At 65.7% G+C, this 47,192-nt stretch carries 49 protein-coding genes; 22 read left to right on the top strand and 27 right to left on the bottom strand.

The features are described 5' to 3' along the window. The first annotated feature begins 189 nt into the window (after positions 1–189). Positions 190–534 carry a hypothetical protein gene (locus NU1_RS17520; RefSeq protein WP_067522733.1) on the top strand — a complete coding sequence of 115 codons (345 nt, stop codon included), beginning with the start codon at positions 190–192 and terminating at the stop codon, positions 532–534. 61 nt (positions 535–595) lie between these two features. Here the strand turns inward: NU1_RS17520 and NU1_RS17515 are convergent, their stop codons facing one another. The 11 genes from NU1_RS17515 to NU1_RS17465 form a co-directional block, all read right to left on the bottom strand. After that, on the bottom strand, positions 596–2,020 hold the full coding sequence (locus NU1_RS17515) for an FAD-dependent monooxygenase (protein ID WP_067522731.1): 1,425 nt from the start codon (positions 2,018–2,020) through the stop codon (positions 596–598). A 32-nt stretch (positions 2,021–2,052) separates the two neighbouring features. Next, positions 2,053–2,709 (bottom strand): response regulator, encoded by a 657-nt coding sequence (locus NU1_RS17510; RefSeq protein WP_067522730.1) that lies wholly within the window; start codon positions 2,707–2,709, stop codon positions 2,053–2,055. Continuing rightward, entirely contained in the window at positions 2,706–3,848 is a 1,143-nt protein-coding gene (locus NU1_RS17505; protein ID WP_067522728.1) for a sensor histidine kinase, read from the bottom strand. Before NU1_RS17505 ends, NU1_RS17510 begins: the two co-directional genes overlap by 4 nt. Beyond that, positions 3,845–4,624, bottom strand: coding sequence for an ABC transporter permease (locus NU1_RS17500; protein WP_067522727.1), 780 nt, complete (start codon positions 4,622–4,624; stop codon positions 3,845–3,847). The genes NU1_RS17505 and NU1_RS17500 overlap by 4 nt, the downstream gene beginning before the upstream one ends. Next, positions 4,621–5,547, bottom strand: a complete 927-nt coding sequence (locus NU1_RS17495; protein WP_067522725.1) for an ABC transporter ATP-binding protein — start codon at positions 5,545–5,547, stop codon at positions 4,621–4,623. Before NU1_RS17495 ends, NU1_RS17500 begins: the two co-directional genes overlap by 4 nt. A gap of 105 nt (positions 5,548–5,652) precedes the next feature. Continuing rightward, a complete protein-coding gene (locus NU1_RS17490) occupies positions 5,653–6,162 on the bottom strand; it encodes a DinB family protein (protein WP_067522724.1) in 510 nt (169 codons plus the stop codon). Positions 6,163–6,565: 403 nt separating this feature from the next. Continuing rightward, positions 6,566–7,117, bottom strand: coding sequence for a MarR family winged helix-turn-helix transcriptional regulator (locus NU1_RS17485; protein ID WP_067522722.1), 552 nt, complete (start codon positions 7,115–7,117; stop codon positions 6,566–6,568). A gap of 41 nt (positions 7,118–7,158) precedes the next feature. Further along, positions 7,159–7,728: an NADPH-dependent FMN reductase gene (locus tag NU1_RS17480; RefSeq protein ID WP_067522720.1), complete on the bottom strand. Its 570-nt coding sequence runs from the start codon at positions 7,726–7,728 to the stop codon at positions 7,159–7,161. Continuing rightward, positions 7,725–8,633 carry an EamA family transporter gene (locus NU1_RS17475; RefSeq protein WP_067522719.1) on the bottom strand — a complete coding sequence of 303 codons (909 nt, stop codon included), beginning with the start codon at positions 8,631–8,633 and terminating at the stop codon, positions 7,725–7,727. Before NU1_RS17475 ends, NU1_RS17480 begins: the two co-directional genes overlap by 4 nt. A gap of 276 nt (positions 8,634–8,909) precedes the next feature. Then, positions 8,910–10,226 carry an MFS transporter gene (locus NU1_RS17470; protein WP_067522717.1) on the bottom strand — a complete coding sequence of 439 codons (1,317 nt, stop codon included), beginning with the start codon at positions 10,224–10,226 and terminating at the stop codon, positions 8,910–8,912. Continuing rightward, positions 10,223–11,593, bottom strand: coding sequence for an MBL fold metallo-hydrolase (locus NU1_RS17465; protein WP_067522716.1), 1,371 nt, complete (start codon positions 11,591–11,593; stop codon positions 10,223–10,225). Before NU1_RS17465 ends, NU1_RS17470 begins: the two co-directional genes overlap by 4 nt. Positions 11,594–11,742: 149 nt before the next feature. Between NU1_RS17465 and NU1_RS17460 the strand changes: the two genes are divergently transcribed. Continuing rightward, complete coding sequence (locus NU1_RS17460; RefSeq protein ID WP_067522713.1) at positions 11,743–12,417, top strand: ArsR/SmtB family transcription factor; 675 nt, start codon at positions 11,743–11,745, stop codon at positions 12,415–12,417. A gap of 373 nt (positions 12,418–12,790) precedes the next feature. On the opposite strand, the gene NU1_RS17450 is transcribed toward NU1_RS17460, so the two are convergent. Then, positions 12,791–13,366, bottom strand: a complete 576-nt coding sequence (locus NU1_RS17450; protein ID WP_245720174.1) for a hypothetical protein — start codon at positions 13,364–13,366, stop codon at positions 12,791–12,793. 121 nt (positions 13,367–13,487) lie between these two features. On the opposite strand from NU1_RS17450, the gene NU1_RS17445 reads away from it, so the two are divergent. The 5 genes from NU1_RS17445 (at position 13,488) to NU1_RS17425 (ending at position 18,108) form a co-directional block, all read left to right on the top strand. After that, positions 13,488–14,219: a Crp/Fnr family transcriptional regulator gene (locus tag NU1_RS17445; RefSeq protein ID WP_067522710.1), complete on the top strand. Its 732-nt coding sequence runs from the start codon at positions 13,488–13,490 to the stop codon at positions 14,217–14,219. A gap of 88 nt (positions 14,220–14,307) precedes the next feature. Then, positions 14,308–14,730 (top strand): hypothetical protein, encoded by a 423-nt coding sequence (locus NU1_RS17440; protein WP_067522708.1) that lies wholly within the window; start codon positions 14,308–14,310, stop codon positions 14,728–14,730. Between the two features lie 95 nt (positions 14,731–14,825). Further along, on the top strand, positions 14,826–15,908 hold the full coding sequence (locus NU1_RS17435) for a sulfite exporter TauE/SafE family protein (RefSeq protein WP_067522706.1): 1,083 nt from the start codon (positions 14,826–14,828) through the stop codon (positions 15,906–15,908). A 17-nt stretch (positions 15,909–15,925) separates the two neighbouring features. Continuing rightward, a complete protein-coding gene (locus tag NU1_RS17430) occupies positions 15,926–16,147 on the top strand; it encodes a heavy-metal-associated domain-containing protein (RefSeq protein ID WP_067522705.1) in 222 nt (73 codons plus the stop codon). A 512-nt stretch (positions 16,148–16,659) separates the two neighbouring features. Further along, positions 16,660–18,108 (top strand): AAA family ATPase, encoded by a 1,449-nt coding sequence (locus tag NU1_RS17425; protein WP_212761465.1) that lies wholly within the window; start codon positions 16,660–16,662, stop codon positions 18,106–18,108. Between the two features lie 208 nt (positions 18,109–18,316). On the opposite strand, the gene merT is transcribed toward NU1_RS17425, so the two are convergent. Further along, a complete protein-coding gene (gene merT / locus NU1_RS41520) occupies positions 18,317–18,463 on the bottom strand; it encodes a mercuric ion transporter MerT (RefSeq protein ID WP_157552436.1) in 147 nt (48 codons plus the stop codon). After that, a complete protein-coding gene (locus NU1_RS17415; RefSeq protein ID WP_067522703.1) occupies positions 18,460–18,849 on the bottom strand; it encodes an ArsR/SmtB family transcription factor in 390 nt (129 codons plus the stop codon). Before NU1_RS17415 ends, merT begins: the two co-directional genes overlap by 4 nt. 115 nt (positions 18,850–18,964) lie before the next feature. Here NU1_RS17415 and merA point away from each other — a divergent pair, with 115 nt between their 5' ends. Beyond that, a complete protein-coding gene (merA, locus tag NU1_RS17410) occupies positions 18,965–20,404 on the top strand; it encodes a mercury(II) reductase (protein ID WP_067522702.1) in 1,440 nt (479 codons plus the stop codon). An 81-nt stretch (positions 20,405–20,485) separates the two neighbouring features. On the opposite strand, the gene NU1_RS17405 is transcribed toward merA, so the two are convergent. The 4 genes from NU1_RS17405 to NU1_RS17390 all read right to left on the bottom strand — a co-directional run bounded on the left by NU1_RS17405 (position 20,486) and on the right by NU1_RS17390 (position 23,584). Further along, on the bottom strand, positions 20,486–21,034 hold the full coding sequence (locus NU1_RS17405; RefSeq protein ID WP_157552434.1) for a hypothetical protein: 549 nt from the start codon (positions 21,032–21,034) through the stop codon (positions 20,486–20,488). Then, positions 21,031–22,653, bottom strand: coding sequence for a multicopper oxidase family protein (locus NU1_RS17400; RefSeq protein ID WP_245720173.1), 1,623 nt, complete (start codon positions 22,651–22,653; stop codon positions 21,031–21,033). The genes NU1_RS17405 and NU1_RS17400 overlap by 4 nt, the downstream gene beginning before the upstream one ends. A gap of 167 nt (positions 22,654–22,820) precedes the next feature. Further along, entirely contained in the window at positions 22,821–23,207 is a 387-nt protein-coding gene (locus NU1_RS17395; protein WP_067522698.1) for a hypothetical protein, read from the bottom strand. After that, positions 23,204–23,584 (bottom strand): DUF427 domain-containing protein, encoded by a 381-nt coding sequence (locus NU1_RS17390; protein ID WP_503826549.1) that lies wholly within the window; start codon positions 23,582–23,584, stop codon positions 23,204–23,206. Before NU1_RS17390 ends, NU1_RS17395 begins: the two co-directional genes overlap by 4 nt. A 186-nt stretch (positions 23,585–23,770) precedes the next feature. On the opposite strand from NU1_RS17390, the gene NU1_RS43310 reads away from it, so the two are divergent. The 5 genes from NU1_RS43310 to NU1_RS17365 all read left to right on the top strand — a co-directional run bounded on the left by NU1_RS43310 (position 23,771) and on the right by NU1_RS17365 (position 28,538). After that, entirely contained in the window at positions 23,771–25,459 is a 1,689-nt protein-coding gene (locus NU1_RS43310; RefSeq protein WP_245720172.1) for a radical SAM protein, read from the top strand. A 5-nt stretch (positions 25,460–25,464) separates the two neighbouring features. Further along, on the top strand, positions 25,465–26,283 hold the full coding sequence (locus NU1_RS43305; RefSeq protein ID WP_245720171.1) for a class I SAM-dependent methyltransferase: 819 nt from the start codon (positions 25,465–25,467) through the stop codon (positions 26,281–26,283). Positions 26,284–26,539: 256 nt separating this feature from the next. After that, positions 26,540–27,064 (top strand): redoxin domain-containing protein, encoded by a 525-nt coding sequence (locus NU1_RS17375; protein WP_371859801.1) that lies wholly within the window; start codon positions 26,540–26,542, stop codon positions 27,062–27,064. Between the two features lie 9 nt (positions 27,065–27,073). Further along, the gene (locus tag NU1_RS17370) at positions 27,074–27,955 is read left to right on the top strand and encodes a cytochrome c biogenesis CcdA family protein (protein WP_067522695.1); all 882 of its coding nucleotides are present in this window, start codon (positions 27,074–27,076) and stop codon (positions 27,953–27,955) included. 43 nt (positions 27,956–27,998) lie between these two features. Next, complete coding sequence (locus NU1_RS17365; RefSeq protein WP_067522743.1) at positions 27,999–28,538, top strand: peroxiredoxin-like family protein; 540 nt, start codon at positions 27,999–28,001, stop codon at positions 28,536–28,538. Positions 28,539–29,227: 689 nt separating this feature from the next. Here the strand turns inward: NU1_RS17365 and NU1_RS17360 are convergent. Then, on the bottom strand, positions 29,228–29,650 hold the full coding sequence (locus NU1_RS17360; RefSeq protein WP_067522693.1) for a MerR family transcriptional regulator: 423 nt from the start codon (positions 29,648–29,650) through the stop codon (positions 29,228–29,230). 1 nt (position 29,651) lies between these two features. Next, complete coding sequence (locus tag NU1_RS17355; protein ID WP_067522691.1) at positions 29,652–31,172, bottom strand: SulP family inorganic anion transporter; 1,521 nt, start codon at positions 31,170–31,172, stop codon at positions 29,652–29,654. Between the two features lie 320 nt (positions 31,173–31,492). Between NU1_RS17355 and NU1_RS17350 the strand changes: the two genes are divergently transcribed. Further along, on the top strand, positions 31,493–32,032 hold the full coding sequence (locus NU1_RS17350; RefSeq protein WP_067522741.1) for a peroxiredoxin-like family protein: 540 nt from the start codon (positions 31,493–31,495) through the stop codon (positions 32,030–32,032). An 87-nt stretch (positions 32,033–32,119) separates the two neighbouring features. On the opposite strand, the gene NU1_RS17345 is transcribed toward NU1_RS17350, so the two are convergent. Beyond that, entirely contained in the window at positions 32,120–32,731 is a 612-nt protein-coding gene (locus NU1_RS17345; protein WP_067522689.1) for a TetR/AcrR family transcriptional regulator, read from the bottom strand. Between the two features lie 150 nt (positions 32,732–32,881). Between NU1_RS17345 and NU1_RS17340 the strand changes: the two genes are divergently transcribed. The 3 genes from NU1_RS17340 (at position 32,882) to NU1_RS17325 (ending at position 36,238) form a co-directional block, all read left to right on the top strand. Next, positions 32,882–33,883, top strand: a complete 1,002-nt coding sequence (locus NU1_RS17340; RefSeq protein WP_245720170.1) for an alpha/beta fold hydrolase — start codon at positions 32,882–32,884, stop codon at positions 33,881–33,883. A 395-nt stretch (positions 33,884–34,278) separates the two neighbouring features. Beyond that, the gene (locus NU1_RS17330; protein WP_067522738.1) at positions 34,279–35,358 is read left to right on the top strand and encodes a flavin-containing monooxygenase; all 1,080 of its coding nucleotides are present in this window, start codon (positions 34,279–34,281) and stop codon (positions 35,356–35,358) included. Positions 35,359–35,395: 37 nt separating this feature from the next. Beyond that, entirely contained in the window at positions 35,396–36,238 is an 843-nt protein-coding gene (locus NU1_RS17325) for a CPBP family intramembrane glutamic endopeptidase (protein WP_067522686.1), read from the top strand. Between the two features lie 148 nt (positions 36,239–36,386). Here the strand turns inward: NU1_RS17325 and NU1_RS17320 are convergent, their stop codons facing one another. Together NU1_RS17320 and NU1_RS17315 are read right to left on the bottom strand one after the other, a co-directional pair. After that, positions 36,387–37,778, bottom strand: coding sequence for an MFS transporter (locus tag NU1_RS17320; protein ID WP_067522684.1), 1,392 nt, complete (start codon positions 37,776–37,778; stop codon positions 36,387–36,389). Between the two features lie 150 nt (positions 37,779–37,928). Next, entirely contained in the window at positions 37,929–38,858 is a 930-nt protein-coding gene (locus tag NU1_RS17315; protein ID WP_067522683.1) for a LysR family transcriptional regulator, read from the bottom strand. Positions 38,859–38,996: 138 nt separating this feature from the next. Here NU1_RS17315 and mmsB point away from each other — a divergent pair, with 138 nt between their 5' ends. Both mmsB and NU1_RS17305 read left to right on the top strand, forming a co-directional pair. Then, a complete protein-coding gene (gene mmsB / locus NU1_RS17310) occupies positions 38,997–39,890 on the top strand; it encodes a 3-hydroxyisobutyrate dehydrogenase (protein ID WP_067522736.1) in 894 nt (297 codons plus the stop codon). A gap of 22 nt (positions 39,891–39,912) precedes the next feature. Continuing rightward, complete coding sequence (locus NU1_RS17305) at positions 39,913–41,397, top strand: CoA-acylating methylmalonate-semialdehyde dehydrogenase (protein ID WP_067522681.1); 1,485 nt, start codon at positions 39,913–39,915, stop codon at positions 41,395–41,397. A gap of 46 nt (positions 41,398–41,443) precedes the next feature. On the opposite strand, the gene NU1_RS17300 is transcribed toward NU1_RS17305, so the two are convergent. Beyond that, positions 41,444–41,641 (bottom strand): hypothetical protein, encoded by a 198-nt coding sequence (locus NU1_RS17300; protein ID WP_084521526.1) that lies wholly within the window; start codon positions 41,639–41,641, stop codon positions 41,444–41,446. A 345-nt stretch (positions 41,642–41,986) separates the two neighbouring features. Between NU1_RS17300 and NU1_RS43300 the strand changes: the two genes are divergently transcribed. Continuing rightward, entirely contained in the window at positions 41,987–42,259 is a 273-nt protein-coding gene (locus NU1_RS43300) for a LapA family protein (protein WP_212761540.1), read from the top strand. 174 nt (positions 42,260–42,433) lie between these two features. Here NU1_RS43300 and NU1_RS17290 read toward each other — a convergent pair whose 3' ends face one another. Together NU1_RS17290 and NU1_RS17285 are read right to left on the bottom strand one after the other, a co-directional pair. Further along, complete coding sequence (locus tag NU1_RS17290) at positions 42,434–43,129, bottom strand: YwaF family protein (RefSeq protein ID WP_067522676.1); 696 nt, start codon at positions 43,127–43,129, stop codon at positions 42,434–42,436. A gap of 119 nt (positions 43,130–43,248) precedes the next feature. Beyond that, on the bottom strand, positions 43,249–45,552 hold the full coding sequence (locus tag NU1_RS17285; protein WP_067522674.1) for an MMPL family transporter: 2,304 nt from the start codon (positions 45,550–45,552) through the stop codon (positions 43,249–43,251). 218 nt (positions 45,553–45,770) lie between these two features. On the opposite strand from NU1_RS17285, the gene NU1_RS17280 reads away from it, so the two are divergent. Together NU1_RS17280 and NU1_RS17275 are read left to right on the top strand one after the other, a co-directional pair. Then, a complete protein-coding gene (locus NU1_RS17280; protein ID WP_067522672.1) occupies positions 45,771–46,232 on the top strand; it encodes a hypothetical protein in 462 nt (153 codons plus the stop codon). A gap of 34 nt (positions 46,233–46,266) precedes the next feature. After that, positions 46,267–46,587 carry a DUF1707 SHOCT-like domain-containing protein gene (locus NU1_RS17275; protein WP_067522734.1) on the top strand — a complete coding sequence of 107 codons (321 nt, stop codon included), beginning with the start codon at positions 46,267–46,269 and terminating at the stop codon, positions 46,585–46,587. Between the two features lie 56 nt (positions 46,588–46,643). Here the strand turns inward: NU1_RS17275 and NU1_RS17270 are convergent. Next, a partial coding sequence (locus NU1_RS17270; protein WP_157552432.1) for an alpha/beta hydrolase occupies positions 46,644–47,192 on the bottom strand: 549 nt, incomplete at its 5' end.

Below are 47,192 nucleotides of genomic sequence, written 5' to 3'. Positions count from 1 at the left end.
GCCTCGAACTGGCGTTTTGGCGTCTCGATTCGAGGGGTGCCGCGCACCGTGTAACGCTGAGGCGTTGATATGTGACGTAGGTCACGTAAGGGTGGTTGGCCGCGGAGTGCGGAGTGCCACCGAACTTCGAATAGCGCGTGGGCCTATCAGAGTCGGGGGCGTCGTGCCCCACGCTGGTGGGAGGTTGTGATGGGGTCGATCGTCAAGAAGATGTTGGTGAGTGCGTCGGCGGCAACATTGCTCGGCGCGGGGGTGGTGATGGGTGCCGCGCCGGTTCAGGCGCAGCCGTGGCAGCCGTGGCATCCGGGATGCGCGGCACATCCGGTCAATAACAGCGCGGCGTTCTCGACGTGTCATTGGCCGGTGCGGCACCAGGTGAAGATCGAGTGCCGACACTGGTGGGGCTGGTTCGGCAGTAGTTGGGCCACCTATGAACGCCGTGGTCCGGTCGCGTGGAACGGTCAGCATTCCTGGGCGCACTGCGATACTCCGGGCACGCTGCAGCGGTGGGAGGTCGTGACCTTCTGGTGGTGACAACACCGGCCGCCGGTGCCCGGTCGCGGCACCGGCGGACATGCGGCAACTGACCTAGCATCTATCCGGTACTCATAGTGCCCACGTATCCGTCCGGTCGAACGAGGATGCGGGTACCGGGTTGGGCGTCGTAGGACTCGAAAGCGGTTTCGGCCGAGTCGATTACATACCGATCGTGGTCGGTTCGGGTGTGGGTGCGGCGCAGAATCGACCACGCGCTGATCCCGGGTGTGAGGTCGGTGGGGGCGGGGGAGTCGAAGCACAGCAGGGTGGCGTGTGGACCGCGAAACAGATCGAAGAGGCGGATCTGGTGGCCGGAGGAGTCGAGGAGCGGGGCGTCGGGGGCTCGGTCGCCGGTGACCACACGACCGGCCGCGGAGGGGGCCCGGTAGGTGATGTCGAGTTGGTGGGTGTCCTCGCCGCGGTGGTGTGCGTTCTCGTCGCCGTCGGTGTGACGGCGCAGTAGTTCGGTGCTGAGGCCGAGTACGCGGGCGGCGACCGGGCGTCGTTCGGATTCGTAGCTCGCCAGCAGGTCCGGCGATCCGTCGCTGAGTTTCCAGCCGAGGTTGTAGGCGTCTTGGATGCCGGTATTGAGCCCTTGTCCACCGGCGGGCGGGTGTACGTGGGCGGCGTCGCCCGCGAGGAATACCCGTCTGTCGCGGTAGCGGTGGGCGAGGCGCACATTGGGCCGCCACACTGTGCACCAGCGCAGGTCGTCGAGTCGGATATCGGTTCGGTCCGAATAGGTTTCGAGACAGTGCTGCAAGACGCGCAGGGTCGGTTCGGTCGTGGACCGCGCGGGCATACCGAATTGGAAGAAGCGGTCACCGGGCAGCGGTGAGAGGACAATGCCTTCGCGGGGATTGTCGGCGGCCCCGAACCAGTAGCCGTAATCGTGGTCGAGCGCGTCGGCGCGAACATCGCCGAGGACCATGCGGATCGACTCATCGGTGCTGCCCTCGAACCCGATGCCCGACAACTTGCGGACCGTGCTCGCCGCACCGTCGGCACCGACGAGATAGTCCGCGCGCACGGTTTCGGAGCCGCCCTCTCGATGCAGTGTCGCGGTGACGCCGTCCGCGCCCTGGTCGAATCCGACCAGCTCGGTGTCGAGCTCGACCTGAACACCGAACTCCGCCGAGCGATTACGGAGGATCGCCTCGGTCTGTGACTGGCCGAGCACCCACGGATTCGGGTATGGCACAGCGGGAGTGGGATCTCGGGGCTCGCTCATGCGAAGTTCGCGAACCTGTTCGCCGCCCTGGAACATCCGGATAACCGGTTGCGGTGCGCCCTGGTCGAGTACGTCGGCGATCACTCCCAAATCATCGAAAACCTCGAGGGTGCGTGGCTGGATCCCGTCGCCACGGGACCCGTCGAAGAAGCGGGCGGTTTTGTCGATGATGCGGACGTCGAGCCCCCGGCGGGCAAGGTCGATGGCCAGCGTCAAGCCGGTGGGACCGGCTCCGACGATCAGTGTGTGCATGGTTGTTCTCCTGTGCTGAGGGCTCGTCGCGGTCAACCCGGTGTGGCCAAGCCTGTTTCATAGGCGAAGATCGCCGCCTGGGTGCGGTCGCGCAGGTGCAGCTTCGCCAGGATGCGTCCGACGTGGGTTTTGACGGTTTCCTCGGCGATGACGAGGCTGTCCGCGATCTCGGCATTGGACAGCCCGCGCGCGATGAGCTCGAGTACCTGGGTTTCGCGTTCGGTGAGTTGACGCAATGCCGCGTGGTCCGGGCGCGCACGGGCGCCGAGGCGGGCGAATTCGTCCAGCAGCCGCCGCGTCACCGAGGGCGCGAGCAGTGCGTCACCGCGCGCGACGGTGCGGATGCCCTCGGCAAGCGCCTGCGCCGGTGTGTCCTTGAGCAGGAATCCGCTGGCACCGGCGCGAAGGGCGCGGAAGACGTACTCGTCCAGATCGTAGGTGGTCAAGACGATCACCCTGGTCGGTGCGCCGGAGGCGACAATGCGTGCGGTCGCTTCCAGCCCATCGATCCCGGGCATCCGAATATCCATCAGCACCACATCGGGATGCAGTGTGGCGGTGAGGTTCTCCGCTGCGGCGCCGTCGGCGGCCGCGGCGACCACCTCGATGCCGGGTTGCGCTCGCAGGAGCACGGTCAGGCCGTCGCGCACCAGGGCCTGGTCGTCGGCAATCAGCACTCGAATGGTCATGGCGTCGTCCGTTCGTCGAGCGGCAGGACGGCTGTGACGCGGTAGCCGCCCTCCGGTGTCGGTCCCGCCTCGAAACCACCGCCCAGCATGGCAACCCGCTCACGCATGCCGATCAGGCCGTGACCGTTGCCGGATGCCATAGCTGCCGCGGATCCGGGTTCGTTGCGGACATCGATCATGAGATCGGTAGCACGGTAGGAAAATTCGATGGCGATGGCTGCTCCTGGTGCGTGGCGTAGCGCGTTGCTCAGCGCTTCCTGGACGATGCGGTACGCGGAGACCGCCACGCCTGCGGAGAGTTCCGGTGCCGTGCCGTGTCGACTGACCGTGACCTCGCGACCAGCGTTGCGCACCCCGTCGACGAGTTCGGTGAGATCGTCGATATGCGGCTGCGGTTGGGTCGGGACATCCAGATCGGCGCGCAGCACCCCCAGTATTCGGCGCATCTCGTCGAGTGCCGCCGCCGCGCTGCCGCGGATCGCGCTGAGGCTGGCGAGCAGATCGGGTGGTGGATCGGCGACGCGATACCGGGCGGCTTCGGCCTGGATGGCGACCACCGACATATGGTGCGCCACCACATCATGCAACTCGCGGGCGATGCGCGTACGTTCCTCGAGCAGCGCGTTGCGCTCTCGCTGACGGATCGACTCCCGGCTTTGGGCGAGGGCGTCACGGCGTGCCTCGAACAGTGCCCGCAACGCTGCCCCGGCAACCAGAACGAGGCCGGTGAGGACGGCTGATTCGACCACCTCGGCGGGCCGACTCTGCGGCATCATCAACGCGACAACGACACTCAGCGAGGCCGTGGCCACCCACACCACGGTCGCCGACCGCCACGACACCCGCAGCGCGACGAGCGCCAGCACCACCAGGTAGCTGTTGAACATCGCGTCGACCCACAGCGAGTCGTGCACGGCGGCCGAGGCATATGTCACCCCTGCCAGGCTGACCGCCCAGCCGAGCAGCGGAACCCGCAGCTGCGCCATGATGGCGAGCGCTTGGATCAGCGCCAGTGCCGGCGACAGGCGAGGTCCGAGGTCGGTGTCCGACAGCAGCGTGTGATCGACCACGGCGAACATGAACGCGGCCACCGCCAGCAGTACGGGTATTCGCCACTGTTCGGCGAGGCGGAGGTTCACAGGTCGGCGCGATCGATGATTCGGTGCGCCATCGCGAGGGCGCTGAGGGTGCAGGCGATTACGATGGCCAATCGTGGCCAGCCGCCCAGTGACCCGATGAGTTCGGTTGCCCCGTCCGTACTTTGCGACAGTTTGGCCACTACGGCACTGGGCGCGGCGACGGTAACCCACCTGTGCAGGTCGCCGAAGGCTGTTGCCGAGGACAGTTGCGGCAGCACCACATGGGCGGTGACGGCGCCGACCGCGCCCACCGAGCTGCGCAGGGCCACCCCGGTGGCCAGACCGAGCAACGCCGTCGCGGGGAAACAGACGTAGATGCCCAGTAGCCCTGGAAGCGGTTCACCACCTGCGTATTTCGTGGAATCTATAGTGGCGACACCGACCGCGTACGCCGCCGTGATACTGACCAAGCCGACCACCGCGGCGACCGATCCGACCACGATGACTTTGGCGCCCAAGATGATTCCGCGTTGCGGTGTGGCCGATAGGGTGGGCCGGATTGTCCCGGAGGAGAACTCGGTCGTGATCACCAGGGCGCCCCAGGCCGCGACCACGGCGAGTGCCAGCGTGGCCCCGGTCAACGCGCCGCCGAGCACGGTATCGCCCGTCTCCATGCTGCCGGTCAGCCCGACGAATATCGCCGTCACCGGCCCGAGCGCCGCCGCCAGCAGCGGTAGCAGCCACAGCGACCGCGCCGAACGCACCTTGATCACCTCGGCGCGAACCTGATCGCGCACATACGCCCACGATGTCGAAGAATCCACCAATGTCGTCATGCGGCAGTACCTTTCACTTCGTCGGCCGCTCGGGGTCGGTGACCGAACCGTTGATGTTCGGTAACGAGGCGGGTGAATACGTCTTCCACCGACGCGTGCACCGGCGTCAACTCGTCGAGCACGATCCCGTGCGTCATCGCCAGCCTGCCGATCTCGCGCGACGCGATGCCGCGTACCGTGCCGGTGTCACCGCGGATCTCGATACGCGCGCCGAGGACGGCGGCGAAAGAGCTCAGTTCGGCGCTGCGCACCAGGACCACCGGATCGGTTCGGCGTTCGACGAATTCGACGATCGGCTCGTCCGCGAGCAACCGTCCCGCGCCGATGACGATCAGATGATCGGCCACCAGCTGTGTTTCGCTCATCAGATGGCTGGAGAGCAGAACCGTGCGACCCTCATCGGCCATTGCCCGCAGCATTCCGCGAATCCAGCGGATCCCCTCGGTATCCAAGCCGTTGACCGGCTCGTCCAATACCAGAATCGCGGGATCGCCCAGCAGGGCCGCCGCTATGCCGAGCCGTTGCAGCATGCCCAGCGAGAACCCCCGGACCCGCTTTCCCGCCACGCTGGTGAGCCCGACCAGATCGAGCACTTCATCGACGCGACGCCGCGGAATGCGATTGCTCGCCGCGAGGATCTCCAGATGCGCGGCGGCGGTCCGCGAACGCATGACGTCCCCGGCATCCAGCAACGCACCCACGGTATGCAGCGGCCGCACCAGGTCACGGTATCGCCGCCCGGTCACGGTGACCGCACCACGCGTCGGACTGTCCAGGCCGAGGATCAACCGCATGGTTGTCGACTTCCCCGAGCCGTTCGGCCCGAGGAATCCGGTAACCCGCCCGGGTTCGACAGTGAACGTCAGATCTTCGACCGCGCATGTCCGGCCGTAATACTTGGTCAAGCCCCGTGCTTCGATCACACTACGACGGTAGGCACGGGTACCGGTGCACGCATCACGCTGCGGAGTGGTCTTCCGGTGTAGCTCTCGAGGGTGAGATCCACTGCGATTCGGCTCGCCCTGATCTCATTGCTCGGGGTTCGGCTGTCGCAGTGCGGGATTGTCGATCTGTTCGCGGAGGATGTCGCCGTGACCGGCGTGCCTGGCGAACTCCTGGATCATGGCGAGCAGTGTCCAGCGCATGCTGACCTTTCCTTCACGGGGATTGTCCAGGGTGTCGTCGAGGTCGAAGCGGGACGCGATTTCGCGTGATCGCGCGCTCGCCCGCTCGAATTCGGCGATGACCGCTGCCAGCGACTCGTCGTCGGCGACGGCGAAGGTGCCCTCGTCGCGGCGCGAGTATCCGTCGCATTCGGATTCGTCGAGTCCCGCCCAGAACCGTTGGAACCAAATACGTTCCGCGGCGGCGGCATGCTTGATCAATGCGATCGGTGTCGTCAGCGACGCGACGAGTCGTCGGCGCGCATCGGCTTCGGACAGGCCGCGCACGGTCTCGATGAGGGCCACGCGGTTGAGGTCGAGCATGTTCTCGAGGATCGCCCGCTCGGTGCCGGTGGTAATTACGTTGGTACTCATGGGTTCACTCCATTCCGTGGGTGTGGTCGAGGCCCGGCCGGTAGGTAGCGGTCGGGCTGAACGAGGCAAGCGGCAGTGCGACCGGTCTCGGGAGAGGGAGAAGTCCGGCGTCAGGAAACGACCGGGAAGGGGGATATTCGATTCACTCGTCGCGGATTGCGCACGGAGTGAGGTGAGGCGGGCCGGTGTCAACACCGCTGCCCAGGCATGCCCGGAGGCACTGCCGCCTGGGGCCAGCATATCGCAGCGTCCCGGTACGGGCTGTCTGTGGTCGAAATAGGTTGGTGTACAGCCTTATTCGAATGCTGGGCGCTGGTCGCCGCAACGATCGTTCGGAGCTACCGTGACGGGAGGAGTCATGTCGCCCACGACCACCTGTTCCGTGCGGTCGGCCGCGGATACTTCAGTTCGGCGTTGCCGCTTCGGCGCTGGCCGCCGAGGTCGCCCGGTCGCGGTCGAGGTGGTCGTCGAAATGTTCCAGGAGGCGGCGGAGCTCACCGGTGAACCGGCGGTAGTCCGCGGGGGTGTAGTCGGGGAGTAGGCGTGCTTCGTTGGCCAAGTGGAGGCGGAAGACGCGGTCGACCAACTCCATCCCGTGCGGGGTGAGGCGGACGCGGACCGAGCGGCGGTCGTCGGGGTCGCGGAGGCGTTCGACGAGGTTCTTGGCTTCCATGCGGTCGATCCGGTTGGTGACCGTGCTCGAGGTGATCATGGCCGCTTCGAGCAGTGCGCCGGGGGTGAGCTCGTACGGCGGTCCGGAGCGGCGAAGCGTGGTGAGGACGTCGAACTCCCAGACCTCGAGTCCGTGCTCGGCGTAGAGGTCCTTCAGAGCGCGGTCGAGAATGCGCGAAAGTCGCTGGATACGCCCAACAATCGCCACCGGCCACAGGTCGTCGGCCAGTTCGGGCACCTCGTGGCGCCACAGATCCATGATCACATCGACGCTGTCGGTCATTCCCACTCCTTATCTCGACGTCGAGATTACCTCGAGGGCCGCTACAGTCCGCGTTTGATTCGCCGAGCCAGTTCGGCCAGCAGATCCACGAGCAAGGACTGCGTGAACGGATCGGTCAAAGTGCCTGTGCCGTCGAATCGTTCGTGTGCACGGAATACCATGACCTCCGGCTTCGTGAGGACATCGGCGCCGACGGCCGCCAGGATCTGCCGCAGCGCGAGCTGGGCCCGTACCGTCCCGAGCGCCCCGGGCGACGCGCCGGCCACCACCATCGGCTTGCCGCTCATTCCGGCCCCGTCGGGCATGCGGCTCATCCAGTCGATCGCATTCTTCAATGCCGCCGGGATCGACGCATTGTGTTCCGGTGTCGCGATGAGCAGGGCGTCCGACCACAGGATCTGCTGGTGCAGGTCGTGCACGGCGGCGGGCAGCGAGCCCTGTTCCAGATCCTCGTTGTACAGCGGCAGATCGCCGAGACCGGAGTGGAACCGGAGGGACATCGAGCTGGGCGCGAGGTCGCGGGCCGCGCGCAGCAGTGCGGTGTTGTACGAGTCCGCGCGCAGACTTCCGGAGAGGGCGAGGACGCGGTATTCGGTTGCGATGGAGGTCATTTCGAGTTCCTGTTCATGGACTGGCCGACGATGAGGGCGACGAGGGTGACGGCGAATCCGGTGAGTTGCCACGGGGTGAAGGTCTGACCGAGCAGGGTGAGTCCCGCCAGGGCCGCGACGAGCGGGTTGAGGGTCGACAGCTGCGATAGCGAGGTGGGAACGAGTCGCTGCACCCCGCGGAACCACATTGTGTAGGCGAGGGCGGTACCCACGAGCCCGACGTAGAGAAAGCCGAGCACGTTCTGGGCGGTGACCGTCGACGGCACGCCCTCGGTCACGAGGGTGAGCGGCCAGAGCATCAGTCCGGCGAAGGTGAGCTGCCATCCGGTCATCGTCAGTGGCGGAACCGGTGAGCCCCACTTCTTTCCGAGGATGATTCCCAGGCCGAGGATGGTGGTCGCACCGATCATCGCGGCGACGCCGATCGGGTCCGGCGTGGTCGCGGCGGTCATTGTCATGAGCGCGACCCCGCCCGCGGCCGTGAGGCAGGCGAGCAACATGGCGTGCGGAGTGCGGGTCCGCAAGATCAGGAACGCCAGCCCCGCGACGATGAGCGGTTGCAACGCACCGATGGCCGCGGCGAGCCCGCCGGGCAGGCGGTACGCGGCGATGAACAGCAGCGGGAAGAACGCTCCGACATTGAGGGTCGAGAGCGTGATGGCTTTGAACCACCACATTCCACGCGGCAGCGTTCGGGTGAACGCCAGGATGAGCAGTCCGGCGGGCAGTGCGCGCATCGCCGCGGCCAGCATCGGCCGATCGGGAGGTAGTAGCAGAGCTGTTGCGACATAGACGGTTCCGAACAGCGCGGGTGCGATCGCGGTGAGTGCGATGTCGTGCAGCGATGTCGTCGGTCGGGTGGATGTCTCGGATGTCCCGGATGGGCGTGTGGCGATGGTGACCAAGTGTGGTCGCCCCCTTCGGCGGTATTAATCTCGACATCGAGATAAAACCAGTCGACAGTGTCGATGTCAAGTCTCTCGATATCGAGATTAATGAAGGCGTGCGCCGTCCAGGATGGACTCCGCCCCGGATCGATCGCCCGACAACGCACCCCGGTCGTGGACCCGCAGATGAGGTCGCGGCGATCGAGAAGTTCGGCTACACAGCGACTCTCATTGGTCGTGCCGGGACGGGTGGCTGGTTCGTCACCGGCCAACCGCGGGTAGAGCTGCGCGTGGTCAGCTCGCGTCGGGGGCGAGCCGCGAGGGTGGGCGGAGGACGGGTTGCCGCGGATGGGTTTCGTACATGCGGACCGCGACCAGTAGTGCGGCGGCTGCGCTGACGGCGGCGGCCGCCCAGACCGCGGCGTGCAGCCCCATCAGGTCGGCGACGACGCCACCGAGGATCGCGCCCACGGCGTAACCGAGGTCGCGCCAGACCCGGTAGACGCCGACGGCGCGGCCGCGCCAGATCGGATGGGCGACATCGCCGATCACCGCCAGCAAGGTCGGATAGACCATCGCGGTACCGCAACCGAGCAGCACCGCGCCGACCGCCCACCCGGCGAATCCGTCGGAGGCGGCGATCACCGTGAGCGCTCCGGCCTGGATCACCATCCCGCCGGTGATCAGATGCTTGCGTCCGATCCTGTCGGAGAGGCCGCCGGTGATCAGCTGTCCGGCACCCCACACACCGGGGTACAGCGCGAACAGCAATCCGATCTGTGCGATCGACAGGTCGGCGGTCGCGAACAGCAGCGGAAACAGCCCCCACGACAGACCGAAGTTGAGGTTGTTGACCAGTCCCGCGTGGCTGGCCGAGGACAGTGCGGGTTCCTTCAGGCTGGTGTGCAGCGCGACCTGTCGGTCGGTCAACTCGGCGTGCAGGTGATCGTGCAGGCCGTCGGTGCGCGGCGTGTGGTGGGCGGCTTCCAGTCGCGCGTAATCGCGAGTCTCGCGGACGAAGCCACCCGACAGCAGTAGCGCCAGGGCGGCGTAGGCGAGGCCGAGTAGGAACGGGGCCGGGCGCAGACCATAGTGTTCGGCGAGATATCCGGCCAGTAGCGAACTGACGGCGACCGCGCCGTATCCGGCGGCCTCGTTGAGGCCCATGGCCAGTCCGCGCCGGGCGGGGCCGACGAGGTCGATCTTCATGACGACCGTGGTGGACCAGGTCAAGCCCTGGTTGATACCCAGCAGCACATTGGCCGCCACGACCCATCCCCAGTTGGGTGCGGCGATGAGCATCAGCGGTACCGGTAGTGCGAACAGCCAGCCCACCAGCAGCACCGGTTTGCGGCCGTAGCGGTCGGAGCAGGTGCCCGCGAAGTAGTTGGCAATGGCCTTGGTGATTCCGAAGGCCGCGACGTAGGTGAAGATGAACGTGTAGCCGGTGAGCCCGAATTCGCTGTCGGCGAGCAGCGGCAGCACGGTTTGCTGCTGGCCGACCATGCCGCCGACCAACGCATTGACCGCGACGAGCAGGGTGAATTGGGCCGCGTTCTCCCGGAGCCCGAGGACCGGTGCCGGTGGGCTGGAACGTTTTTCGTACCTCACTGCTCGGTCCGCAATCGCTCGCCGCGGGCGCGGGCGTAATCGGCGGGGGCACCCGCGAGCACCCGCACATCGGTCCGACCGGCGGCTTCGAGGATGCTCGCGGCACTCATCGCGCGTTCGCCGTGCCCGCACATGACCACCACCGGCCCGTCGGGCAACCCGCTCAGGTTGCGCGGGAGTGCGCCGAGTTCGATGCTGCGGGCACCTGGCACGTGACCGGCGGCGAACTCACCGTCCTGGCGGATGTCGAGCACGGTGGCCGGGGTATCGGTGGCGAGGTGCGCGGCGTCGAGCAGTGTCACCGACTTGGCGTCGACCTCGCCGGTCCAGGCGGCCATGCCGCCGCCCAGTTCCCCGGCGATGGTATCGAATCCGACTTTGGCTGCCTCCCAAGCGATATCGGTGGGGTTCTGGTCGGCGGCGCGGACGATGACCAGCGGCCGATTCGGGTCGGCGAGCCAACCCAGCCAGGTGGCGAAGACCGGGCGCAGGGTGATCGACAACGCGCCGGGGAGGTGACCGGCGGCGAATTCGGCGGCCGGGCGCGCGTCGACGACCTGGGCGTCATCTGCCAGGAGATCCTGTACTTCGCTGGTGGTCAGGGCGGTGAGCTCGAGGGTCTCGCGCAGTACGGCCGGTCCCCGGTGATTGACCTCGCCCAGGCGCAAGAAGTAGTCGGGGAAGGTCCCCAGCGAGCCCAACAGCGCTTGGACGAACGCGTCTTCGCCGTCGACCTGTAGCAATGGATTGGTAGCGCGTTCGGCGCCGATCGTGGTGACCCGGTCCCCGCTGATCGACGAGGAGCAGAACGATCCCGCCCCGTGCGTAGGCCAGACCGGAGTGTCGTCGGGCAACCGCATCAGTCGCTGTAGCGAGTGGTACTGCGCGCGCGCCAGCGGCACCGTCTGTTCCGCGCTGACCAGGTCGGTACGTCCGGCGGTGCCCACCATCAGCGAGCCGCCGGTGAATACGCCGAGCAGCCGGTCGTTTTCGTGCAGGAGATACGACAGGTGCTCGGGGGAATGGCCGGGGGTGGCCAGCGCTTGGAGCGTGAACGTGCCCAGCACGACGCGTTGCCCGTCGCTCAGTGCTGTCACGTCGAATCCGCGGGGGCCGACCTCGGGGGCCAGCACGGTCGCGCCGTCGACTTCGGCCAGTTCGCGCACCCCGGAGATGAAGTCCGCGTGCAGATGGGTCTCCACGGCGTAGGCGATGCGCAAGCCCCGTCGACGCGCTTCGGCGCGGACCTCGCGCACATCGCGTTCCGGATCGAGGACCATGGCCCGCCCGTCGCCGAGGTCCAGCAGGTAGGTCGAGTTGCCCAGTCCCTCGTCGACGACGGGAACCAGTGTGAGGTCGGATGGCATGGCGGGACTCCTGTGCGATGTGTTCCACTGCGAACCTATATTCCAATAAACCATGGAATACTGAGTGTAGGCTAGAGCAAGCCCGTCGGGCGGGCAACTGTGGTGGTGGGAGACCGATATGATGTTCTACAGATGATTGGAGGATCTGGATGGGTGGCGAAAAGACCACAGCGAAGATGGCGCTCTACGAGGCGTTCGCCGCCAGCGGCAAGGCGTTGTCGAGCGGCAAACGCCTGGAGCTATTGGATTTGCTGGCCCAAGGCGAGCGCACCGTCGAATCGTTGGCCACCGCGGCGGGACTGAACCTGACCACGGCCTCGGCGCATCTGCAGACCCTCAAGCAGGCCGGTTTCGTGGCGACCCGCCGCGAGGGCGTGCGGATCCACTACCGGCTCGCGGGCGAGGACGTGGCGCGGCTGTTCGCACTGCTGCGCCAGGTCGCCGAAACCCATCAAACCGCCGTCCCGCCCGCGCGGGCCCGCTACCTCGGGCCCGATGGCGGCCGAGAAATGACGCGCGAGGAACTGCTCACCCGGGCTGCCCGCGGCGACGTGGTCGTACTCGATGTCCGGCCGCTGCCCGAATACCGGGCCGGTCACATCCCCGGCGCGGTCTGTATTCCGGTCGAGCAGCTCACCGAGCGGATCTCGGAGCTGCCCCTCGACACCGAGATCGTGGTGTACTGCCGCGGCGAGTACTGCGTCCTGGCCTACGACGCCGTTCGCCTACTCACCGAGCATGGGCGCCGCGCCATCCGCCTGCACGACGGCATGCTCGAATGGCGGCTGGCCGAACTACCGGTCGATGCCACCGAGTCGGTCTGAGCTCCGCCGTGACCCATCCGGTTCCGCGCCGGTCGGCGGGATCGCTGTCTAGTTTTCCGAAGGCGCCGTGGCGAATTCGAGCGATCTCGGGATCGTCTGCAAGATAGTCGCTCATGCGAAAGCGCATTGCCTCGCCTTGTCGGCGGCCGGTGTCGAGATTCGCGATCGGGTGAGTGCTGACCCGTCGGACCGACAATTTCGTGTGAGTGTCAGCATGCTGACAGGTTGGTGAATGTTTCGACCGCGTTCATCGGCGACAGAGCGATACTCGATACCGGTGTGCGACAGGTCATTGCCGCCGCAGGGTTTCCGCGCCATGGCGGAACCGTCGGCAGCGATGACAGCGCGGGGGACTGCCATCGCTGCCGGACGTTCAGCTGCGAGCGGAGGGCCGGGCCGCGAGCAACAGACCCAGCGCCGCACCGTAGAGCAGATGTTCGACGAGGAAGGTGGGGTAGCCGACCATGCTCGCCATATCGCGGATGGGGTCGCCGCCCCCGAACAGAGAAGCCGCGAGGGGCAGTCCGATCCAGGCGCTCAGCGCGAAAACGATCGCGCCCCAAATGATTCCGGAGCCAATCAGCATGACGCCGCGCAAACGTGCCAGCACGGCGACGATGCCGAACATCATGCCGTATCCGGCCCCGACCATCATATGGACGATCGCGCCGACCGCGGCGGGACCGAGCGAGAAGTAGAAGGTGCTGCCCTCACCGGCCTTCATCATCGAGGTCATCATCGCTTCGGGCTCGATGAAGGTGGCGGCGATGTGATAGAGCGGTGTGAAGAAGCCGGTGTCTTGGTAGGTGGCGGCGGCGATCATGGCATACATTGCCATCACCAGCGACGCCACGATGCCGGCGAGCGCGCCCCATAGTGCGCCTACGCCGACAGACCGTGCGGACACGGTGCCCGAGAGAAATGAACTGCTGGAAGCCGACGTAGTCATGACTGAGTCCTTGGAGTGAGGCAATAGGTCCTAGCTGCGATAGAACCCTCTCTCCCGCGCAATCGCTGCGTGATTGTCAGCGTGGTGACACGATGAATAGACCAATTTCTGGAGGCGCGATATGGATCGATCAGGGCCGTTGGCGCATCTGCTGCACGCTTTCGGGGGTGAATCGGTCGGCGAGGAGCAGTTGCGTCAGGCCGCGTGGATCGCGCGCTGTGTGGGCAGGGGAGTCTCCGCGCCGCTGCGGGCCGAAGATCTGACGGCATTGGCGGACTGGCTCGAATTGCAGACGTTGCCCGCCGGGACGGTGGTGTTCAGCGCGGGCAAGCCCGCGGACGGGGTGTGGATCGTCCGGCAGGGGCGGCTCGAACTGGCGGTCGGTTCGGGGCGGCAGCGTGCGATCGTGGATATCTTGCGGCCGGGTGACGTCGACGGCGATATCGCCCTATTGCTGGATATGCCGCTGATGTACACCGCGCGGGCGTTGACCGATGCAACGTGCCTGTTTCTGTCGCGGCCCGCCTTCGAGAAGCTGCTCGCCGGGCATCCCGCGATCGCGCGGCGCTGGCTGTCGAGCATTGCCCAGCGCACGTCGGCCTCCCAGACCCGGTTGATCAGCATCTTGGGCCGACCGTTGACCGCGCAGGTCGCTCAATTGCTTCTGGATGAATCAACGGACGGGTCGGTGCAGCTGGCCCAGCGGACCCTCGCCGCGATGTTGGGCGTGCAGCGGCCATCGCTGAACAAGATCCTCAAGGAGTTCGAGCGCGACAATCTCATCGATATCGGCTATGCCGCAATAGATCTGAAGGACCCGGAGCGGCTCAGTGTCGTTGGTGGCGCACGCTGACACATTGCTGGCTCGCCGATGGGCCGTGGTGGGTACACAATCCCACCACTTACTACGCACTACGTAGTTGGTCAGTACTATCGGCGTCGTGACCGCCACCTCGCCCCCGCGCGGCGTATCCGCGCGACTGCTCGCGGTGTTGGCGGCGCTCGCGGGAATCGCGTTGGTACACGGGCTGCAGTGCGAGGACGGCATGCCGGTACCCGTGTCGATGTCGCACTCGATGACGCACTCCGTCGAGACGGTCGGGGCGGCTGACGGTCCGATGGATCACCTGGTGACCGGTGCGCTCGACGCGGTGGAGAACGTGATCGGCGCACCGATGACTCTCGGCGGACTGCTCGCCGCCTGCCTGGTCGCGATTCTCGCCTGGTGGTCGGCGTCGGCGCTGCGTATGCCGCGCCCCATCGCCGCCGTGGCCTGTCCGATTCGGGCTGGGCCCAGGCGGGCCACACGCACGGCGCTACCGCGAGCACCAACCCTCGCTCAGCTCTGCGTGCTCCGGACATAGGAGAACCCGCGGCACAACCGATCTGGCCCGCATGGCGGTCCGGTCGGTGGTTCCGCGTGCATTTCTCTGTCCACCCATGTATTCCAGGAGCTTTAGTGAATCTCCTTGCCGTCCTCACCACCGGTCTGTTCGCCGGTGGCATCTCCTGTGCCGCCGTCCAGGGCGGACTCCTCACCGGATTGATCACCCGGCAGCGCACCGCGGCGGAAACCGTCGCGGCGGGCGCAGCCCGAAAACCCGTCGCGAACCACAGTGCCGAGTCGGTGGCCTCCGGCCGATGGTCGACCCGGCTCGCGGACGATCTCACCCCCGTCAGCGGATTCCTCGCCGGAAAACTCGTGTCCCACACCCTGTTCGGCGCACTGCTCGGAGCGCTCGGCGGCGCCGCCCAGCTGTCTCTCGGGATGCGCACCTGGCTGCAGATCGGTGCCGGACTGCTGATCATCACGTTCGGACTCGCCCAGCTGGGTGTGCCCGGATTCCGTCGCATCGTGATCGAACCGCCGGTCTCCTGGACGCGGCTGGTCCGCAATCGGGCCCGCTCCCACGCCGCCCTCGCTCCCGCGCTACTGGGCCTGGCCACCATCCTCATCCCGTGCGGGGTGACCCTGTCGGTCGCCGCGCTCGCCCTCGCCTCCGGCTCACCGCTGCAGGGCGCGGCGATCATGGCGGTATTCGTCCTCGGAACCGGACCGCTGTTCGCGCTGCTCGGATACGCCGCGCGCGTCGCCGCGACCGCATGGCGCGGACGACTCGCCCTGGCCACCGGTCTGGTCGTTCTCGCCATGGGCTTCTACACCCTCAACGGCGGCCTCGAACTCGCCGGTTCCCCGCTGGCCGCCAGCCGGATCACAGCCTCGCTCGGCCCCGCGGGCCCCGCACCCGACGCCGCGGCGGCCACCGTCGTCGACGGCATACAAACGGTGACGGTCACCGCCCGCACCGGCTCCTACGGCCCCGGCGTCATCGAAGCTACCGCCGGGTTGCCGACCACGCTGATTATCAAGTCGGACAACGCATCCGGTTGTGTCCGTCACTTCGTCATCCCTGACCGGGGAATCGAGCAGATCCTGCCGGTACGGGGGGAGATCCGCGTCGATCTCGGTGTACTGGAACCGGGCCGCCTCGACTACACCTGCGGCATGGGCATGTACTCCGGCGTCATCACCATCGCCTGAAAGGATCGTGAATCGAAATGACCACCAGCACACACGAATTCCAGATCACCGGCATGCATTGCGGCAGCTGCGCACTGCTCGTCGACGACACCCTCGACGACCTCCCCGGTGTCCACAGCGCGCAGACGACGATGAAGAAGGGGCGCAGCATCGTCGAACTCGACACCGCCGCGACCACTACCGACGATGTGGTCGCGGCAATCGAAACACTGGGATACACAGCGACTCTCGTGACCTAGCGGTCCTGACTGAGCTCGAACGCGTGATGTCGACCGTCACCCCGTCATCCCGGCGTGCTTTTGGCCGGGATCCACGACCTCTCGCAGGTGGACAGGCACGCCGGAGTGACTGGGGGCGATAGCGTGCGTTCTGAGCGGGTGGCTGGAAGCACCCACGTTCCGTCACCGAACCAGCTCGTCGTTCCGGCACGCTTCTTGGCCGGGATCCACACTGCGCGGCGCTCCTTCGAGTGTGGGTTCCGGCCAAGAGCACGCCAGAGTGACGAGGGACATTACACGCACGAATTCTGACCAGGCGCTCAGATCGGGAGGCGCGCCTGGGCCGTCACCGGTCCGTCGGCAGGCCGAGTCGAACCCGCTGACGGGTGTGGTCGCTGCGATTGTGGTGTTTACCGCCCAGCGAGCGTTGGACTATCAGCCGAGGACCGCGTGCACGCCGAAGTTTATAGGTGTACAGTTCTATAAACTGTGATCCTATAGATCGTGGGGGTGTGGTGCGAAAGCCTGCGGATATGTTCGACCGTGAATACGAGTGGTCCGCTCTGACTCGCTTCGTCTCGGATGAGCAGCCTGGCGCGACGCTGGGTGTTGTCTCGGGTAGGCGTCGTCAAGGCAAGACCTTCCTGCTCGAAGCGATCTGTCAGACGGCAGGGGGGTTCTACTTCGGTGCGACGGAGGCGGCCGACGCGGAATCCCTACGGCGGATCAGTGCTGCGCTGACCACGCACGTTCGTCCGGCGAGTCCGTTTCATTTCCACGGTTGGGCCGAAGTGATCGACACATTGCTCAGCTTGGGGCGTGATCGCCCAGTTCCTGTTGTGATCGACGAGTTCCCGTATCTCGCGAAGGCGAATCCAGAGCTCCCCTCGATCATTCAGGAGGCATTGCGACCGTTGCGTGCCCAGCGCACCGACTCCAGGGCCCGGCTGGTGTTATGCGGATCTGCCCTGTCGTTCATGGGCCGAATACTGTCCGGCAGCGCCCCTCTGCGGGGTCGCGCAGGACTCGAACTATTGGTGCGGCCGCTCGATTACCGCCTCGCGGCTGAATTCTGGGGAATCACCGACCCACGTCTGGCGCTGCAAGTCAATTCGATTGTGGGAGGTACGCCGGCCTACCGGCGGGAATTCGCACGTGGTGATGTCCCCGCAGGGCCCGATGACTTCGACGACTGGGTTGTCCGCACCGTAATGAATCCGGAGACGCCACTATTCCGGGAGCCTCGGTACCTGCTGGCCGAGGAACCCGAATTGCGGGACACCGCACTGTATTTGTCCGTCCTGGCCGCTGTCGCGGACGGCAATGCGACACGTGGCGGCATCGCGAACTACTTGGAGCGCAAGGCGCCCGATATCGCGCACCCGATCAATGTCCTCGAAGATGTCGGACTCCTGTATCGCGATGCGGACATCTTCCGGGACAACAGGTCCACCTACCGCATCCTGGAGCCGTTGATCAGGTTCTATCACGCCATCATGCGTCCGGTCTGGGATCAGCTCGAGCGCCCCGGGAGCGCCCCCCGGGTGTGGCGTGCCAGCCGCCACAGGTACGTCAACAACGTGCTCGGGCCGCATTTCGAGCAGACGTGTCGGGAATGGGCGCTGCACCACTCCGATCTCGACCTGTTCGCAGAACTTCCGGCCAAGGTGGGGCACGGCGTAGTCCATGACCCCACCACTCGCAAGAGTCATGAGATCGATGTCGCTGTCGTCGGCGTCGCGGCAGGCGGAAAGCCGCCGCTGCTGGCAATCGGCGAAGCGAAGTGGAACGACGTCATGGGTGAGGGCCACATAAAACGCCTCCGGGATATTCGGGAGATAATCTCCCGCAACGGCCGGTACGACACCAGTCGAACCCGGCTGCTGTGCTTCAGCGGAGCAGGTTTCAACGAAAAGGCCTGCGCGGCGGCGGAGTCCGATGACGAAGTCATCCTCATTGACCTGCCGACATTATATATGTGAGTGATTTCAGCAGTCTCGGCGGCGTTCGTGGAGAGGCTCCTGACGGTAGGCGTTGTCATGGCAGGAAACCTCGATCGGTGGACTTGTTCGGGTCGCGACCATCGGCAGGCGCACAGCAGTCGTTCGCCTGCCCGCCGCGTCCGCCAGTGCGACGCCGCACCACGTATGCGAGCGCTCCAAGGGCGAGCAGCGCGGCGGTCACGATCAGCTACCCGCTGCTCACTGCGCCACCGAGTGCGGCAAGTCCGCCGGCGGCGATCAGCAGCGGCGTGACGCAGCACAGGACGATGAGCGCGCCGACACCCGCGATCGCGATCGGGCGACCGAGGCCCGGGGAGTTGTTGTGCGCGTTCATTGCTGGCCATTCTCGTGCTGCTGGGCCGGGGCGATGCGGGTGCAGCAGGTCAGCGCGGCGGCGTTGTCCGCGGCCAGCGACCGGGCCAGCATCACCAGATCCGTGACCCGGGGATCCCCGACCGAGTACCGCAGTTTCTTCCCGTCGCGACGAGCGGTCACATAGCCGCAATCGGTGAGGCAGGACAGATGGATCGAGACCCGGGGCTGCGAGATCCCGGCGTGGGCGCCACATTCGGCGGAGGTGCGTTCACCGGCCAGGATGAATTCCAGCAGCTTCAACCGCGTCGGATCCGACAGCGCGCGAAAGAACTTCGCTGTCGTATCCAGATGCGTACATGCCGTCTCGCCCCCAGGCTGGGTGACGGTGGTAGTAGGGCGGGGCATGTGGATCGCCTCCTTGAACTATTCGGATAAACGAATAATATGGTGACCAGAAGTATTCGTCAATGCGAATAGAAACTGGCTTCCGTGACCGGAGTTCCAGCAGGAAGGCACCGCCGTGACCACGACAGACCCTCGCGTCGATCTGGCGATTATCGGTTCCGGCTCGGCGGCGTTCGCCGCCGCGATCGCGGCGTCCAGGCTCGGTAGGCGGGTGGCGATGATCGAACGCGGCACGATCGGCGGCACGTGTGTGAACGTCGGGTGTGTGCCATCCAAAGCGCTGCTGGCCGCCGCCGAGGCCCGGCACGTCGCCGCCGCTGCCGACCGGTTCCCGGGGCTGGCCGCCGTCGACGCGCCGGTTGACTTCACCGACCTGGTCGCTGGCAAGGACGCGTTGGTCGAGCAGTTGCGGGCCGATAAGTACATCGACTTGGCCGCAGGGTATGGGTGGGAGATCGTTTCCGGCACCGGCGCTTTCACCGGCACCAGCGATGCGCCGCTGGTGCTGGTGGATCGTGGTGAGGGTGGCTCACGGGTGATCGAGGCCGAACATTATCTGATCGCGACCGGCGCGGCGCCGTGGGCGCCCCCGATCGACGGGTTGGCCGATGCCGGATATCTGACCTCGACCACCGCCATGGAGCTCGAGCAGCTACCGGAGTCGCTGATCGTGGTGGGCGGCAACGCGATCGGACTCGAACAGGCGCAGCTGTTCGCCCGCCTCGGCACTCGGGTCACGGTGATCGAGGCCCTGGATCGGTTGGCGCCGTTCGAGGAGCCCGAGATCGCCGAGGCCATCGAGACCGTGTTCGCCGAGGAGAACATCGCGGTACTTACCGGGGCCACCCTCGACAATGTCTTGGCCATCGACGGCGAGAAGGTCGCGAGCGTTCGTACCCGCGAGGGCGCCATCGCCGAGTTGCGTGCGGAGAACATACTGGTCGCCACCGGCCGTCGCCCGAATGCCGCTGGGCTGCACCTGGATACCGTCGGCGTCGAGATCGATGCACGTGGTGCTGTTGTGGTCGATACGCGCCAGCGCACCGGTAATCGGCGGATCTGGGCGGCCGGTGACGTGGCCGGGGGCCCACAGTTCGTGTACGTAGCGGCCGCACAGGGAACCTTGTTCGCCGACAATGCTTTTGGGACCTCCGACCGCGCCTTGGACTACACGGCGATGCCGCGCGTGACATTCACCAGCCCGGCCATTGCCGCGGTCGGGCTCACCGAGACCCAGGCCGTCGAGGCCGGGTTGCGGCCCGAATCCCGAGTGCTCGGCGGTGCGAGTGTGCCGCGGGCACTGGTCAATCGCGATACCCGCGGCGTGGTCAAGCTCGTCGCCGAAGTCGGTTCCGGCCGAGTGCTGGGCGTACACGCGGTCACCGAGAACGCGGGGGATCTGATCAGCGCCGCCGGGTACGCGATCACCGGGGGGATGACCGTCGATCAGTTGGCCACCACATGGGCCCCGTATCTGACCATGGCGGAGGCGTTGAAACTGGCCGCCCAGACCTTCACCGCTAACGTCGCCGAGCTGTCCTGCTGCGCGGGTTGATCCCATCGGGGTGCGGGGAACGATCGCGCAGACACCGGGCGCTCGAGGCCCCCGCGCCGGATTTCATAGTGCGGGTGTGAACTATCGAATGTCCGCCTGCAGGATGCCGACCAGCAGCGTGAGAACGTAGAACGGTGGTGTGTCGGAGGGGAATCCGAGAGCGTCCGGTTCGGCATCGGCGGGTTCGGGTCGAAGGCAGATCGCGGTGGCGCCGGAACCGGTGACACCGTAGTCGAATACCGACAGTGCGGAGCTCCCGCTGATACGGCCCGCGTCGGCGAGTTGATCGCTACCGAGGAATGTGGCGTGGGCGGGTGGTAGCAGGGCGGTGTTCATGCCGAAGCTGGGACTCGGGCGGCAGGTGTCGCCGCTGTTGTCGGGTGACCAGCGCACCGGATCGCTGGGGAGCTGGATTTGGATGTGGGCGCCGTCCGGCACGGTCTGCGGCATCCAGGTGCCGTTCCACCAGCTGAGGTTGTCGCGGTGCTGCTGGTTGAACACGTAGGCGTGGTCGGTGGTCAGGGGTTGTCGGCTGTCCTCGTCCGAGGGGGCGGCGCTCGCGGTTGCGATGACGAGAAGTGCTGCGGTACTGAGTATTCCGAGGGCTATCCAAGAATGCCGCATCGTCATTGCGCACCTGCCGGGCGGATGAGGATATTGCCCATCATGCCGTTGTCCTCGTGCGGGAGGATGTGGCAGTGGTAGACGGTTTTGCCGACCACGTCGGGCCGGAAGTAGGTGCGCAGGGTGAACTGTCCCTTCGGCGGCACGCGGAACACATCCCACCACACCGTCGGATCCGGAGCACCCCAGGAGGTGTCGTCGGCGGGAATGCCTTGGACATCGACGATCTGGAACGGGTTGACGTGAATGTGGAAGGGGTGCTGGAACACATCGTCGTTGACGATGGTCCACTCCTCGACGGTGCCGGCTTCCACCTCCTGGTCTATGCGGTCTAGGTCGTATTCCTGGTTGTCGATGCGGAATACGACGCCCGAGCCGGTGCGTCCGGAGATATCGCCGGAGAAGGTCAGCGTGCGCCGCCGGGCGATCGGCAGGTCCGGCATCCGTGGTGGCTCGACGAGCGTGGCGGGTATCCGGCCGCTGGTGCGGGTACCCGCCACCACCAGGGTTGCCAAGTGCACGCGGGGTCGGGGACCGCCGGGGTGGCCTTGGTCGTAGCGTTCGGCGTAGACCCGGTACCGCCCGGGTTCGCCTGCCTGGACGATGAATTCGACGCGGTTGCCCGCCGACAGCATGAGGTTCGGTACGCGTTCGGGTGCGGCGAAGGGGACGCCGTCCTGCCCGATCTGATGCAGATCGTGGCCGTCGACATGCAGCCAGAGGGCGCGATGCGGGCAGGCGTTGAGCAACCGCCAGCGCTGGGTCTCACCGGGCCGGATATCGATCTCGGGCACCAATTGCCCATTGACGGGGAACATCATGGACGACGCCACGGCGGGAATGCTGCTGAACGGTACCGGCCCGCCGATGGGAACCACGCGTGCGGTGGGAACCTCCCCGGTGTCGTCGCCGACCCACAGCTCGTTGACCACCAGCACCCGCTCGCGCATCTCGGCGATCTCGGGAACGGCGTCGACATCACCCTCGATGATCAGCGGACCGGCCAGCCCGTTCCAGGCCGCATGGCTGGTGGAGCCGTGGAAATGCGGGTGATACCAAGCCATTCCGGCGGGCTGATCATGAGGGATGTGGTACTCGTACTGGAATTGGCCGAGCGGGTCCACGCGCACGAAGACATTGTCGGCATTGCCTTCCGGCGACACCTGCAACCCGTGGGTGTGCAGGTTGGTGGCCAGCATCATCTGTGGGCCGGTGTGCCCGTGCATCATCATCTCGGCCGCCGGCGACACACAATCAGCGAGATCGTGGTCGTGGTGGTGCTGTCCCGGTTTCGAACTGCACAGCGGCGGCATGCTGTTGAGTGGAATCCCCGTCGGCCGCATCATATTTCGCAGCAGCACCCGCATGGTGTCGCCGGGCCGGACCCGCAGCACTTGACCCGGCGTCGATCCGTTGTAGGCGTCCAGGGTCAGAACCTGCCCGTCCAGGTGGACCTCATGGGCGGCCATATCGAGGCTGGTATCGAGGACGCCACCCTGGCTGGAAAGCTCCGGAAGATCGCGTAGCTTTTCCCCGCCGCCGGCCGACGCTGGACCCGACCGGGGTAGCAGCAGATTTCCTGCCGCGACCGCCGCCAACCCGGTCAACAACGCTCTGCGATTCACACTGCCTCCGATGCCGAACTGAATGCCTTGGTGGACAAAGTCATCGGGTTCCAGCGAGCGCGCACGCGCGCATGCGCCGACTGGGAGGCGCGTGTTGTCGAGGTGGCCAATTATTGCTGACACGCCGGAAAGGTCAGTTCGATGACACGGTCGGCGTCAGAACGGTCTCAGGCGAACGTTCCCAGCCAGGTGGTGACCGCATAGAGCACCACATAGGTACCCACCGCGATGCCCGCCACGGTCAGCAGTCGCCATTTCAGTTTGCGCACCCCATCGATGCTGCACTGATCGCGACGCCGCAGTGACCACCACACCAGCGCTACGAGTACGGTCAGGCCGCCGAGGCGGAACCACCACGCGTAGTTGTCGTACAGATTGTTGGCCCACGCCAATGCTGTTGCACCGCTGACGATTCCGAGTATCGCGAGTACGGTGGGGCCGACGCAGCACAGGATGCCGACCAGGCCGGAGGTAATGCCGATACGCCAGGACGGCAGCCGATCGGACACCCTCGGGCGTGGCGCCGTGCTCACCGGAGGTGGCGTGTCGTTCACGGTCGGACACCTCGCCCCGTCAGTCGCGCCAGCCATCCGGGGCGCTCACCGGCGGCTGCTGAAGTCGGCCGGGAGGTCTCGGGTTCGCCTTCGACGCGGACGTCGCCCCAGAACGCGACGTGGTTCTTGATCTTGCGCGCCAGGGGGCTCGGTTTCGGGTAATACCAGGCCGCGTCCGGGCTCACCTGATCGTCCACCGTCAGGTTGTAGTAGCTGGCCAGGCCCTTCCACGGGCACAGCGTCCGAGTCGGGCTGGCAGTGAAGTACTCCCGGCGCAATGACTCCGGCGGGAAGTAGTGATTGCCCTCGACCCGCACAGTCCTGGGCGTTTCGGCGATCACTGTCCCGTTCCATATTGCACGCATCATGCGGAGCACCTCTTCCAGTCGTCGTTTCGGCCAGTCAATCGTCTTTCGACGCGGCGCACCGCCAGATTGTCATCGCAATGACAGGATCGGAGTGAACATTGTCAGGCGAGCAACAGTTCCCATGACAGTCCGCGTCCGGATGGCTGGGGTGGAGTCATCGGAGCCGGTCGGTGGCTTCACAAACCAGGAGGCTGTGTGAACGAGTTCGATGAGGCGGTCGTGGGGCGCTCGGCGGTACCGGCTACCGCCCCTGGATCCGAACGCGAACAGTCGACGAAGCGGACGGATCGAGACGAGGTGTTCGTCGAATACACCAAGAGCATCTGCCCGGTGTGCAAAGTGGTGGTGGACGCCCAGGTCAATATTCGCGACAACAAGGTGTACCTGGGCAAACGTTGCCGCGAACACGGCTGGTTCGAAGCGCTGGTCTACAGCGACGCGCAGGCGTACCTGGATCTGGCCAAGTTCAACAAACCGGGCACGCTGCCGCTGAGGTTCCAGACCGAGATTCGTGACGGCTGCCCGTCGGACTGCGGGCTGTGCCCGGACCACAAGCAACACGCGTGTCTGGGTCTGATCGAGGTCAATACCGGCTGCAACCTGGATTGCCCGATCTGTTTCGCCGACTCCGGTCATCAGCCGGACGGGTATTCGATCACCGCTGAGCAGTGCCAGGTCATGATCGACGCGTTCGTCGCCGCCGAGGGCGAACCCGAGGTGGTGATGTTCTCCGGTGGCGAACCGACTATCCACAAGCGCATTCTCGACTTCGTCGATATGGCGCAGGCCAGCCCGATTCGCACGGTCACCATCAATACCAATGGAATTCGGCTGGCCTCGGACCGCAACTTCGTCGAGGCTTTGGCCGAGCGCAATGGCCGCAATGGCAAAGTGGTCAATCTCTATCTGCAGTTCGACGGACTCGAGGAGGAGACGCACCGCAAGATCCGCGGTCGCGATCTTCGGGTGATCAAGCAACGCGCACTGGACAATTGTGCGGCGGCGGGTCTGACGGTGACCCTGGCCGCGGCGATCGAACGGGGAGTCAATGAGCACGAGGTGGGGGCGATCATCCGTTACGGCCTCGCCCATCCCGCGGTGCGGGCGATCGCCTTCCAACCCGTCACGCACTCCGGCCGACATCTGGAGTTCGATCCGCTGCAGCGGCTGACCAACCCGGATGTCGTCGATGCGATTGTCGAGCAGTTGCCGGAATGGTTTGTGCCTCAGGACTTTTTTCCGGTGCCGTGCTGCTTCCCGACCTGCCGGTCGATCACCTACCTGATCACCGACGGCACACCCGGCGAATTCGACCACACCGTCGTCCCGCTGCCGCGCCTGGTGGCCGTGGAGGACTACCTCGACTACGTGACCAATCGCGTCGTGCCCGACTACGCCATCCGCGAAGCACTGGAAAAGCTGTGGAGCGCTTCGGCATCCGTCGGAACACCGACCACGGACGAGAAGTTGGTTGCAGCGGCGGAATCCATTGTGTGCGGGCCGGGTGGTTGCGGTATCGACCTGCCCGCAGCGGCCCGCGAACTGGCCGACCGGGCATTCATGATCGTGATCCAGGACTTCCAGGACCCCTACACATTGAATGTGAAGCAGCTCATGAAGTGCTGCGTGGAGGAGATCACCCCGGACGGGCGGCTCATTCCCTTCTGCGCCTACAACAGCGTCGGGTACCGCGAGCAGGTCCGTGCCGAAATGACCGGTGTCGTTACGCCGGATCTCGTACCCAACGCGGCCGAACTGCAACCGCTGCTCACCCGCTCACCACATGGTTCCATGATTGCCCGCAGCGGTACGGCACAGCCCGGCCCACTGGCGCCGGACTCCACCAATGTCGGAAGGCGCGCCGTGCCGCCGAAGGGACAGTGACCACCATGTCCACCCATCCCGTCGGGATGCCACGGCCAGCGGATTCCGAGCTCAAAGCCTGTTGCGTCCAAGCGTATTCGGGCGATGTGGTGTCGCTGCTGCTGGGGGAGTCGTACCACCCGGGTGGATTCGGACTGACCCGTCAGTTGGCGGATCAGCTCACCCTGCGGCCGGGTGGGCGCGTACTCGACGTCGCGTGCGGGCCCGGGGCCACCGCGCGGCTGCTCGCCACCGAATACGACGTATCAGTCGACGGAATCGATCTCGCTCCAGCCGTTCTCGCCCGTGCCCGCGCCGATGCCGCCACGGCGGGTCTGGCGGATCGAGTCCGATTCCATGAAGGCGACAGCGACGCCCTGCCGTTCCCCGCCGACACCTTCGACGTCGTTATCTGCGAATGCGCGCTGTGCCTTTTTCCGGACAAGCAGAGCGCCGCAGCCGAATTCGCGCGGGTACTCCGCCCGGGTGGTCGCATCGGCCTCACCGATGTCATCATCGCGGAGTCCGGGCTGCCGCCCGAGCTGACCGACCTCACCGCCTACATCTCCTGCATCGCCGATGCCCGGCCCGCCGACGGCTATATCGGACTGCTCACCACGGCCGGACTGCGGGTCAGCACCGTGCGTAACCACGACCACGCGGTGACCGCGATGCTCGACCACATCGAAGCCCGGATCAAGCTGCTGCGCATCACCGCTCCCGATACCCTCCGCGCCAACGGGCTGGATCGGGCACTCGCGGCCCGCTACCTGAACGCGGCCCGCCAGGCGGTCGCCGACGGCAGCCTGGGCTACACGCTCATGGTCGCCGAGAAACCACGGTAGCGACCGGGCGGCGCGCCCGATCATCGTTGATTACTCGGTGATCTGCCGCGATTCGGCTGCCTCTGTGGTTGCCTTCCCGCCGCGCCCCTCGAAGACCGTGACCTCGAAACAGCACAGCGCGGGAGGATGGCTGAGGATCGATTGTCGGCTCGCTGACAATGTCGGACCCGGCATCGGCATCGGGCGGGTTGGATGATGGTTCCGCACTCAATTCACGAATCGGAAGGTCCCACACGTGACATTCGGCTGGAAACTGATACCCCTGCTCGCCGCCACCGTGGTTGCCGCCGCCGGGTGCGGCGGGTCCGACCAGAGCACCGATACGGCGGCCTCGACCTCGTCCTCCGCCGTCCCGGCGACCGCCGCGACGACGGCCGCACCGGTACCGGAGGAACTGCGGTTCACCGCGAAAACCATTGATGGCAAGGAATTCTCGGGCGAGACCCTGGCGGGCGAGCGGGCCGTGCTGTGGTTTTGGACGCCGTGGTGCCCGACCTGTCAGCGCGAAGCGCCGGGGATCGCCGCCGCGGCGCTCGCCCACCCGGAAGTCACCTTCGTCGGCGTCGCGGCCCAGGACGAGGTATCGGCCATGCGGGACTTCACCGACAAATACGGTCTGAACTTCACGACCATCGCCGATACCGACGGCGCGGTGTGGCAGCGGTTCGGGATCACCGCGCAACCGGCGTTCGCGTTCATCAGCAAGTACTCCGATATCGATGTGGTGCGTGGCGCGATCAGCGAATCGGAGCTGGACGCGCAGCTCAAAGCGCTCGGCTGAGCGGCGGTCATGACCGCTCAGACACTGGGGTTCGCGCTGGCGGCCGGACTGGTCGCGGCGCTGAACCCGTGCGGATTCGCGCTGCTGCCGGGCTATCTCATGCTGGTGGTGGCGGGGGAGGGGACCGCCCCGGGCCGACTGACGGCGGTAGGGCGCGCACTCGCCGCCACCGCGGTGATGGCGGCCGGATTCGTCGTGGTCTTCGGAACCTTCGGGCTCGTCATCGCCCCGCTCACCACGTCCGTGCTGCGCTATCTGCCCGCGGTGACCGTAATCGTCGGTCTTGTCCTGCTGGCGGTCGGTGGCTGGATGCTGGCCGGCCGCGAAATCACCGTACTGCTACCGAAATTGGCTCGCGGCGCACCCACCGCCCGGCTGGCATCCATGTTCGGCTACGGCGTCGCCTATGCCATCGCGTCGCTCTCGTGCACGATCGGCCCATTTCTCGCTGTCACCGGAACCACCTTCCGCAGTGGATCGGTCGTCGGCGGAATCGCCGCGTATCTGGCCTACGGTGCCGGGATGGCGCTCCTGGTCGGCGTACTCGCCGTCGCGGTCGCCCTGGCCGGTACCGCAGTAACCGCCGGTGTACGAAAAGTGCTGCCGTATTTCACCAGAACCGCCGGAGCGCTGCTGATACTGACGGGCCTCTACGTCGGCTACTACGGAATCTACGAGCTGCGACTGTACTTCGCCGACGGCGACGCACACGATCCGATCATCGACGCGGCGAGCAAACTCCAGCAGGGGATCGCCGACCGCGTCGACGCCCTCGGCGCCGGTCCGATCCTGGTTGTCCTGGTCGTGCTGGTCCTGGCCGCAACCGCATTCGGCTGGTACCGCGCCCGCCGCAGGGCTGCGGCTCAACGTGACCGACTGTCAGCGGAATGACACTGTCGGCGTGCTCGGCGGTGGGCTGTGGTTCGCTGAGGTTATGGCCCAATTCGATACCGGTGACGTCGTCCCCGCCCGTGCCCTGACCACCATCGACGGCACGGCGGTGTCGGTCCCGTCGTCGAACCGGTTGACGCACTTACAGTTCCGTCGCTTCGCCGGATGTCCGATCTGCCATCTGCACCTGCGCTCGATCGTGCGGCGGCACGAGGAGATCCAGGGTGCGGGGATCGATGAGGTCGTCGTATTCCATTCCGCGGCGGAGGAGCTTCGGCGATACCAAGCCGATCTGCCGTTCGCCGTCATCGCCGACCCGGACCGAATCCTGTACATGGAGTTCGGTGTCGAATCCACGCCGACGGCGGTCGCGCATCCGCGGGCGTGGCTGGCGGCGGCACGTGGAGTGGTGCGGCAGCGGTCGGTCAGCGGTGCACTGGGGCGGGGTGAGGACCATTTCGGGCGGCCTGCGGATTTCCTCCTCGCCCCGGATGGTCGAATCGTGGACCGCAAGTACGGTACGCACGCCGATGATCAGTGGTCTGTCGACGAGATACTGGCGCGCGCTGGACGTTTCCGGTGAGCGGAGCCGGTATTACTCCCCTTGGGCATTGATCCGCTCGATGGATGTGTGAGCTTCCGGAGGCGTCGCGCATCCGTTTCCGGCTGTCGAGGATCAGCGTCAACCCGAATGCGAACTCATCGCCCTTGCTCGGACGGTCGAGATGGTGGCGGATGTGCGCGGCCAGGTCGGGGTAGGGTATCGCTCAACCGGGCCGACAGCGACGCCTGGTCGTCCGCGTCCCGGCATGGCGAGCGCCTCGGTGAGAACACGCTCCGCATCGGCGCGCCGGTCCGGCGTGCGCAGCCGCATCCGCAGCCCCCCCGCGCGATGGAATCCTCGAGGTACTGCGTGGTCAGCGGCACCGTCGTACCGCTGCGGTCAAGGTGCGCACCACATCCCACACCTGCTCTCTGCTGCGTGGGTCGAGTGCCGGTGGGGCTCGTCGAGGCGTTCCTGCGCGGCCGGTGACAGTGCGTTGCCGTGGTGGCGCAGCGCGAGGTTGTTCGTGGTCAGTCGGTGGGGGACAAAGTAGCGGAAGAACGTTCGCGCGCTGGAATGAGCCGGAACGGACTCGTTCCAGCACCCACACAGAGCACCGGCGCAGCCGACCGGCCAGGTCAGCGGAGTGGGCCGCGGCCCGACTATCGGATGAGTTGTCCCTGGTTCCGTGCCGCCCGACTGCCGGCCCCGTCGAATACGTCTCGGGCTCAACGCGATTTACGCTCCACGAGGACGGCGCTCGAGGTGGCCAGTAGTTCGGTGAACTCCTCGGCATAGGCCAGTTGGCGGCGCAATGTCTCGCAGCGCTCCTGCGCGCTGGCCCGGCATTCGCGCAGGACACCGGTCGCCTCCGCGAAGCGCGCGGAGTCCGCGCTCGCATCGTCGACAGTGTCGAGTGCCGCCAATAATTCCCGCATCTGTTCCAGCGTGAATCCGAGCGGCTTCATGCGCCGTATCACCAGCAGGCGAGCGATATCGGCCTCGGTGTAGAGGCGGAACCCACCCGCGCTCCGTGCCGAGGGCCGTACCAGGCCGACCTCGTCGTAGTGCCGAATTGTCTTGATCGACAGTTCGGTGCGCTCGGCGACCTGACCGATCTGCAGATGGGCGTGGGTGGGTTCGGTCGACATCTCAGTGGGCTCCGGAAAGATGCCCGCTGAGCCGCTGGTGACGCTGCTCGGAGGCTTCGTTCAGTCCGATGATTTCCACGTTCTTGCCCTTGGACTCGTACTTGGTGGTAATCGCGTCCAAAGCGGCCACCGTGGAAGCGTCCCAGATATGGGCCTCGGACATATCGATGATCACATTGTGTGGGTCGTCGACATAGTCGAACTGGTAGACCAGGTCATTGCTGGAGGCGAAGAACAACTCGCCGCGCACCTTGTACACGCGGGTGTCGATATCGCCGTCGCGGTCGGTATCGGCCTCGTGGACCTTGATGACCTCGGTGAAGTGGGCGACGCGGTGGGCGAAGGCGATCATGGCGGTGAGCACGCCCGCGATGACGCCGTAGGCGAGGTTGTGGGTGGCGACGGTGACCGCGACGGTGACCAGCATGACCGTGGTTTCGGCGATCGGCATGCGGCGCAAGGTTTTCGGGGAGATGGAGTGCCAGTCCATGGTGCCGACCGACACCATGATCATGACCGCGACCAGGGCCGCCATCGGGATCAGCGCGACCACGTCGCCCAGGCCGACGACCAGGATGAGCAGGAAGACACCGGCGAGGAAGGTCGAGATGCGGGTGCGTGCGCCGGAGGTCTTCACATTGATCATGGTCTGGCCGATCATGGCGCAACCGCCCATGCCGCCGAAGAAGCCGGTGACCACGTTGGCGACGCCTTGGCCCCAGCCTTCGCGGGTCTTGTCGGAGTGGCTGTCGGTGATGTCGTCGACCAGTTTGGCGGTCATCAGCGATTCGAGCAGGCCGACCAGCGCCATGGCCAAGGCGTAGGGGGCGATGATCGCCAGGGTGTCGAGGTTGAACGGCACATTCGGAATGAGCAGCGACGGCAGGCTCGACGGCAGTTCGCCCTCATCGCCGACATTGGGCACATTCAGGGCGAAAACCACTGTCGCGGTGGTCAGTACGACGATTGCCACCAGCGGCGCCGGGATCGCGGTGGTGAGTTTCGGGAGGAAGACCAGGAGCGCTAGACCGACCGCGACCATCGGGTACACCAGCCACGGCACGCCGAGTAGATGTGGCACCTGCGCCAGGAAGATCAGAATGGCCAGGGCGTTGACGAAGCCGACCATGACGCTGCGCGGAATGAACCGCATCAGCTTGGCCACGCCGAGCACGCTCAGCACGATCTGGAGTACTCCGGCCAGGAGTACGGTCGCGATCAGGTAGTCGAGGCCGTGGTCCCGCACGACCGGCGCGATGACCAGCGCGATCGCGCCGGTGGCCGCGGAAATCATGGCCCGGCGGCCACCCACGATCGAGATGGTGACGGCCATGGTGAACGAGGCGAACAATCCGACGCGCGGATCGACACCGGCAATGATGGAGAACGAGATGGCCTCGGGAATCAGCGCCAGCGCGACGACCAGACCGGCCAGCACCTCGGTTCTGAGCAGTTTGGGGCTCCGCAGGGCAGAAAGGACCGACCCCTCGGTATCTCGCTGGGTGGGCACAGCTGTCCCCATCGGCAAACTCCATTCATCGGTCGCGGGCGCGCCGGCCGCCCCGGGGCAGCGCGAGGTATAAGCGGAAAAGTCGTGGATGCGAGCGGCCGACGACGCGGGCGACCATGCTGGATATCACCGGCCACGCTGCCTGGTGACGAACCTCAGCTAACGCTCGGCGATGAGAACCCTACCCTCCGGTACGGGTAGGGTTGCAACCCCGGAGGCTCCGACGTGTCCCAAATCTCACTGCGCGCAGTGGCGGTCGATTCCTGCGGGCCGACTGTCACTGCGATGACACCATCGTCGTGGTGGGCGCTGTGTTGTGGTTCGCTGAGGTCATGTCCCAACTCGATATCGACGACTTCGTCCCCGCCCGTGCCCTGACCACCATCGACGGCACGGCGGTATCGGTGCCGTCGCCGAACCGGTTGACGCACTTGCAGTTCCGCCGCTTCGCCGGGTGCCCGATCTGCCACCTGCATTTGCGGTCCATCGTGCGGCGGCACGGGGAGATTCAGGCGGCGGGGATCGACGAGGTCGTGGTATTCCACTCCGCGGCGGAAGAGCTGCGGCGATACCAAGCCGATCTGCCGTTCGCTGTCATCGCCGACCCGGACCGAATCCTGTACTCGGAGTTCGGTGTCGAATCCACGCCGAAGGCCGTCGCGCATCCGCGCGCGTGGCTGGCGGCGGCACGTGGGGTGGCGCGGCAGCGATCGGTCAGCGGCGCGCTGGGCTTGGGCGAGGACCACTTCGGCCAGCCAGCGGATTTCCTCCTCGCCGCCGACGGCCGCGTAGTGGACCGAAAGTACGGCACCCACGCCGACGATCAGTGGTCCGTCGACGAGATACTGACGCGCGCCGCACATTCCCGGTGAGCGGTCGGGGGAGCGGGTGGATCGGTTGCCCAAGGGCCGATCCGGAATACTCGTCGATCAGGGAGGTCGGGGAGGGGTTCGATTGTCCTATGCGTCAGCCGGGTTCGGGTCTCCTGCTGGGGCGACGCCACGTAGGAGGGTGCGGACGGCGCGGTCGGCTATGACGTGGACGGGGTCCTCGCCGGATTGGGCGGCTTCGGCGGCGACGTAGATGTGCGCGTTGAATACCGCCTCGATCCATGCCGGGGGGAGCGCGGGATCCAGGGCGCCTTCGGCTTGGGCGGCGGCGGCGAGGGTGCGCAGTGATTGGTTGCCTACCGGGCGCCAGTGTGGATTGCCCGCGAAACGGTCCGGGTCGGCGTAGAGGAATATCAGGCGGTCGCCTACTTCGACGAAGGAGCGGAGCAGCGAGGTCAGTTGGTCCAGGGCGGTGGTGGTGTTGTTCGCGGCTTTGGCGGCGACGGCGTCGAGTACTGCCAGCGATTCGATCAGGACTCCGTCGATCAGGTCCTGTCGCTCCGGGAAGTATCTGTGCAGAGTGCTGCGGCTGACATTCGCGTGATCGGCGATCTCGGTCAGCGAGGCGGCGTAGTTGCGGGCCCAGATCGTCAGGGCCGCTTCGAGTATGGCGGCGCGGGTGCGTGCGCGAACGCCGCTGGTCGCTGCCTCGATAGTGGGTTCTCGATCCCGCCTGCCCATGCCGGGACCGTAACATCACGCACCGGGTCGACATTCTCACCGGAAAAATGAGACACTGATGTGTTATTTTGGCAGTGGCCTGTTGCAGAGGGTCCTGGGCAGTCGCAGCCGTGAATCAGTAAGCGCCCCATAGGAGCGACGATGTCGGAAATGTCGAAGCCCGACATGGGCGACGCGGGCGCACGGCGTGGGCGTCGCCGCCGGACTGTCCTCAGTGTCGTCGCCGTGACCCTGGCAGCCGCGGCGATCGCGTGGTTGGCTCTGCGCGACACGTCGCCGGTAGGTCACTTCACTTCCGCCGCGGGCAATGATCAATTCTTCGCCGCCTACGACCGGGCGATGGCGGAGTTGCCCGCACCGAGCGCCACGCTGGATCTGCGCACCGACTACGGAGTTGTGCGGGTGTACCGGTTCGACGGCGCGAATCCCACCGCACCCGCATTGCTCCTGCTACCCGGACGTGCGGCGGCGGCTCCGATGTGGGCCGACAATCTGGCCTCGCTCTCGGCGCTGCGGACCGTCTATCTGGTGGATCTGCTCGGTGAGCCGGGCGCGAGTGTGCAGAGCAGACCGATCGAGAACGATGCCGACCAGGCCGCATGGCTGCATCAGGCCATTGCGCAACTCCCGGATCGGCGCGTGGTGCTGGCCGGAGTGTCCATCGGCGGGTGGACCGCGACCAATCTCGCCATCCAGCAACCGGACAAGATCGCGGGTGTGATCGCGCTCGACCCGGTGATGACCTTCGCATCGATGTCGGCGCAGGCGATCATTCGCTCCATACCGGCCTCGATCAGATGGGTTCCCAGGAGTTTTCGGGACAGCTTCAACAGTTGGGTCGCCGGTGGCGCCCCGGTCGAGCGGGTTCCGGTCGCGGACATGATCGAAGCCGGTATGCGGCATTACGCGCTCGCCCTGCCCACCCCGTCGACTTTCGATGGTGCGGAACTGCGCGGCCTCGCCATGCCGTTCCTGGTGATTATGGCGGGTAAGTCGGTAATGCACGACAGTGCGGCAGCTGCCGACCATGCACGGCGCAGTCTAAGCAATGCGACTGTTCTTATCTATGACGATGCTTCGCACGCGATCAATGGCGAGTTTCCCGATCGGATTGCGACAGATGTCGCTGCCTTTCTCGCCCGTATGACCTGATAGGCCGAAACAATTAGGGGCATGCATGGTATGAACGAACCGAATAGGCTCGAAACATGATGAAATCACCTGGAAGCGCATCGATTCGCATATCCATCGCCCTCGGCGCCTTTGCCGCCGGGATAGGTTTCGCCTCCGGCACGGCGGTCGCGCAGGTCGATGTCACGGCTTCGTCTACTACGGGAATTCCGATGCTTGCAGCGGAGGCCGCTGACTCCCGCGCTCCCGTGGGCCAGGACATTCGTGTGCTCGACACCGGATCGTCCGGGATATGTTTGCCGATCGCGACCGGTAGCAATATCGGAATGCCCGGATGCGGATAACCGGTGTGATCGAGTAGCGCGGGAGCGAATATTCGTTTGCGGAGATCTGATATCGAGCCCATTATGGTGTCCATGAAATCGGTGATCGTAGTCGGGGCAGGACAATCCGGAATTGCCGCCGCCGGTGCGCTGTCGGCCAGTGGCTGGCAGCCGGTGCTACTCGAGTCCGGTGCGGATGCGGCGGGGTCGTGGCCGCACTATTACGACAGTTTACGGCTATTCACCCCATCGCATTTCAACACCATAGCCGGGCGGAAGTTTCCCGGCGATCCGAACCGGTATCCGAGCGGCACGGAAATGGCGGACTATCTGCGCGCTGCCGCCGCCGAACTGGATTGTGCGATCCATACCGGCGCGCGGGTCAGCGCGGTGGCATACGAAGCGGGCGAGTATCGCGTCCGTACCCATCAGGGTGGGGAGTTCACCGGGGCGGCGGTCGTGGCGTGCACGGGAAGCTTCACCAACCCCTATCGTCCGAAGCTGCCCGGATTGGTCGGATACACCGGTCGAGTGCTGCATGCCAGCGAATACCGTTGTCCCACACCGTTTATCGGTAAACGGGTGGTCGTAGTGGGTGCTGGCAACTCTGCCGTGCAGATCGCCGTGGAACTGGCCGAGCACGCCGAAGTGACCCTGACCAGTCGGTCGGTGGTCCGCTACGCCACCAATCAGCCGGTGCCGGCCGAGTCGCGGCTCTGGACGGTCTTGGCCGCGGCGGCGCGACTACCGTTCGGTCCGCTGGTCGACCACGGGACGGTCCCGGTGCTCGATATCGGCGGCCACCGCGACGCGATCGAGTCCGGACGACCCAACCACCGAGACCTCTTCGTCGGTGCGAGTGGAAGTTCGCTGGACTGGGCATCCGGGGAGCGTGAACACGTCGACGCTGTTATCCTCGCCACCGGGTACCGACCCGCCCTGGACTACCTCGAGCCGTTGGGTGCGTTGGACGCACACGGCGCGCCTCACCAGCGGTTCGGTCTATCGCGCACTCACCGCGGACTGGGATTCGTAGGTCTCGAATACCAGCGCACGATCCTCTCGGCCACCGTGCACGGAGTCGGTCGAGATGCCCGGTACGTCGCCCGCCGCCTGACTCGCCGGGTAGCCGGCGCATCGCGACCCTCCTGGGATCGTGACCGAACGCCATGAGCACGCGAATCGACCAGTCGTGGAACGGGAGCTACCAATGGCACCGCACCGAGCACGGTGGCGCGCACCGCAACTGCGTCGGGTAGCGCTGTTCGTCATATTGACCTTCGCATTCACCTGGGCCTGGTGGATTCCCGCGGGTCTGATCGAACGCGGCATCCTCACCGTCGACGTACCGCCGATGGCGCTGTTGATCGTGGGAGGGCTCGGCCCGGCCGTGGCGGCGCTGATCTGCGCGAGCACCGCACTGGGTGGCGAGGGTATAAGGGCGTTTCTGCGCAACGCCTTTCGATGGCGGGCACCGTGGCGGTTCTACGGACTCGCGACGGTCGGTATGACGGTAATGGTGCTCGGCACGGTGCCGCTGCATCTGGCACTGGGAGCTCGGTGGGATGGCGAGGGGGCCATGAAAGCCGTTCTCGCCCTGCTGCCGATGTTCGTGCTGACCTTCACACTGGGCGGCGGTATCGACGAAGAACTGGGTTGGCGCGCATTCGCGCTGCCCCGGTTGCAGGCAACCCTTCCCCCTTGGGCGGCAAACGTCCTGCTCGGCCTGGTGTGGTCGCTGTGGCATCTGCCGCTGTGGTGGAACCCCGGTGTGGCCCAGTACGACTCGAACTACGCGATGTACGTCGTCTCCACGACCGGCTACGCCATTGTGCTCGGCTGGCTCTATAACTCGACCCACGGCAATACCGTGGTGGTGATCGTGGCCCATACGGTGACCAACGTCAGCTACGGCCTCCAAGCCGCCGCTATAGATCCGGTGTACCAGTGGGTCGACGTCGTAGTGATGGGCGGTGCGGCAGTTCTCATCTGGGCGATCACCCGCGGCAGAATAGGACTCCGGACCGTGACATCGGACCCAGCCTCGATCTGAACGCCGTTGTGCGCAAAGGCGCGTCCGCCGCGGCGCTGCTGTCCCCGTGGCAGCAGGAAGAGTGCCACTACGAGCCCGGCCACGATGCTGAGGCTCGCGACGGTGCGGAGAGCGACGACAAGGAGACGCGGCGTCGGTCGACCAACCGCTACAGCGCCGACCGCTGGAGCGCGGCCCGGGTGGACTCCTCGCGCAGGCGCGCTCTGTCGGCCGCGTCTATCGATTCGAGGGTGATGCCCTTCGTTTCCCGGGCGCAGAGGACGGCGACAATGGTGATCAGCGCGGCGCCCAGCAGGTAGAAAGCGATGGGCACTGTGGAGTCGAAGCGGTCGAGCAGCTTCGTCGCGATGATCGGGGCCATGGATCCGGCGACGATCGCGGTCACCTGATAGCCGAGGGATACCCCGGAATACCGCATGCGGGTGGGGAACATCTCGGACATGATGGCGGGCTGTCCGGCGTACATGAGGGCGTGGAACAGAAGCCCGATAATGATGGCGCACATAATGATCGCGGGCCGACCGGTGTCCATCATGGGGAAGGCGAAGAAGCCCCAGGTGGCGGTGAGTACGGCACCGAGCAGGTAGACCGGCCGGCGCCCGACGGTATCGGTGGCGCGCCCGACCAGGGGTACCACGCAGAAGTGCACGGCGTGCGCGGCGAGCATCCACCACAGAATGTCGCTGGTATCGGCGTCGACGACGATTTTGAGGTAGGTGATCGAGAAGGTGACGACCAGGTAGTACATGACATTCTCGGCGAAACGCAGCCCCATGGCGGTGAATACACCGCGCGGGTAGCGCCGGAACACCTCCATCACACCGAATGATTGCGCCTTGACCTGCTCGGCTTCCTCCTGTGCCGCAATGAAAATCGGCGCGTCCGACACCTTGGTGCGAATGTAGTACCCGACCAGCACGATCACCGCGGACAGCCAGAACGCCACGCGCCAGCCCCAGCTCAGGAAGGCGGCTTCGGACAGGGTCGTGGTGAGGGCGAGCAGTACGAGCGTCGCCAGTAGATTGCCCGCGGGGACGCCCGCCTGCGGCCAGCTCGTCCAGAAACCGCGTTTGGCGGGGGAGCTGTGCTCGGCGACGAGCAGCACCGCGCCACCCCATTCACCGCCGACGGCGAAGCCCTGGACGAATCGCAGGAACACCAGCAGGGCGGGGGCCAGATAGCCGATCTGCGGGAAGGTGGGCAGACATCCCATCAGGAAGGTGGAGACACCCACCAGGAGCAGGCTGAATTGCAGCAGATTCTTGCGCCCGTGCTTATCGCCGAAGTGGCCGAACACAATGCCGCCCAGGGGACGGGCAATGAATCCGACGGCGTAGGTGACGAAGGCGGCGATCACCCCGTCCAGGGGATTATCGGAGTTCGGGAAGAACACCTTGCTGAACACCAGCGTGGCGGCGGTGCCGTACAGGAAGAATTCGTACCATTCCACGACGGTGCCCGCCATCGAGGCCGCGACCACCTTCTTCAATCCACTGGGTTCCGCGGGGGCCGCGTCCCTTGGAATTTCGCCGACGCTCATCGCTGTCTCCTCTTGGTCCCGCGCGGTGCCGCACCGCTGCTGTGAGCCACAGCACATTGCTGATTCGCTTTTGCAGTATTCGTGCGGCGGCCGAGAGCGGGCAATATCGAGAAACGCAGGTAGTACCTGCACAAATGCAGTCGGTGCGAATCAGCCGCAGCCGCCCCGCAATTCGCTGGCTCGGGCGCGAACCTCCGCGCGCAGGGCGTCGAGCACCGCGCGAACGGTATTGCCGCGCAAGGCTTCTTCCCGCGCCACGGTCCAGTAGGAGATCCGATGGTCGAATTCGACGGCCAGGATGCGACGCAGTTCCGGACGCCGGTCGGCCAGATATACCGGCAGTATTCCGATTCCGGCGGCCGCGGCGGTGGCTTCGACATGGGCGAAGACGCTGGTGGATCGCAGTCCGATGGGCGACGCCGGCAATTGTTTGGCCGCCAGATCCAGTTCGTCGATCTGCAAGGAGGATTCGATGTAATAGATCAGCCGGTGCTCGGCCAGCGCGGTGAGGTCGGCCGGATGGCCGTGGCTGGCGAGGTAGCTATCGCTCGCGTACAGGCCCAGGTGGTAGTCGGTGAGGTGGCGTGCGACGGCGCGATGCACGTCGGGACGGCCGACGACGATCTCCAGATCGACACCGGAGCGGTTCTGCCGCACCCGCCGGGTCGCGCTGATCAGCTCTATCGACAGCCGTGGATAGTTCTCCTGCAGGCGGGCCAACGCCGGTACCGCGACATGTGCGGCGAAGGCGTCGGAGGCCGCGATTCGCACCAGTCCGGCCACGCCGTCCCGGCGCGTCTGCAATGGGGTGGCGAGGTGCTGGAGCGACCGTTCTATCTCCTCGGCGACCACCAGTGCCCCGCGCCCCAGTTCGGTCAGTTCCCAGTCGCCGGACTCCCGCACCAATACCCGTCCGCCCATGACCTTTTCGAGTGCCGCGATCCGTCGGGACGCGGTCGTGGAATTCACGCCGAGCGCTTCGGCGGCGGCGGAGAACTTCCCGAGGCGGGCGACCGCGAGCAGGACCAGCAGATCATCGGGACTGGGTTGCCTAGCGGTGAGTGGGTGTGGTGCCGACATGGAACGCACTCCACCACATCGCCTGCAAATTTGCAGCACCTTCCTGCAAAACTGGGCTGTCAACTGCGTTGATATTCGTTTGCTCTGTCCATAGCGTGGCTCGCATCACAGCATCAGCGAATCAGGATGGAGCGTGCGATGGCGACAATCGCGTGGATCGGGCTCGGGCATATGGGCAATCCGATGACGGCGAATCTGATCGGGGGCGGACATACCGTCCACGGCTTCGATCTCGATCGGACCGCTCTCGATGCGGCCGCGGCCAAGGGCGTCAAGCCTTTCGGGTCGATCGCCGACGCCGTGCGGGGGGTGGACGCGGTCTTCACCATGCTGCCCAAGGGTGATCACGCCCGCGCGGTATACGAGGGTGACGACGGTGTCTTCGCCCACGCCGATCCGTCGACGCTGCTGGTGGACAGTTCGACCATCGATATCGATTCGGCGAAGCTGCTGCACGATACCGCCCGCGCGCGAGGATTCCGGTTCGTCGACGCCCCCGTCTCGGGTGGCATCAGCGGTGCGGCCGCGGGCACGCTCACCTTCATGCTCGGTGGTGAGCCGGATGCCGTCGAGGCAGCCGCGGTGTTCATCGATCCGATGAGCGGCAATATCATTCGGACCGGTGCGGCCACCTCGGGTCAGGCCGCCAAGATCTGCAACAATATGATGCTGCTGATCAATCTCGCGGCCTGCGCCGAAGGTGCGGTGCTCGCCGAACGGCTCGGACTGGATCCGACCGTATTCTGGAATGTCGCATCGGTGTCTTCGGCCGACTCCTGGGCGCTGCGTACCTGGTATCCGGTCCCCGGCATTGTCGAAACCTCCGCCGCCAACCATGATTTCGCGCCCACCTTCACGGCGGACCTGGCCAATAAGGACATCGGTCTGGCACTGCGGGCGGGCGAATCGACCGATACCCCGCTGCCCACCGCCGCGATCGTCGCGGCCCAGCTCCAGGAGCTCGTCGACTCCGGCCTCGGTGGTCGCGACTGCTCGCTGATCATCAAACATATCGATCCCGCCGTCGGCTGAACGAATTCGAAAGGCGTAGAACATGACTCGCATTCCCCACTACATCGACGGCAAGCTGATCGATACCGCGGAGCGCACCGCGCCGGTCTACGATCCGGCGACGGGCGCGGTGACCGGCGAGGTCGTACTCGCCTCCGCCGCCGAGGTCGCCGATGCCGTCCGGGTCGCCAGGAACGCGCTACCGGGTTGGCGCGCGACAAGTCTCACCCGCCGATCCGATATCTTCTTCCGGCTGCGCCACCTGCTGACCGAGCGCCGTGACGAATTGGCTCGCATCATTACCGCCGAACACGGCAAGGTTCTCGATGATGCGGCGGGCGAGATCGCCCGCGGACTGGAGAACGTCGAATTCGTCGCCGGGCTGACGCACCTGCTCAAAGGTGACTATTCCGAACAGGTTTCCCGTGGAATCGACGTCCACCAGGTCAAACAGCCGGTCGGCGTGGTCACCTGCATAACCCCCTTCAACTTCCCGGCGATGGTGCCGCTGTGGATGGTCTCCTCGGCCATCGCCTGCGGCAATACCGTCATTCTCAAACCCAGTGAGAAGGATCCCTCCACCGCCGTCTTCCTGGCCGAACTATTCACCGCGGCAGGGCTTCCCGATGGCGTGCTCAATGTCGTGCACGGCGATAAGGAGGCCGTTGACGCGCTCATCGACGACACCGATGTCGCCGCCGTGAGTTTCGTCGGTTCGACCCCCATCGCGGAAGCCGTCTACCGGCGCGCGAGCGATAACGGCAAGCGGGTGCAGGCTCTCGGCGGTGCCAAGAACCATATGGTGGTCATGCCCGATGCCGATCTCGATGCCGCCGCCGACGCGGCGGTTTCCGCCGCATACGGTTCCGCGGGGGAGCGGTGTATGGCGGTGTCGGTACTGGTGACGGTCGGCGATATCGCCGATGAGCTGATCGGCAAGGTCAGCGAACGGATCTCGGTGCTGCGCATTGGCGCGGGTACCGATCCGGCCGCGGAAATGGGTCCGCTCATTACCCGGGAGGCACGTGACCGTGTCGCGGCGTATGTGGCCGGTGCGGCCGACGAGGGTGCGAGCGTCGTGGTCGACGGCCGGGACAAGGAGTTCGACAGCGATGGATTCTTCATCGGCGTCAGCCTGATCGACCATGTCCGGCCCGGGATGAAGGTCTACGATGATGAGATCTTCGGACCGGTCCTCTCGGTGGTCCGGGTGGATACGTATGCCGAAGCCGTCGATCTGGTCAATGCCAACCAGTACGGCAATGGTGTCGCCATCTTCACCCGAGACGGCAAGTCGGCGCGGGAATTCGAATTCGATATCGAGGTCGGTATGGTCGGCGTCAATGTGCCCATCCCGGTTCCCGTGGGCGCCTACTCTTTCGGCGGGTGGAAGAGATCGCTGTTCGGCGACACCCACATCTACGGCCCGGAGAGCATCCACTTCTACACCCGCAGCAAGGTGGTCACCACCCGCTGGCCCGACCCCTCGGAAACTCAGGTCAACCTCGGCTTCCCCAGCAATAACTGAACCGGTCCCGCGCCTGTCCCCGAGCTGTCGGGGCGGGCGCGCCCGGCTACTGCCCGCGTGGCAGCAGGAAGAGTGCCAGTACGAGCCCGGCCGCGATGCTGAAACCCGCGGCGGTGCTGATGGCGATGGACTGCGTGAGGGCGGAGATCCCGATCGTCAGAACAAGGCAGATCGACAGTGCCAGTATCGCGGTTCCGCGCTCGACGCCGACGATGAGGACAGGTCGTTCATTGATCACTGCCATGGTGGGGGAGTACCCCAATTCGGGCGTTATCAAACCGTGATTTGTGGGGCGTTCGATGGGCAACTCCAATGGTGCGCACTCGAATCCGAGCTAGTCGGTTCCAGAGTGCGTGACACTGGACGCATACAGCGTCGTAGATCCGAGGAGGCCATCGTGAAGTCCGCGGGCAACAACGAACCATTCGACGGCGACGACCCGAGCCGCGTTCCGGTCGAGCCACGAGCTCCGGTCGAGCCGCAACGTCCGGTCCAACCGCCCGCACCTCCGGCTGAACCTCCGCGACCGCCGGTCGAAGCACCGCCACCGTCTCCCCACATCGACCGGACCAGAGCGGGCAGTGTCTGGGTGAGTCTGTCGGTCGGCGGCGTATTCCTGGTAGCGCTTTTGATATTCGTCGTCCAGAACACCACCAGTGTGCGGCTGGGGTTCCTGGGCTGGCATTTCGAACTGCCGGTCGGCGTCGCGATCCTGGTCGCCGCGGTGGCGGGGCTACTGGTCATGGCTGTGGCCGGGGGAGTCCGGATCATTCAGCTCCGCCAGGCATTTACGCGGTTGGCGCGCTCGCGTAATCCCCCGTCGGAGCCGAATGGTGGGAATGCGAACACATTCGGCTCGTAGTGAGGTTGGGGCAAGTTCTCGCGGCAGCGGTCCGACCTCCGCTGCCCGATCTCACCCCTCGTGATCGCCGCGATCCCGGTGTGGCCGCTCATCGCTCGGCTGCTGCGCTCGCGCCGTCCCACGAATCAGCCGCCCGCGAAGGCCGATATACCCACCGGCAGTTGATTCTTCGCGTCAACCTGCCGCTCGCACCCAGGGCCAGGTCATCAGCGCCCACACGGTGAGCAGGATGAGGGTGACCGTGCCGAGATACCAGGGCCAGGGGCCGAGAGCGTCGAGAAGGGACGGGGTGTTGGGCTTGGCGTTGACGAAGCCGTAGTTGGTGTCGGCGAGGGTGTTGAAGGTGAAGGTCACCACGGCCCAGGCGGCGGTGACCGCCACGGTGATTCGATAGCCGCGCCAGTCCGGGTGCATGCCGAGGCCCCAGGTCAGGTAGATCGCCGCCCAGACCACGGCCAGGTGGATCGCCCAGAAGGCCAGGAATTCGGGGTGCGGGAAGTCCTTGCTCTCGAAGGCCGGTGATATGAGTGCCTGGGTGCTCAGGGTCAGGCACCAGTAGTAGGTCAGCGCGTATGCCCAGGGGCGTCGTGACCAGAGGGCGTAGGCGGCGACCAGGGTCGCGAGATCGGTCAGGCGCAAGGGGACCGAGCGATCGATGGCTGGGGGCAGCATGGCGACGGCGTAGATCACCAGGTACAGGGCCAGGGTCACGATGCCGAAGATCTGGCTGAATCCTATTGCCGCGGCTGTGTTTCGGTGTCTGCGACCGATCCGGACGAACAGTATCGCGCCCACCACGAAGACGGCGAGAGCCGTCCAGTGCGATGGTCCATACGCGGAGAATTCCTGATACGCCGGGCGCGTGTCCACGACTACCTACGGTATAGGAGTCGGCAGCGGTGATTCGGCGGCACCGGTCAGCGAGCGGATTCGAACCCGTGGCGGGCTCGAATCCGTTCGGTGGCACGGAATTGCCGCGTCGATCGGACTCAGCGGACCGGTGTCATCGGCGGTTTCTCCGACTTCTTCCGCAGCGCATGCAGTTTCGCGCCCTCGACATCGATATCCGGCACGATCTTGTCCAGCCACTTCGGCATCCACCAGGCCGATTCACCCATCAGCACCAGCAGGGACGGGATCAGCACCATGCGGACGAGGAAGGCGTCGAACAGCACACCGGCGGCCAGCGCGAAGCCCATGGATTTCGCGGTCGCGTCGGACTCCATCAGGAAGGATCCGAAGACGAAGATCATGATGATCGCGGCCGAGGTGACGACGCGGGCACCGTGGTGGTAGCCGAAGATCATGGCATTCCTGGGTGATTTACCGTGCACATATTCCTCGCGCATACGGGTCACCAGGAATACCTGATAATCCATGGCCAAGCCGAATACCAAGCCGATCAACATGATTGGCAGGAAGCTGACGATGGGCCGGGGTTCGTCTATCAGACCCAGCTTGCCTTCCTGGAATATCAGCACGGTCGCACCGAAGGTGGCGGCCATCGACAGTAGGAACCCGAGGGCCGCGGTGAGTGGTACCAGCACCGAGCGGAATACCGCGATCAGCAATAGGAATGCCGCGCAGGCGACGATCGCCAGGTAGGGGACGATCTTGCTGAGTAGAGCGTGGTCGACATCGGCGTAGATCGCCGTCGTGCCGGTAATGCCGTATTCCATGCCGTACTGGGTCTTCAGTTCGCCCTCCGCATTACGGGCGTCGCGCACCAGATCCTTGGTCGCCTGATCATTCGGGCCGGTCTTCGGAACGCCGTCGAGGATGGCGCCCTGCTGATCCGCACTGAACTCCGGCTCGGTCACATAATCCATATCCGGGTAGCCCGACAGCTCGTCGCGCAGGGCGGTGACGGCGGCATCGCGGCGGTCCGGCGCGACACCGCTGAGATCGACCGCGACATTCAGTACGCCATTGCTGCCCGCGCCGAAGCCCTCCGTGCGCAGCTCATACGCCTTTCGGACGGTGGAGGTCTTGGGCATGCTGTCCTCGCCGGGCAGACCGAGGTTCATATTGATGGCGGGTGCGGCCAGCAGGCCGAGCACGATCACGCTCAGTATCAGGGTCAGTGCCGGGGCCTTACCGATCAGACGGCCGACACGCATACCGTTGGTGACCGCGGTGTCGTCCTCCGGATCGTGCTGGGCGATCAGCGGCAGCTTCGGCTTGAACAGGAACCGTCCGAACGCACCGAGTAGCGCGGGCATCAGGGTGATGGCGGTAATGACCGCGAACGCGGCGGCTATCGCGCCACCCAGACCCATGAAGGTGAGGAATCGGATACCGACGATACTCAAGCCGACCAGGGCGATGATTACCGTCAGACCGGCGAAGACCACCGCCGCACCGGCCGTGGCGAGCGCGGTACCTGCCGCCTCCTCCGCCGAATCCTGTACCGCCAGTTCGTGTTTGTACCTCGACACGATGAACAGCGCGTAATCGATGGACAGCGCGATTCCGATCATCGAGGCGAGGAAGGTGGTGAAGCTCGGTACCTCGAGTACCGAGGTACCGAGGAAGATCAGCGACATGGCCGCACCCAGACCGACGAGTGCGGTAATGATCGGAACGAAGGCGGCGACGATCGCGCCGAACGCGATGATCATGACGAGGAATGCGAAGCCCATACCGATCATCTCGGATTTACCGCTGGGCTGCTCCTGCTCCATCGCGATGGAGCCGCTCAATTCCACGGTGAGCCCGGCGGCCCGCGCCGCATCCGCGACATCGTAGGCGGCCTTGCGATCATCGGCGGTGACGTCGGTGAATTCCTTGATAGTGAACGGAACATTCAGTACCGCAACCGAATCCGGTTCGGTCGGGTTCAGTACGTTCAGCGGGGCCGAGCTGCACTTGGAGGCGAACTCGGGCGACTGCCGATCCCCGGTCAGACAGCCCATCTCCTCGGCAGCGGTAATCGGATCGGTCAGCGGCGTGCCGTGATCGACGATATCGAGGGCAGCGAGCCCGGTGATCAGGGCTTCGACAGCCGCCCTGTTCGCCGGATCGGTCAACCGCTGCCCTGGCGGCGCACCGATGACATACGTGCCGGTGACAGCGTCGAACTGGAATCCCGCCGACATGCCGGGGAAGTGTTTGTCCAGGATCTCGGTGGCGCGTTCCGATGGCAGATTCGGGATATCGAAGGAATTGCTCATCGGCTTCTGCAGCTGCGCACCGAGGCCGCCCAGCACCAGAAAAAGGACCAGCCACACGGGCAGAACGATCCATTTGCGCCGGAAGGCGAGCTTTCCCCAGCGATACAAATACACGGACACGGTGTTCTCCTCGCAGGAATCGGGTGAAGCCGGTCAGCTGCCGAGCTGAAGAGTCGAACAACCTCCGAGTCTGCTGTTTATTCGGCACAAGATCAAGAACAGTCGCCGGGGACACCGGCGATATCCGGTGGGTCGATACAAAACCTGCGTGCTGGCCGCATCAAACGGCGGAGCCAGGGTAAGGCTGCCGTAAAGGTTCCCAACCATGAGGAGGAGCAATGCCCAAGTTCCAGAACAAGATCCTGCGTTCGACGATGGCCGCCGGGTTGATCGCGGCGGGCGCGATGCTGGTGGCCTGTGGCGACGACGACTCCGACACCACAGAGACGACCACGACCACTGTGCTGGAGACGACCGCCGGCACCACCACGACCACCACCCGCGGTGCGGAGGATGACGAGGACAAGGTGACACCGGCGGCCGCGCAGCAGCTGTGCGACATGATCTCCCCCGAAATCGCCAACTGGCGCGACCAGGGTTCCGCCCTGGCCAAGGTCAGTTTCAATGGCACGGTCCACAACTGGGCGGCCCGCAATGACGGGCTCAACGACGAGGTGCTTCGGGACCAGTCGATCGTCGACGACGCCACCAGCCGCACCTGTCCCGAGGTGCGTCAGCAGGCGATCGATGTTCTGGAGGTCCCGGATCTGGCCAGCGCCCTCGCGGGCTTCGGGAACTAGGGACGGACCGAACCTGACCATCTGGGAGGTAATGATGGCCATCGGACCGTCGACCCGCGCCGCGAATGTTGATCGGGAGCGCGTCATCGGACTGCTGCAGACTCAGCTCGCCGCCGGCACGCTGTCCGCGGAGGAGTTCTCCGCCCGGGCGGCGGTCGCCTCCCGGGCCCGGACCCTGGGTGAGCTCGACCAGCTCACCCAGGACCTTCCCGTTCCCGTCCCGTCATCGGTGGAGCGAACAACGTCGGACCCGTTACGGGGAATGATTGTCGGCGCACTCGTCGCCGTGGCCGCGTTTCTGCTGATACTCGTCGTAGTGCTCGTGGTGCTGGGTGTCGGCGCGACGACGGGCTGAACGCCCGTTTCACCTCGGTAGCCGCGGGCCCTGGCCGACCACGTCTGAGTTCGCACTCATCCGGTCGCGCGCGATGGGCGCTCCAGCGTCCGAATGAATTCCGCGATCTCCTCGATCGCGGCGCGACTCTCCGGGAGCAGATTGCCCAGCACCGGAAACGCGTGCACCTGGCCCTGCCACACCTGCAGCCGGTGTTCGACGCCCGCGGCGAGCAGCCGCTCGCTCATGACCTCGGCATCGGCCCGCAACACCTCGTCCTCGGCACAGATCAACAAGGCCGGGGGGAGCTGCGCCAATTCGCCATTGACCGGCGAGCGGAGCGGATCGATCACGCCCTGGGCGTCACCGGCCATGAGTAGGGCTATCTGGGCGAACCGACCGGCGGGCAGGAATACATCACTGCGCGCATTGCGATGGGCCAGCTTCACCTCGTGCGCCAGATCCAGCCAGGCCGACAGCCCGATCACACCGATCGGGCGTGCGATGCCTCGTTTGGGGGCTTCGAGCGCCAAAGCGAAGGCGAGGAAGCCGCCCGCGGAGTCGCCGATGAAAACCGTGGAGTCGACGCCGATGCCCTCGGCATGCAACCAGCGCACCGCCGCGGC

Origin of the sequence: Nocardia uniformis NBRC 13702 (genome assembly GCF_001613345.1) — a bacterium.
GTDB classification, from domain to species: Bacteria; Actinomycetota; Actinomycetes; order Mycobacteriales; family Mycobacteriaceae; genus Nocardia; species Nocardia uniformis.
This window is presented reverse-complemented; position numbering and strand designations above follow the sequence as displayed.

Bases quoted from the DNA above. Each gene is read 5' to 3' on its own strand.
- NU1_RS17305 (WP_067522681.1), top strand. From the start codon at position 39,913: ATGACTCGCATTCCCCACTACATCGACGGCAAGCTGATCGATACCGCG.
- NU1_RS17320 (WP_067522684.1), bottom strand. From the start codon at position 37,778: ATGAGCGTCGGCGAAATTCCAAGGGACGCGGCCCCCGCGGAACCCAGT.
- NU1_RS17510 (WP_067522730.1), bottom strand. From the start codon at position 2,709: ATGACCATTCGAGTGCTGATTGCCGACGACCAGGCCCTGGTGCGCGAC.
- NU1_RS17315 (WP_067522683.1), bottom strand. From the start codon at position 38,858: ATGTCGGCACCACACCCACTCACCGCTAGGCAACCCAGTCCCGATGAT.
- NU1_RS17430 (WP_067522705.1), top strand. From the start codon at position 15,926: ATGACCACCAGCACACACGAATTCCAGATCACCGGCATGCATTGCGGC.
- NU1_RS17330 (WP_067522738.1), top strand. From the start codon at position 34,279: ATGAAATCGGTGATCGTAGTCGGGGCAGGACAATCCGGAATTGCCGCC.
- NU1_RS17445 (WP_067522710.1), top strand. From the start codon at position 13,488: ATGGATCGATCAGGGCCGTTGGCGCATCTGCTGCACGCTTTCGGGGGT.
- NU1_RS17365 (WP_067522743.1), top strand. From the start codon at position 27,999: ATGGCCCAATTCGATACCGGTGACGTCGTCCCCGCCCGTGCCCTGACC.
- NU1_RS17485 (WP_067522722.1), bottom strand. From the start codon at position 7,117: ATGACCGACAGCGTCGATGTGATCATGGATCTGTGGCGCCACGAGGTG.
- NU1_RS17345 (WP_067522689.1), bottom strand. From the start codon at position 32,731: ATGGGCAGGCGGGATCGAGAACCCACTATCGAGGCAGCGACCAGCGGC.
- NU1_RS17490 (WP_067522724.1), bottom strand. From the start codon at position 6,162: ATGAGTACCAACGTAATTACCACCGGCACCGAGCGGGCGATCCTCGAG.
- mmsB (WP_067522736.1), top strand. From the start codon at position 38,997: ATGGCGACAATCGCGTGGATCGGGCTCGGGCATATGGGCAATCCGATG.
- NU1_RS17350 (WP_067522741.1), top strand. From the start codon at position 31,493: ATGTCCCAACTCGATATCGACGACTTCGTCCCCGCCCGTGCCCTGACC.
- NU1_RS17405 (WP_157552434.1), bottom strand. From the start codon at position 21,034: ATGACGATGCGGCATTCTTGGATAGCCCTCGGAATACTCAGTACCGCA.
- NU1_RS17325 (WP_067522686.1), top strand. From the start codon at position 35,396: ATGGCACCGCACCGAGCACGGTGGCGCGCACCGCAACTGCGTCGGGTA.
- NU1_RS17520 (WP_067522733.1), top strand. From the start codon at position 190: ATGGGGTCGATCGTCAAGAAGATGTTGGTGAGTGCGTCGGCGGCAACA.
- NU1_RS17355 (WP_067522691.1), bottom strand. From the start codon at position 31,172: ATGGGGACAGCTGTGCCCACCCAGCGAGATACCGAGGGGTCGGTCCTT.
- NU1_RS17360 (WP_067522693.1), bottom strand. From the start codon at position 29,650: ATGTCGACCGAACCCACCCACGCCCATCTGCAGATCGGTCAGGTCGCC.
- NU1_RS17275 (WP_067522734.1), top strand. From the start codon at position 46,267: ATGGCCATCGGACCGTCGACCCGCGCCGCGAATGTTGATCGGGAGCGC.
- merT (WP_157552436.1), bottom strand. From the start codon at position 18,463: ATGAACGCGCACAACAACTCCCCGGGCCTCGGTCGCCCGATCGCGATC.
- NU1_RS17465 (WP_067522716.1), bottom strand. From the start codon at position 11,593: ATGCCATCCGACCTCACACTGGTTCCCGTCGTCGACGAGGGACTGGGC.
- NU1_RS17425 (WP_212761465.1), top strand. From the start codon at position 16,660: ATGTTCGACCGTGAATACGAGTGGTCCGCTCTGACTCGCTTCGTCTCG.
- NU1_RS17500 (WP_067522727.1), bottom strand. From the start codon at position 4,624: ATGACGACATTGGTGGATTCTTCGACATCGTGGGCGTATGTGCGCGAT.
- NU1_RS17415 (WP_067522703.1), bottom strand. From the start codon at position 18,849: ATGCCCCGCCCTACTACCACCGTCACCCAGCCTGGGGGCGAGACGGCA.
- NU1_RS17480 (WP_067522720.1), bottom strand. From the start codon at position 7,728: ATGACCTCCATCGCAACCGAATACCGCGTCCTCGCCCTCTCCGGAAGT.
- NU1_RS17515 (WP_067522731.1), bottom strand. From the start codon at position 2,020: ATGCACACACTGATCGTCGGAGCCGGTCCCACCGGCTTGACGCTGGCC.
- NU1_RS17460 (WP_067522713.1), top strand. From the start codon at position 11,743: ATGGGTGGCGAAAAGACCACAGCGAAGATGGCGCTCTACGAGGCGTTC.
- NU1_RS17300 (WP_084521526.1), bottom strand. From the start codon at position 41,641: ATGGCAGTGATCAATGAACGACCTGTCCTCATCGTCGGCGTCGAGCGC.
- NU1_RS43305 (WP_245720171.1), top strand. From the start codon at position 25,465: ATGTCCACCCATCCCGTCGGGATGCCACGGCCAGCGGATTCCGAGCTC.
- NU1_RS17280 (WP_067522672.1), top strand. From the start codon at position 45,771: ATGCCCAAGTTCCAGAACAAGATCCTGCGTTCGACGATGGCCGCCGGG.
- NU1_RS17370 (WP_067522695.1), top strand. From the start codon at position 27,074: ATGACCGCTCAGACACTGGGGTTCGCGCTGGCGGCCGGACTGGTCGCG.
- NU1_RS17450 (WP_245720174.1), bottom strand. From the start codon at position 13,366: ATGACTACGTCGGCTTCCAGCAGTTCATTTCTCTCGGGCACCGTGTCC.
- NU1_RS17340 (WP_245720170.1), top strand. From the start codon at position 32,882: ATGTCGAAGCCCGACATGGGCGACGCGGGCGCACGGCGTGGGCGTCGC.